This window comes from Pseudoalteromonas luteoviolacea, from assembly GCF_018100925.1.
GTDB lineage: Bacteria > Pseudomonadota > Gammaproteobacteria > Enterobacterales > Alteromonadaceae > Pseudoalteromonas > Pseudoalteromonas obscura.
In genome coordinates, this window is sequence record NZ_JAGJEH010000017.1 from 57,672 (window position 1) to 98,905 (window position 41,234).

Sequence of the window (41,234 nt, forward strand, 5' to 3'; positions counted from 1 at the left end):
GTCATTAAAAAGCTTAGTCCAAGGCCGCAATAAAAGCTTAAGACTGCCGCTTTATTCAATTGTGCCAAATCCACATCCAAATACGTCATATCTTGAATTCTTTGTGTACTCGCTTGCTGTTGTAATAGTTCGTTCAACTCCTGCTTATCCACTGTTTGCGCAGGCTTAAACTTGATCACCATATTGCACTCGTAAAAATCGTGGGGGTAATAAATAGTTGCGGGGGCGCCCAGAGCATGGCTGTAGATGTTTTCCACGATACCCACTAACTTAACTGCCTGAGCGTCTCGCCCGTACAGAGTCATGCCTATATCATCTAGTCCGATCCCTAACTTAGTTGCCGCCTGTCGATTAATGATGACCGATTGACGGGCGTCGCTATCGGCAGATACAAATGCGCTCCCCGCCAACAAATGCAAACCCAAAAGTGAAAAGTAATCTTCTCCTACCAGCTGAGATTGCATCGTGTGTTGCACCTCAGCGCCCGGTTGAGTACCTATCACAGCCAAATAGCTTGTATCCAATGGGCTGATACTACTTAAAGACACTGATGCAATTTTTGGGTGTGCTAAGAGTGCTTGTTTATTAGATAAGAAAAGCTGTTTGCGAGCTAAAACAGCCTGTTCATCATGCTGCCAAGAGGTTTGATGGCGAGTAACAAAGACCACTTCTTCAGCATTTATACCTGACGGTACGCTCAGTTTGTTGCCAAAATATATCGCAGTCCACAGGCCAATACATAAGACAACCAGCCCGACACTAAGCTGGGCGATCAAAACCGAGGTGCTGAACCACTGTGGAAGTTGTTTCGCTTGACCTTTACCTGAGTTTTGTAAATTTTGATAGAGGCTGGAAAATGATAGCTGTTTAAATCCAAACACAGCATACCCTCTGGCAAATAGCAGCGCAATTCCTGCAACCATTAAATAATGCACAACTTGCAGTTCTAACCAATCAAGGTGTGCCACTTCCTGTTTGCCAAAGTGGTGAATAGCTGTCACTCCCAACTCAGCTAAAACCAGTGCGAACATTGCCGCCAAGAGAAAGAGCACACTCACTTGCCAGCGGTGTGCAGCGCGTAAGGTATCCAATGGCGCTCCCAACACCGTTTTCAACACCCATTGCGCCTGCTGCTTCTTAATATCTAGCAAGTAAAAGGTCAGTAAGTTGACCAAAGTGATCAACAAAAAGGCCGCACCACTTAGCAACAACCATCGACTTGTCTGTTGCAAATCTCCTTTGAGGTATTGCTGTAATGGTATGTACTCAAAGTGTAATTGATTGCGGATCGGACTACCAAAATCTGTAATACCAGCGCTAAATTGCTCATTCAAATACGCTGAAATATCCGCTGGCACCCCAGTAGCAAGGGATTCGCTTCTAGTTCGACCAACCAAAAAAGTGTTGTAGCGCACCGTTATATGTTCTCGTAATACATTTGTGTTATCAATCACATGTGCAAATGACACAAATACATCTGTCTGGCGATTTGGCATATACAGTTGCGGCTCTGTACGATCACATGCCACAACCCCAACAACGCGAAAGACTCGCTGATCAAGCTCCATGCTATATGACGGACTTGACGCCAGTGCGCTCTGAGCTAATAGCGCTGGCATATAACGCTCGGCAAAACATTGACTAACTACCACTTCAGGCGCTGTTACACCATCTTGCTGCTGCTCGCTAAAATATCTTCCCTGTATCAGTGTTTGCCCAAATAAGGAAAAAAACTCGTGAGAGGTGTAAGTCATATTAAGTTGAGGTTGCTGCACATGATCCATATATAGCGCTTCCCCATAGTAAACTGGAACGGCCATAGAAAGAGAGGAGTCCTGGCTAGCTATATACTGTGCCGCAATGTTAGACAGCGCATTGCTCATCACTTGCTCATCTTTTTGATTCGTCATGCTGCCACGCAACCACACCAATGATTCATCTTGTGGGTAGGGTAACGGGGCATAAGCATGCCAAGTAATCAAGCTAACAATGGTGCCGCCTGCCAACGCACTTGCCAACAACACCACAAACAACACTGTAAATTTTGTCTTTTTAAACAGCTCTGAAATCGAGCTGAAGTTTTCTTTTCGCATCAACGTCGTTCCCGTTACAAAGGCCTATACATGTTTATCTCAGCCTTTGGCGCTGTATAACCACAACCTAGTAGTTCGCCATCAAACAGCTTCACTTGACGTGACGCCATATCAGCGTAACGTGGGTCGTGGGTGACCATGCAAATGGTGGTACCCTGTTGATGTAGCTCGCCAATTAACCCCATCACTGCATCACCACTCTTTGAGTCCAAATTTCCAGTTGCCTCATCAACCAATAAAATACTAGGTTGTGTCACAAGTGCACGCGCAATGGCCACTCTTTGTTGTTGACCACCAGACAATTGGCCGGGGAGATGCTGCGCGCGATGAGAAAGGCCCACCTTTTCTAAACATAACATGACTCTTTGTTGGGATTCCTGCGCGCTGAGCTTGGGCACACGGTAACGCAACGGTAGCGCCACATTATCAAATACCGACATCGCATCTACGAGGTTAAAAGATTGAAATATAAACCCAATATGTAAATTCCTTAACGCAGCAGCTTGGTCAAATGTTAAGTTGTCTACCGACTGGCCTGCCAACCAGTAGCGCCCTGTCGACGCAGGCTCTAGCAAGCCCATAATCGACAATAAGGTAGACTTCCCACACCCAGAAGGACCTGATATGGATACAAACTCACCTTGCTCTATTGAAATATTGATATTTCTCAAAGCATGGGTTTGGAAATCCTGTGTTTCAAACACCTTTCCAATTCCCTGCATTTCAATCATGTTTTGCATATTCACTCCTATTGAATAACCACTGCTTGCGCTTGTTGCGCGTAACTACTGAGATCAGATATGACAATAGAGTCTCCGACCTTTAACCCACCTTTTACTTCAATGTAGCGGCCACTTTTTTGACCGAATTGAACATCAACTAATTCGGTTTTTCCACCATCTAAAACGCGGTACAAAGTTGCCATTTTAGCAGCCTCTCCAACGGGGTTTTGCACGTAGAAGGCATCGTCTATGGTATCGACGACAATGGACGCTCTAATACTTTGCTTTGGCCTCAGCTCGATATCACTCAGTAATGGTAAGCTGACCTCTACTATCACATGATGTGCAGTAATGACGGGATCGATACGTGTTACTTTGCCGCGTATCACTTGCGCAGCTGAAAACACCTTAACCAACTGACCAACTTGTACATTTGCGGCCTGAGATTGATTCACTTTTAGTTCAGCCTTCAAAGCATGCTGGCTGCCAATTGTTGCGACGTGCGCACCTCGTTCAACTCGTGCACCCAACTCAAGCGGCATTACTTCTATTACTCCCTGCTCGGCTGCAACAATGTCAAGTTGCGCAACCTTTTCAGCCAATAACGCCTGCTCCTGTTTTGCGAGCTCAATCTTTTCTAGCGCAAGTGCAGTGGCACTCAAATGTAGTCCCTGCAATTGCTCAATACGTGCTTTTGCATGCGAGACTCGCGTTTGCAAGCTACCCAGCTGCGCCTGAGTTTCAAGAAAAGATAACTCTGAAATAATACCGCGATCCACCAAATTTTTTTGCGCCTGAAATCGAAAAGTTAAGGTCGCCAACTCACCTTCCAACTGACCCAGCACAGACTGCTCTAACAAGCGCTCGCGCTGCTGCCGCAAATTCAGTTGCAATTCGTCTGCTTTGGCTTCAATTAGTCGCTGCTGCGAACGTTTCAACTCCAGTGTGAGATCCGGATTTTCCAACTTTGCAATCAACGTACCCGCTTCGACTATACTGCCAGCTTTGTTAACTACCTCAGTGACGATACCGGCACTAGTCGTAGTAATGATGTGTTGCTGTTCACTTTGCAACTCGCCAAATGCATCCACTTCAATGTTCAATACACCTTGCTTTACTGTTGCAATCATTATGTCACTCTTTGGTAACTGTGTTGCCAGCCCTATATCCAACTGCACTAACAACCAGATCACCAATAAACAGACGATAACTCCTAATCCCCTATGGCGTTTAAAGAAAGGTTGTCTGACTGGCTTTGGTACTTGAATATCCATCTACTCTTCTCGTTACTATTACTTTTTCGTATCAAAAATGACACGGGCCTCCACCCAGTGAGCGAAAAACATGCCAATCAGATAAAAGCTTAATAATCATAAGCTTGAAAATTTATGATGAATGGAATTAACCAGTATCGGATAAATTTTGTGTCAATTCCGGAATCGGAATACAAGGCTATTGCGTTTAATAATGATAATTTGGGTATTTTTCATAATGACACAGTGTTGCCATGGATGGCGTCATTGCATTCAGCCATTAACAATTAAATATCACTAACCATTGATGTGTGGCTACTTCGGAATGTTCACTATTTAGATAAGCCAGTTAAAAATATAAACTATTTAAAATCATGGTCTTGATATATTATTTACGACAAAAACCCAAGCATCTAAAACTGTTTCAGGTGCAAAATAGTTAACAACAGCAAGAAACAAGCTTGGTACTAAACAGCATTTATCCAATGCAGTGTTAAATTGTTTTGAATAACCGAAAAGTCACTCAGGCGGCCAAAAATTAAACATTGTAAAATATTTAATTATCAATTTCTTTACAATTACGTTATATGCGATTACCTTGTTTCTTGTTGTTTAAATTTTACTCAACACAAAACTAACAAGGAACATAAATGAAAACTCGTTATATATTACCAGCACTAGGACTTGTCTCAGCAAGCTGTTTTGCGCAGACCACCGCGCTCACAGAAGCACAAATGATGCAATATACTAGCAAAACAAGTATGGCCACGATTGGTAAACGCGCTGAGCTGAACCTTGTGATTCAACCTCAAGCAATGGCAGCATTCTCAGCCGACAATGCCAACAATATCATCACACAAACAGTGACACACCCCAATGCCAGCTATATAAAACTGCATTTTAAAAACATTAACTTAGCCGGTGGTGGCAAACTTGTGGTACGTTCAGAAGATGGCAGCGAACGCTATGAGTACACTGAACACAACATGCGTGCGGCAACACTTAGCCAAAGTGATGATGGCGTAACAAGCTTCTCTGCCATGTCTATTTCTGCTGAAACAGCAGTAGTAGAATACACACCTGGCAGCCAAGTTAGTGCAAGCCAAAATGCCATCATAGACTATTATGATCACGGCACTGAAAATGAATTACAAATGGCACCAGCTACGGATGTTGGGATCAGCTCTACTTGTGGCGCGATGGAACGAAAAGACGTACAGTGCTGGGCAAACAGCAACCCCACTGAGTTTGAACGCAGCCGTCCAGTTGCACGCCTACTTATGAATGGTAGTGGACTATGTACTGGCTGGCGTGTTGGTCCTGATAACCGCATGTTTACTAATAACCACTGCGTAGAAACTGCGTCTGAATTATCCAACACAGAAGTATGGTTTAACTACCAACACACTTCGTGTAATGGCTCTACCTTAGAGACCGTAGTAAAAGTTACTGGTAAAGACTTCCTTTCAACAGATTATACCCTTGATTACACGCTATTCACGATTAACGATTTCGCTAAAGCCCAACCATTTGGCTACTTTGGGTTAGATGTCCGAGATGCAACTCAAGGTGAGCGTATCTATATCCCACAGCACGGCTCAGGCAATCCAAAAGAGTTGTCCATTGAGTCGGATCGCGACACGAATGGATTGTGCTCAGTCAACAACGCGAACGCCAATGGTAGAGGCACAGGTACAGATCTGGGCTACTACTGTGACACCATAGGTGGTTCATCTGGCTCTCCTGTACTAGCGGCATCCAGCAATAAGGTCATCGCACTACATCACTTGGGTGGCTGTCACAACAAAGGGGCAAAAGTCAGCTTAATTTGGCCAAAAGTAGCAAGCCATTTCAACAATCAAATCCCAGATGGCGATAACAACAGCGATCCACTGCCAGTCGCGCAATTCACAGCTTCATGCACAGCGTTAAGCTGTAGCTTTGATGGAAGCGCTTCGAGCTCACCTAACGGGTCTATCAGCCAATACGAGTGGAGCTATGGAGATGCTTCTAGCAATGGTTTTGGTGCCAACGTAACCCATAGCTATGCAGCTTATGGCTCATACAACGTATCACTGACAGTCACAGATGCCAGCGGCGCATCAGCAACGACAACAAAACAAGTTCTGTTGACCGATCCAAACGAAGATCCAGCCAAGCTCATCAACGGTGTGGCGAAAGAAGGACTGCAGGGCGATAGATTAGAGACTACATTTTACTATTTAGACTTACCAGCAGGTGCCTCGAATGTCCAAGTAAGTATTTCTGGCGGTTCAGGTGATGCGGATCTATATGTGAGAAAAGGCAGCAAGCCAACAACTTCGACTTATGACTGCCGTCCTTACAGATGGGGAAATAGTGAGTCGTGTAACATCACTGGTGGCGCAGGCAAGTACTGGGTCATGTTACGCGGTTATAGCGCATACTCTAACGTGACTCTGGTTGCGACCTATACTGAATAAGATCCAATTTTTATCAAACCAACCAATTGCACAAGGCGAGTGACCACTCGCCTTTTTCCTCAAAAGCACAAATTTACCAAGGGTGCCAAAGCCCAAACCAAGTGCGCCATTCATCTTCCTGAGTGTCACGAGAAAGACGGGAAAACCCCACATCCAGATGCATATTGGAGATCCCTGCCGGTGCGTATTTAGCCGCACTGCCAAGCACTTTTTGACTTAAGTTCATTTGCCATTTTATGCCCCAACTCTTTGCAAAGTTTTGACTGTCCATTTGGTGACGTGCATAAAATAAACGCGGTTGCCCTGCACGCCAGCTCGTTGCAAACTCATAACCTAAGTAATGGGCACCCGATTTAAACATAAAGGGTAACTCAGCGACATGCTGCTGATCCCCACCAACACCACTGTATATACTGTTGGTCGCAAACCCACCAACGCTAAGCGCCTGCTCGGTACGGTAACGGTTACTCACATTGATGTACATAGGCCATTGCCACAACGTCACTGCCCCCTTGAACATCACCTCATGGCCGGCGTTGTACCCCCATATTTTCGCGCCATCCATAGTAACATCCACAGAATATTGCTGCTGATCATGGTGATAAGACACCTGATTGCCCGCCCAATAGCTGTGCTCAAGACCTTGATACCGTTGTTCGACCATATGCCAACCAACATAGGGACGCCAGCGCCACTTTTGGCTGTGCTGTGCAAATGAAACCTCCAACGTATTGGACCAAGCTTTTTGCACTGCTTGAAAACCACCCAACTCATCTCGCTGTACAGAAGTATCTAATTCACTCACCTTTAGCTCGTTGCGAACGTCAAACTCCCCCCATCGATATGCCATATCCAGATACCCGCCTTGTAATACGTCATCGAAAAGTGATTGACTCATCCCCGCCTGCCAACTCCAATGCTTGAGTATATCTGCACCAGTGATGCCCACACTGAGCACTTCTGTGCTTGCTAAAGCGCCCTGCACCGACACTGCCAAAGACCAATCTTGCAAGGTTGGGTCGTAATCCGCCACAGTTTGTGCAAAGCCAATGGGTAGGGCCTGTGTCTTTTGCTTGTTGTCATTTTGAACTATCCCTTGGGTATCAAATACCGCAACTTGCTGCGCGTGTGTGTGCCAGTTAGAGATCGCCATGAGCTTCGAGCCATATGGCGTACTCTCTAAAAAGAGTAACTGGTTGTTAACCTCGCCTAATATCTCTTCAAATACATGCTCCGCATCACTTATTTGTTTTAATTCACCACTTTGCAGATGATAGTAATAGATACCCAAGGCTCCTTTGCGCCCCATCACAAAATAGATGCCTACTCCAGTTTTGTCCCAGCGTGGCGAAGCGACGTATTGGCTGTCATCAAGTAATGGGACTTCCTTGCCCACCAAGGTCGAGTCAGCCAAGTCAGCAATATATAAACGCCAACCACGACCTTGAGCTGCTTTTAAATAAGCCAATTGCTTACCACTTGGGCTGATCACAGGGTGATCGTAAACGGAGTTTAAGTCTCTCGAAAACAAAGGTATAACTTGCTGATCGGATAGACTAATCTGAACCAATTGAGAAAAGCCATGTTCGGTACGCTCTGCTATCACTAGAAACTCATTGATAATACTAAAACGCCGGATCCCAATGCTGTTAGATAAACGCGTGACCTTGTCGGTGGGAATATGCCATTTGAAGAGCGCATTTGCCCAACCATGCTCCACCCTTTGCCGCGCGACAAAATAAACGGTTTCCTCATCTAACCATTGCGGATGGTAAATCCCGTTGAAATCCATAGCTTCCAAAGTTGCTAACTTTTTATGTCGGAATGACGCCGGGTGTTTGTCTGGTATATCGTCGGGGTCTCGGGCCAAAATAGCCGCTTGGCGCTGCTCAAATTGCTCAACCGCTTTGTGGTTTTTTTCACTGGCATAAACAACCAGTGATACTTGACCAGACTGAGTAGTCTCCACAGCCAAAAACTGCTTTTTGTCTGATGACAGCTGTATATCTCGGGCAGCAAAAGCAAATTGCATAAATTCATATTGCTCAAGCTCTGTGCGCTGAGAGGCAGATTGAATAGCTTGATGGGTATACTCGGCAATAAAGCGTCGATATAGCTGTATTGCCGATTTGCCAAAAGCGCCGTGAAATGCCACCTCAAAGTTTCGACTCTCCACCGCGTTTACTCTTGTCCATACAGCATCTAAAGTAGCCTCGTCATATTCCTGCTCAAGCCAAGCCAAAAACCTTGCCCCTAATAAATACGCCATCGCACTGGCACGAAGGCTACCATCTCCATGACTTAAGGCGTGATAAGGCAACAAAGCACCTTGGCGAGCAAAAGTTTGCAATAACGCTTCGGAGTAATTGTCATAAAGTCTGCCCTGACCAGTCAGCTTAGATTCCTGTAATGTCGCGTAACCCTCTGCAACCCAGCGCGGCAGTACAGCATTTGCCAAATCAAAACTATCGCTCATATCTCGCAACCACTGTCGGGCGCGATACCTGCTTGGCTGAGACAAGTGTACTAAGTGAATATATTCATGCAGTACTAACAGCTTTAACCAGCTAGGGTTATGCGCTATTGCCGTATCTGATTGTGGAGGTGTGACATACAAGGCCATAAATGGACTATCAGAACTTGGCAAGGCAAACCCATTTGGCAAATTGAAGGGGTCGATCACTATGGCGTCAATAATGACCTCGAGCGCTCGACCTTGCTGACTTAAAACCTGACTGCGAACTCGTTCCAGTTCCTTTACTGACGCTTCAGCCCAAACTTTGTAAGGGCGCTGATAGTGAACTCGAAAATGAGGGCTTTGAATGGTCTTCCAATCACTTTTTTCCGCCTGAGATGGCGTCGCAAAGAGCCACACAAACGTCATTAAAATAAGCTGTATTCTGGCGCGCATTAAATATCCTTGGTACTACCATATTGATAGTAAACCTTATGCCAATTTTTGGCGTCAAGGAAGGGCTAATCATGACGCGCCATCGCCCCTAATGAAGTGAATAAGGTCAAAATTGCACCCACAACAACAAATGCAATCATTGAAAATGGTGCGCTCAGCCCCAGAGCAAATTTAGCACTTGCCATCGCCGCAGCGACAGCCCATACGCTCAACCGACTCAACCAACGCTTGGTATGACTAGGTAATTGAATATGCTTTAGGGCAAAACTCATCACAAGAAAAGCGATAAACGGATATAACACCAACACAATACACTCCTCGCTGAATACTTAAGTCAAATTCAGAAACTTCCCGGTTAGAATGTCACTGACTCTCGTTGAGTGTTAATTATATGGTAATGATAATTATTATCAACTAGGCAGGGAGATTTTCACTTCTGCTCCGTGTAAACCATTGCTTACTGTCAGGCTCCCTTCATGCTGCTCGATAACACGTCGGCTTAGTGTTAAGCCAATCCCTTGCCCTGTGCTCTTGGTGGTGTAAAACGGCGTCATGGCATTTTCTATGTTGGCAAACCCACCTCCCTGATCTGTAATGGTAATCACAACATGGGATGCCTGATAGCCAGCCTTAATGCTGACAGTTTTACCTTGTGGGCTTTGTTTTGCGTTTGCCTCGGCGGCATTACTCAGTAAATTAATTAACACTTGTTCTAATAACTGAGGATCGCACTGACAAACACGCACAGTGCAATCCAATAGTAGGGTTTGATCTTGATATATCTGTGCGATAAGTGCATTGACAGACATCAATAAATCTTTGAGCACCACCTGTTTTGGGTGAACTTCAAGTGGCTTGGAGAGTTCACTAAAGCGACCAACAAATTGCTGTAAGTGATGACAGCGTTGTTCAATAACCGATAGCGCATGCTGATCCCTTGGTAAGACCACTTTGCTCTGTAAGCTCTGTGCTAACGAGCTAACTGGCGTCAAGGTGTTATTAATTTCGTGGCTGATAACCCTAATCAAGTTCTGCCATGCTGTCAGCTCTTGGTGGCGCAGTACTTTTCTAATATCCGTGGCAATAAGCAAGCTATAACGCTTTCCCTGCTCATAAAATTCACTGCTGCTTAAGGTCCAACTTGTGTGTAATTTTCGATTTAAAAACTGCCAGCGTTCGTTATCTCGAGCTAGCTCTAGTACCTCAGCGTCACGCCCTTTATCTAACTGCCAAGGTCTGTGATATATCGCCTCAAAGGCGGGATTTGCATAACTAAGTTTATTGTCTTCGTCAAACACCAAAATAGGACAAGGCAGCTTATCTATCAACTGATAAATAACATAAATATGGCTATTGTAGCGCGCTTTTTGGCTGTGCAATTCATCGCTCAATGCCACTAATTCACGTTCAAATTTCGCCACTTCACCACTGCGATAATGCGGCTTAATTTGATAGGTAAAATCAGCCTGTTGCAGTGCTTCTAATTGAATACTTGCCCGCTTAAAGACGCCGCTAAGACGCCCCAAATATAAATTGGACAAAGCCTGAAGGCAGACAAATATAATTAATGCAACTAGGATGGTGGCCCACGACGCAAAGAGCCATTCTTTGACCACAAAGCTACTAAGCCCACTCACTAGCCCATTGAGCAACAGCAAATACAGAGCTAGCACTCGCTCAAAATTAGCTGACATCTTTTAGACCATATTTGTCCAAGCGGCGATATAGCGAAGACTTAGTTAAGCCTAATCGCTGTGCCGCTTGACTGATCACGCCACACTCTTCTTCTAACACTTGCATGATCAGACTTTTTTCCATATCAGCCAAAGTGCACGAGCTATCTTCTAACCGAGTCTGAACACGCGTTGCCACGGCAGGCTGCTTTGCCAATCGTAATTGACAGTCCTCCAAGCAGATCTGTGGTCCTTCACTCATCAGTAACGCGCGTTCCATTACATGGCTAAGCTCGCGAATATTGCCTGGCCAAGGGTAGGCTTTCAGTGCATTTTCGACCTCCATTGATAACCCTTTATCCGTGATCCCATAACGCTTTGCATGCTGTGCAAGCAAATGTTTAGCCAGTGGAACAATATCCGATTCTCGTTCACGCAAAGGAGGCAACTCAAACATCAAGGTATTAATGCGGTAGAACAAGTCTCTGCGAAAGGTGCCTTGTTCTATACAGGTGGGTAAATGAGCATTGGTTGCACAAATTAAACGGATGTCACTGCGGATCGTTTGGCTGCTTCCCAACGCCTCATACTCACCCGTTTCTAACACCCGCAGTAATTTTGCTTGTAAAGGCAAAGACAAAGTCGCCACTTCATCCATAAAGAGCGTACCACCTGACGCCTTGGTAAAACGGCCTGTGCGATTCTGCTTCGCGTCAGTAAACGCTCCTTTCACATGGCCAAACAGCTCACTTTCGAACAATGACTCGGCCAATGCGCCCATATTCACACTGACGAGTGGCCCTTGTGCTCGCTGGGAATGTTGATGAAGCCAGGAAACAAAGTGGCTTTTACCCACACCACTTTCGCCACAAAGTAGTATACTGGCATCAGATACCACCACCTTTTCAAGCTTTTTTTGCAATGCGCGCATACTCGCAGATTGCCAAACAAATTCGGTTGCTGGCTGCGACGTTTGGGTTTGTTGGCTAGCAATATAAGATAGCTGGTTTTGCTGTCGAGTTTGTAGCTTGAGCTGCTGCTGAATTGAGGTTAGAAGTGCTGTGTTTTGCCACGGCTTCTCTATAAAGTCACAGGCCCCGAGCTGCAATGCCCTAACCGCAAGGTTGATGTTTCCCCAACCAGTAATACACAGCACCGCAGGTGTATTATTTCGCTCTTTCAACCAAGCCAAAAAGTCCAACCCCTCCTGCCCTGAGGTTGTATCCTTAGAAAAGTTCATATCAAGCAAGATAATGGCAATTGCTTTAACACTGAGCAGCTGTTTAGCTTCGTCTGGGGAAGCGGCTTCCAATACTTTGAGGCCCTGATCTTCAAGAAAGTAAGCTGCGCTTAGTCGCACCTCAATATTATCATCGATGATCAAAATGGTTGGCACTGACATAAATGTACCCTAACGTTTACTTCACGTTAGGATACGTCAATCAATCTCATTGGAAAAGTTTAACGCCAGCGTATTGTTGTAGTTAACGTATGACTTTGACCTGGTTCGACAGTTGCAACGTCCTCCAGTACATTGGCTGCTTCTAAACACAGCATACTCAAGTACTCTTCGTCTTGAAAATTGCTCAGGCGTTTTGATTTATCAATCCAAGGATTCCACAGCACGCAAGATGTCGAGTTTTCACGGCCAACCTCAATGGTGCCATCTGGCGTATGGATATTCTGAACTGGCGCAGCTTGCGTATAAACCATATCAGTTTCACGTGCAAAACCAACCAGCTCTGATTGGTCAAAAGGACCTTGACCAAACTCGATATATTTTGCCCCTTGCAAACCATCAACTGTGGTGTCTTTAATATTAGAAGTTGGAAAATAGGTATGTAGCGCTTGTGTCAGTGAAAAAGGTGATTGACCTAGGTTCGTGTTAGTAAGCCTCACCTCTAATTGTTCACTCAAAATAAACTCGACTTCCAATTTAGATTCATGCGGCCAATATTGCTTATCAACTTGCATCATGGGTAGCGACAGCGAAATACGCACAGCTTCCGATGTTTCAGTCACTTTCTCCGCACGCCACACAATCTTTCGCGCAAACCCATGAGCGGGCCATTCTGGGTTTTCATGCACACCAAACCAAGGCCAACAAATTGGGATTCCGCCGCGTACCGACTTTCCTTCTTGATAATCTTCATCTGCCGACACCCACAGTAAGTCGCTTTTACCATTAGGGATAAACTCTGTAATTTGCGCACCTTGTAAAAAAATTTTCGCCTGACACAGGGGGCTGTTAACCTCAAAATATTCTAGCCCTGTATCAGTTCTTGCTAATTTTACTGAGTCGGAAAATTCCATGATCCACCTTTAAATTTTATTTAACTGTCCTTACATTACCGAGCCGTCTCCACAGAGTAAACATGATTTGCTCACTATGAATGATCTTCAACAATTTTGTACAAAATAACAGCACGTTAGCATAATTTATCAACTAAACTTTAAACTTGCCAACCAACTCCGTGAGCTGCTTTGAAAGGCCTGTCATTTTATCACCATTGTCACAGGTATCGCTGGCTATCACAGAGACGCTGTCAGCTGCGTTTTTAATTTCGACCACATTGCGGTTGATATCTTCCGCTACATGCTGTTGCTCTTCCGCAGCAGTCGCAATCTGGGTATTGAGATCACTGATATTTTGGATAGATTGCGTAATTTCAATGAATTGATTTTGTGCAGAGTGAGTCAGCTCAACTGTTTTTTCAGTTCTTTCTAGGCTATTTGTCATGTCTGTCGACACGCCTTCTGTCATTTTACGCAGTTTATCCAACTGAGATGCGATTTCCTCCGTTGATTCAGAAGTGCGCTGCGACAATGCCCTTACCTCATCTGCAACCACGGCGAAACCACGCCCATGCTCCCCTGCTCTTGCCGCCTCAATCGCCGCATTTAATGCCAACAAGTTTGTCTGCTCTGCTATCCCACGTATCACACTCAAAATCGACATAATATTTTCACTTTCACTATCGAGTTTTGTGATATCTGAGGTCGCGCGGTTTATTACACCGGATAACTCAGCGACACTGTCCACCGTTTCCGTAATCACGGTTTGACCGAGCTCGGAAGCGTGCTGAGTTTGTGTAGCCAACTCGGCAGCATTGGCGCAACTTGATGCGACTTCATTGGCCGTTGCCGCCATCTCATTGATGGCGGTTGCTGCCATTTCCAATGACTGCTGCTGGGCACTGGTTGATCCTGTCAATTCATCCGCCTGTCCCGCGGTTGCCAACGCAGTTTGATTCACTTGCTGCGCACAGTGATTGATTTGCTGTACCAGTTGCGCAATTAAGTTTAAAAACTGGTTAAAGCTCTCTGCTAATTTTCCGGTCTCATCTTGCGTGGTCACTTCCAAGCGCTTAGTCAGATCCCCCCCACCTTGGGAGATCGCAGTCAGACCGTCACTCACATTGACAATTGGCCCTGACAGTAAGTTGGCAATATAGGTTGCTAGGGCAATAAAAATTGCCACCAAGATCCCGCTGATCACCAAAATGGTTACCTTCATTTTATTGGCTGTGCTCATCACCTCTTGCTGTTCAACAAATGCGATAAACTTCCACCCAAGTGTTTTCGAGGTATAGATATTGGAAAAGAAATCAACTCCGTCGATGGTGATCTCAAATAATCCATCAGGGGCGCGGTTTAGTTCGGTGTAGAGACCATTTTCAACCTCATCAATATGCTTGAAAGTATATTCCGGATGTTTAGCATTGACCAAAATAGTGCCACTATCCTCTTCCAACATAAGATAGCCTGTTTCACCTAACCGAATACTCTTGATTATGTCTGTTAAGCCTTTGAGTGAAACATCCATTCCTTGTACACCAATTAACTCCCCGCCCGCTTGCACAGCCTTAACGGTTGAAATGATTGCCGTGTCATCTGGTTCCCAATAATAAGCTTTCGTCAGTGCGGTCTGACCACCGTTGGCTTTACCTGTGGTGTACCAAGGCCGCACTCGAGGGTCATATCTTGCACTCACTTGGCCTTTTGGCCACTGAATATACCCTCCTTGAGGATTGCCAAAATAAATATAGGAAATGCCCGGATGTGAAGAGCCAAATTGCCTGTAGAGCTCATATAAGCGACGCTCCACCGGAGTTCCTGTATCCGGAGACATCTGCTCAGCACTGCTATTTTCTATATAAATCGACACTTGCTCACGACCTTGCAGTACATCAGGGTGACTGGCCAAGTAGGTTACATTTTTGGCCACTTCCTCAAAAAACATGCTGATCCCATTATCAATCTGCTGAGCTTCTCGGCTGCTCATTTCTACAAATTTATCCACTGCAAGCTGTCTTGTTTGAGAAATAACGATGACGGCAATAATCAGCAGTGGCACCACAATCGCGGTGATGAATGCAAGGCGTAACTTTTGAGAGATAGTCATAATGAAACTTCCTGTGGGCATTCAAAAAATATAGTTGTTGATCTTCAACTATACAAAAAGATTAAAAAATTCCTGCCACGTTACATACCAAGGCAATGGACAGCATCAAATACTCAACTACGCTTTATGTCAGATACGCCTGCTTTTAAGGATATATCCCAATGCCGCTCACAAACTGTAAACGCCTTGCTGCTACCTGTCTTGTTCTGCTGACGCCAGCACTGGCCACAGCGTCCGACACAGAACTGGCCGAGCTCAAGCAACAGCTACTAAAGCTGCAAAAGAAAATAGAGAAATTGGAAGCACAACAAAAGCGCAAAACAAAAGAGACAAAGCCAGCGTCCACTATCAAGGTTGGCGGTGCAGTGAGGACCACGCTCAGCCACACCTCCTATGACGATGACAATAAGAATCGCGGAGGCGATTTCGAACTTGATGTATTTCGCCTGAATTTTTCTGGCAATATAGGCGGGTTCGGACTCAATGCGGAGTGGCGATATTTTGATTACATGACCGCAGTGAAGTATGCCTATTTATATTATGACTTTGCAAAAGATTGGCAGGCTCAAGTGGGCATGACTAAAGTGCCATTTGGGAATTGGCCATATAATTCACACAGCTGGTTTTTTGGTACAACGTATTATGTCGGCTTAGAAGACGATCATGACATGGGCATACTCTTCAAACGTAAGCTGGCCGACAATTGGCAACTGGATGTAGGCTTTTTCAAAAATGATGAACTCGGTGGCGTTGATGGCTATGTTGAGTCACGAAGCGATCGCTACTCCTATGATATCGTGGGTGCCAGAGACACCAGTGACGGGATCTACGATGATCCAACTCAGCCTCTGGGCGAGTACAATACGTTTTCAGGTAGGTATGGCTATCATTTTAAGCATAAAGGCGGCACAACAGAGCTAGGTGTCTCAGGCCTGATGGGCGATTTACACAACGGAATTGAAAAAGCGGGAGAATATCAAGCATGGGCGCTGCACCTGAATGCCAGCATTGGTAAATGGAATCTGCAAATGCAGCATGGAGAATACGAGTATGATATCGCAGGTATCGACCGCATTGCCGTGGGTGCTTATGCGTTTTACGACTCCATTGCAGCTGAGGCAACCATGTCTAACTTTAATGTCGCATATAACATGAAAGTAAAGCTAGGCCCGATAAATGCGCTGCAGTTTTACAATGATTTCGGCATCATCTACGATAAATCAGACAATAGTAGTGATACTTGGATGAATGTAACTGGAGTGTCCATGTCCGCTGGGGCATTTTTTTCTTATCTAGATTTTGTTAATGCCAAAAATCAACCCTTTGTCGGCGGTTCTATTGCCGGGGACAGTGACGATACGGAGCGTCGCTTTAACCTCAATTTTGGATACTACTTCTAGATAGTCATTTATGGCGTGGCCAAATAACTCTATTTGGCCAAAAAAATCATAAAAATTGATTTTTTTAAATGTGGAAAACACACCTAGTGCAATATTGACTACTTATTTACAAAAAAACACCAACACATTGATAAACAAACTAAAAGTTGTGAATTAACTTAATCTAAAACGTTCTAAATGGACCCTAAACATAACAAAATTTAAGCAATAACCTGACAATCCTCAATCCTTTTTACCACTGCGATACAATCCGATTACAAACCATAAAAGTTTGCAATTTCCACCAATTTGCACACATAAATATTGTGGGTTAGTCTTGCGCCTTTGTTAATTCTCACCCTCTGGATAGTCTAATCAATGTCAAGAAGTACTGGACAAGTAATCGCCTTAGGTGGCGCGCTATTGTTGACCGCGCCTCATGCAATTTCGGCCAATAGTGAACTGTCAGCGTTGAAACAACAGCTCGCTCAATTAGAGCAAAAAATACAACAACTGGAAAACAATCAAGCAGCTGAAAAGGAAGCTAAAGACAGTTCAGAGTCAGGTATCAAAGTTGGCGGCGCTATCCGCGTCAACTACTCAACAAACTCATATGATGAGGATACTAAAAACCGCGGTGGAGATTTAGACTTTGATGTATTTCGCTTTAACGTGTCTGGTGAGATTGCCGACATTGGCGTCAATGCGGAAATTCGCTTCTTTGACTATATGAGCGTCGTTAAATATGCCTACCTTGATTACGACATCACTCCTCAATGGCAAACACAACTCGGTTTAACACAAGTGCCATTTGGCAATGATCCCTACAACTCTCACAGTTTTTTTATGAGTCCAAATTATTATTTGGGCCTTGAAGATGACTATGACATGGGTCTCGTCATGCGAAGAAAAGTAACCGATAACTGGCAGCTTGACTTAGGCTTTTTCAAAAATGATGAGCTTGGAGGCATTGACGGTTATGTGGAAGACCGCAAAGACAGATACTCTATCGACATTGTCGGTATTCGTGCCGACGATGAAGGTATCTATGACGCTCCGGCCTCGAAACTAGCTGAGCAAAATACCTTTGTTGCGCGCTACGCATATCATCTAGAACACCCAACAGGCTCAACGGCAATTGGGGTCTCTGCTTTATCGGGAGGCTTACACGACGGTAATTATAGTGCAGGTGATTATCAAGCGTGGGCAGTACACCTTAACAGCAACCTTGGCAATTGGAATCTGCAATTGCAACATGGTCAATACGACTATCAGATTGATGCAACGCAACGTATTGCGATAGCAGCCAACGCGACCTATGACACCATGCCAACCGAAGCAACATCGAGCAGTGTAAATATCGCCTACAACTTATCAGTTAACTATGGCCCTATCACACACCTTCAGCTATATAACGACTTTGGCACCATCTACAATAAGTCAGATGCATCAAATAATTCATGGATGAATGTGACTGGCGTCGCGGTCACCGCAGGCCCTATATTTTCTTACGTTGACTTGGTTCACGCTAAAAACCAACCTTTTGTGGGCGGTACACTTTCAGGGCAAAGTGACGATGTTGAAAGACGCTTTAACATCAACATTGGTTACTACTTCTAAAGTACCTTCAAAGGCCATGAAAACAAACGCTATTTTTATGGCCTGCCAAAAAGGAATTCTCTTTTAATTAGGATAATTAACTACGTTTTTCGTCTATAATGGAGAGACGTCTGCTGTTAAAATACTGCATAACCACTTCGGTATTTAGTCAATCAGGCCGAATATTGTTTTAATATCGGCGTATACAACCAAGGAGAAACAGCTATTTATGAAGAAGCTTTTTAACCGCTGTTTCTGGTTGCATGCAGCAGGCATCATCTTTGTAGGGTTGGGGTTTATAGGTATGGCCTTGCCCGTGATGCCTACCACCATCTTTTTTATCCTAGCACTTGCTTGCTTTTCACGCTCATCACCAAAATTCGAAAACTGGTTGCTAACGCATCCCAAATTTGGTCCCTCCCTTGTCGCATGGCGAGAATATCAAGTAGTCCCTCCTAAGGGGAAATGGGGAGCTGGTATCGGTATGCTGATAGGCTATATTGCACTGTGTTTTAGTGCCGCTCCTTGGTATGTGTTGATAATAGTGGCCGTCATTGAAATACTGGCTTTGACCTACATTCTCACACGTCCCTCACAGCCACCTATTACCAGCAATTAAACACTCCGTGTTGATCCGCCTCAAAAGGTATCGGCAAACTTCAATTTAGAAGGTGTAGTTCAAGGTCAATTTGTAGTTTCGCCCTAATTCTCTAGGCCGTTCGCTTCCCCCACAGTGCTCTTACAAAACGCTCATCTGTCACATTGTCGATACCTGCACGGACAAGCAGATCAGAGAAATGACCTGTGACTTGGTATTTTGCAGTCAAGTTATACACTTGGTAGGGTTCTATGTCATAGCCAAATAACTAAAAGTGATAAAAACCAGTACCACTTACCTAGTAAGTGAGTGCGCTTACTGTTCCAATGTGATGCGCTTTGTCGTAACTTATTGTTCCGTATAAAACATTTGAATTAAGGAAAAGATATGAAAACGGGTGTAATTCTGGCCACAATGGCCTGCGTTTTAATGTTTAGCCAATTGGCAATCGGCAAAACTTATAACGGCGGTGCAGACAAAAGTAAATTGGTGTCCATTTCTCAGTTACTGAGTGAAGCACAAAGATATACAACTCAAACGTCTACAATCCAAGGCACTATTACGAGAGTCTGTAAAAAACGTGGCTGCTGGATGCAACTTGCAAGCGATAAAAAGTTTCAATCTTTAAGAGTAAAAGTGCGCGATGGAGACATGGTTTTCCCAATGACAGCACAAGGAAAAACAGCCTATGCTACGGGTACATTGAAAATAAAACCACTGACACTGGAACAAACCAACCAAAAGCGCACGGCACAAAACCTAAGCCCAGTTGATACCCCAGAGGTATTACACCTTTTCATTCCTACTGCCGTGACCATTGAGGACTAATCAGCACAATGTCATGGTTTCAACTCAATCGCAGCTTGCATAGAGATATTGGCTATTTCTGTATTGGCATGACGCTCGTATTTGCTATCTCAGGAATAGCACTTAATCATATTCATCAATTTAATTCTAACTACCAAGTTTCGCGCATAACTCACTCTGTGCAGCTAGAGAACTTAGATTTAGAGACACCGTATTTTGAAAACCAATTGCTGCAAAAATTGGCACTGGACGACACCATCAAAGCCCGTTTCTGGCCAGATCAGACAACATATAAGTTGTTTTTACAAACGTCTACTTTATACCTTTACCCGAGCCAAAATAAGGTGATCGTTGAGCAAGTCGAGCCACGTTTTTTACTTCGCCAACTCAATGCATTACACCTCAATGAGGCTCGTGCCGCTTGGATGTGGTTTTCGGATTTTTATGCAATCTTGCTCATTTATTTAGCTCTGTCGTCTTTATTTATGATCAAAGGTAAACGAGGAGTGCTAGGACCTCGGGGATGGTTGGTGATTGCAGGGTTTGCCGCGCCCGCTGCATTTATCTATGTTTACTCGCTTTAAGTTTGTAAATACACACTTACACAATTAGTACTGTAATTAGCTGTAATGGCATAAACTCACAGCCCAATCTAGAGTAACAATAATTGAATAGACTGCAGCAATATGTGCAGCAGTCTAGATAATAAACTCGGTCAAGGGGCAGGCATGCTGTCAACATCTTGCGGTATTAACGGACTTTTTCTTGCCAATTATATACTTGGCTATGATTCGGCTAAGCCGATTTGCCAAATCTCGCTGCTTGTTTACGTAGGAGATAAAACCATTTCTGGGCGCGCTAAAGTACACCTTACACAAAGTGGTTACACCGACCTCATGTTTCACCTCAATGGTGAATTTCACTATCAGCAGTCGTCAGGTTCACCCTGTATCGCTATCACCTTACTTGGCCAGCAACCTCAAATGTGTACACCACGCCACGGCGTATCATGCCATTATATCAAACTGGACATGCTACTGAACGACAACTGGCGAGCTGGCCAAGCTAGTTTTAGTTACAAAGATCTCAGCAGCCGCGCATGGTGCCATTTAAACCCACTCAAAGTTAAGCAGGTTTATAACAACAACATTTCTGATCTAGCCCAGCTGTCATTGCAAGTTAAAGGTTGAGACCTATCGCAACACGATTCCAATTATTAATTTGCAATGCTAAACCAATAATCGCCAACTGCTGTGATTCACTCACACAATGTTGCAAGTATTTATCAAGCTCACAGGAGGAGGCCGAAGTCACCCTATGTGCCAAAAATAATGCTGCTTGGTCAAAAGGCTCTAGAGACGATAAATCTTCATTTGCTAACGCCGCCTTGTATCGTTTATACAATTTCGAAGATGCACTTGTTTTGAGTGCCTCGTCATGCATTGCTTGGCAAAATTGACACCCATTGATGTTCGATACATAGAGTCGAATTAGGTGAACGGTAGCTTCAGGAAGAGACTGTTCAGCAGGCTCCCCAAGCTGGGCTAGCGCGGTGTGAATAAATGGATAGTTAGAATATAGCTGTGTACGTGAAATCATCGTTTGCTCCTTATTTTTCGACAAAGAGAGCTTACGATGAAACAACAATGCAAAAATTGGACATTTACGACAGTGAAAAAGAGATGACTTCGATGCGCTCAAGTATCATTTTAGCTGCGCAGATTGGAAGGGGGTGCACAATATAATCATCATCGCACCAACCAAAATAACAACATCAGCGATGTTAAAAATTCCCGTGCGAATAGATCCAACTCCCAGATTTATAAAGTCAATCACGGCACCGTGATTAAAAATACGGTCAAGCAAGTTACCAATACCACCAGCAAAAATTAAAGATAAAGAGGTTAATTGCAACTTGGACAGATCTCGACTTTTGACCATATAACTCAGTAATGCCAGTAACAATAGACCGACTACACCAATAAATAGCACCATTCTCTGCCCAGGAGATAAACCAGCGCCTACCGACAAAAAGACACCAAGATTTTCGGTGTAACCAATGCGCACCATATCGCCCAAGTAACTGGTCATTTGCCAAGCCACAAGGTTGTCGCTGGCCCACCACTTTGAACCTTGATCTAGTAGTAAACAAACGATGCATACCAATGCAATATGGCCCGCTTTGCTGTCATTCATTGTTCAAATTCCTACATTGCTTTTTTTCACTATAAAAAGTACTTGGTGAACATAAAATGACAAATCGATAAATTTTCCTGCTTAGTCGGTTACAAAGCGATTAAAATTGGTGTGCAAGTCAATAATCCGCTTGGCAATATTGTGATTCGCATCGGCGGTTTCACTTGCTCCCTGCGCGGTTTCCTTTGCCAGTTCATTGATATTGTTTATATTTTTATCAATATCAACCGCCACCATAGATTGCTGCTCAGTTGCAGTGGCAATTTGAGTATTTAAATCGTTGATTTGCTCTATCGCATCTGAAGCTGAGTCCAACATTTGCTGGGTCTGCTCACTTTTTTGATAGCAGTTATGGGCACTCGTTTTTCCTTTTTCCATACTGCTCACCACTTTATTGGCTTCTGTTTTGAGTCGTTCAAGTAAATCTTGAATGTCGGCTGTTGATGACTGAGTGCGTGTTGCCAAGGTCCGTACTTCATCCGCAACGACCGCGAATCCACGCCCCGTTTCACCCGCCCTTGCAGCTTCAATCGCTGCGTTAAGTGCCAATAAGTTGGTTTGCTCTGAAATACTTTGTATCGCTTCTAACACCGAGCTTATGTTGTTGGTCTCTTCGACTAACTCACCAATGTCATCGGAAGCTAAATTGAGCTCAGTCACGAGATTCTCAATAATTTGATTGGTCTGAGTGGCAATGCCCTTACCGGCATTCACTTTTTCACGCACTTTTGCTGTTGCTTCAGCGGCATGCGCCGTGCTTTTTGACATATCTTGGGTGGTCGTGGTCATTTCGTATACAGCTGCGGCAACCATCTCTGTTTGCTGCTTTTGCTCAGTGACACTTTGCTCAGTTTGACGCATCACATTCATTGCCAGCTCCGATGAGCTACCCAAGCTTTTCACCACTTCATTGGTACTTTGAATGGTTTCCCTTAGACCTGAGACAAATTTGTTAAACTCTTTGGCCATAACGCCAGTCTCATCTTTTGCAGAGTCATCCAACATCACGGTCAGATCGCCGTCACCGCTGGCAATTGACTTTAATCTTACAATCAATGCTGCTAGCGGCTGCGTGATAGAGCGACCTATTAGCTGTGCGGAGGCAATAGCCACAACAATGGCAAATACAGCCGCTACAGAAATTAATTTAATCGCCAAGATTTCGTCGTGCTCCGCTTGCAGCGTCGCTTTTTGAGTGAACTCCTGAACATCTGCCAACACGGCTATCAATTCATCTTTTAACTGATCTTCTTCTGCCTCGATTTGTTTCACCAAAGGCATAAGTTCAATCAAAGGCTGCTGTGTTAGCTGTTGCATTAACGCAGTTATATCTCTGCTCGCTTGCGCATAATGTGCGCTTATAACATCCAGCTCCTGCTGTACCTGCTGAAACTTCTTGGCCGCTTCTTGTGAGTGCGCCAAAGTAATTGCTTTGGTGGCAAAGGCCCGTGTATCTTTAATTTCTTGACCGACTTTTTCCACGGAATCAGACAATTTTAATGACAATTGCTGAACTTTTGTGTCATACCCTGGGTGATTGGCATCAGCCAAAGATTTATATAACAACATGCGCTCTAATAAAATGGCCTGCTCTAATTGATGTTCCGTTATCTGCGTAAGGAAGTTATTTAAGGGGATGTCTTCCTCCGCTATATCAATTAGCCCATAGCCAATTTTAGCCATTTGCACTAAAGCGATTACACTCACCAGCAACAACATCGCAAGCTGAATAGCACTCATTAAATATATTCTATGTGCAATTTTTAGTTGATTCATAATCAACACCTTTTAGTTTGTTAAGCAATATCAGCCTCATCAACACTGTTTAAAATAGTGGAGTAACTGAATAGAAAACTCGGGGTTATGCTGTAAATAACCGTAACTGTCTTGTTGAACCAAAAACTCTGACATGCCTTCGTGTTTATCAATGTCACAACTTTCAACACACCTGAAACCCATTTGCCACTGCGCAAACAAACGCTGCTCAACATACTGCTCATGTAACTTGTTTACTCTTTCATGGCGTGGATCTCGGCAAATACGAGCGTATAATGCGCTCACAGACGCGGCCTCCCCCTCCAACAATTGGACAAACGTACCTTTGCCGTCATACAGCAGCAACCCAGTAATACCATTGGCTGCATTGCGTTGACGAAACTGTGACATCATCTGCAACAGCTCCTGTTCAGTAAATCGCTTTTTCGCCTTGCTGATGTAGACAAGTTGAAACATGTTAGCTGTCTCTCCAAACCGAATAAGATTCGCAAGCGCAGCCATCTTTTTGCACTCACAGACTCAAAAATGACTAACGCACTTTAAAAAAGCCGATAGCGCTGCGCATACCTGCCGATAGCGCATCCAGCTTTTGTGTCGCATCTCGATTGGTCTCAGTCACTTCAATCGCATTGTCAGACATCGCCGCGATGGAATTCATCGCCTCCGAGACTTCCGAGATTGCGCCCACTTGCTCGGTGCTTGCTTGCACGACTTCTCGCACTCGTTGTAATGAATCGCTGGCTTGGGCGTCAATGCTTTGCAACAGCTCAGTAGCTTGCTGGATCAAGGCTTTACCATTTTCGACTTGAGGCTGGGTCTGCTCCATGGCTTCAACAGAAGCTGATGTTTCTTTTTGGATTTCACCTATCATTGCCTCTATTTGTGCCGTTGCTTCCCCGGTACGTTTGGCCAACTGTCTGACTTCATCAGCCACCACAGCAAAACCACGTCCTGATTCTCCGGCACGCGCAGCTTCAATGGCCGCATTGAGTGCCAATAAGTTGGTTTGTTCTGAAATGCCACTGATCACATTGGCGATACCGCCAATTTGTTCTGTATTGGCCTCTAGTTTTTTAATTTGCGCAACAGTGCCATTGACCGTTTCAGCAATCTTCACAATCTCCGCAGCACTCGCGGCTATCGCATCACGACCTTTGTCTGCAAATTCAACGGTCGACTCCGAGTTTTCTTCTGTTTTTGTCGTTAATTCGCTGACATGATCGATGCTGCTACGCAAATTATCTAGCCGCACAACCGTTTGTTGTGTCAATGACGCTTGCTGCTGCGCCGCAGCATAAATATTGTCAGACCCCGCAGAAACTACTTTGGCTTGCTCTGCTAAGTCGGTCGACCCTCCTACAATTTTTGATACGATTTCCGTCAATTGTAATTTCATATCAAACAATTTAGACAGCATACTGTTTGGGTAATCCGTCGACATGCTCTGAGTAAGATCACCTTGCGAAATCGCAGAGAGTGCCTTTTCAGCCTGACGCACCTCTCCCCCAAGCGCCTCTCGAATACTTTTAGCAATCATTAAGCCAATAAACACACTCACGGCGATCGCCAATAAAGTAGCCCCTATCATAAACTGACCAAAGCCCCCGGCGACTGCACGCGCTTCTGGAGTTGCAATTTGATTGGCCTCTTCTTGATAATCAATAAACTCATTGATACGTGCAAGCCAGGTTATAAAAGCGGGGCGCGCTTGCTGTAAAACCACCTCATCAACATTGTCACCCGCACGTTTGTCAGCAATAATTTGCGCAACCAAAGGGCGTGTCGTAACCTTTATATCTGCGATACTTTTTAATATGCGCCGTTCATTATCGTTAAATGGCACACCTTTAGATTTCATCTGTGCCATGTTGTTTTCCGCTTCAACATAAAAGCGCTCGAGTTCTGCGATTTCTCGTTCAAACTGGCTTAATTCAGCATCGGAGTTAGTAATAGCCACATCGCGAATGGCAATTGCCGTATCGTGCACACTGCCTCTAAAATTAATTGCATAACGTTGCTTCACCGAATTGACATCGGTCATTTGTGCCAAGGTATCATCAATAAAATTGACATCCTTAATACCTATCCCAGTCAGTATGATCATCAAACATAAAATCGCGCCATACCCAACTGAAAGTCGCTGTCGTATCGTCAGCCCCGCTAAAAAGTTCATTCATTCACCTTTTCGTCACATCCGCTTAGTAAATTTAGGGCTTAAATTGTGCCAGCGCCAATTTAAGTCCAGTAAAAAATACGGTTTTTTCTGTTTTTATGCTTATCTAGACCTACAAAAGAACATTCTAATCACAACAATAAAAATAAATTATTGCTTGCAGTCTAAAGTGACAAAAGCTTAATATAAATGATAATCATTATCATGCATAAAATAACAACACGTGAATTACCTGAATCCTTCTCTCTTAGCCACGCTACTGCTAAGCAGTCCGATAGCTCTAGCAAAATCAACAGCTCAAAACACACTTGAACACATCGAAGTGCAGGGCGTTCAAGCTCGCCTTCAATCACGTGGCGTGTTGAAAGACAGTATCGCGAAAACAGAATTGATTGATGCTGAGCAATTAAAAAATATGCAAGCTTCAAATTTAACGGAAGCAATAGATAAGGCGCTTGGGATCAGGGTTTCGAACGAATGTTCAATGTGTGGCGCAAAGCGCGTTATGATCAACGGAATGAAAGGCGAACACACCAATGTTCTTATCGATGGCGTCCCCATGCATACCATGCTATCTGGTTTTTACGGTATGGACAGTGTTGCTACGGCTGGGATTGGTACCATTGAAATCGCGCGAGGCGCAGGTGCATCGCTCACCGCACCTGAAGCGATAGGTGGTACAGTCAATTTAGTCTCGCAAAAGCCCAATAAAAATGCAGCTGAACTGGAAATGGCAACAGGTAATCAGGGATATAGAAAAGTTTCCATGGTCGCAATGGGCGTCAGTGAAGATGAACGTAGTACCATCAGTGCCATTGCTCAGCAGGACACTCGCGATCAATTTGATGGAGACAATAATGGCGTCAGCGAATCACCAATGCTCGACAATCAATCTATCGCCATTACCCTAAGCCATGATCTGTCTTTAGACACTTCTGTCAAAATCCGCTATGGGCGCAGTATCTCCGAAGTTTTTGGCGGCCCTGTGCTTGGCGATACCACCAGCTCAATTGCAGAAACATTGGCCAGCGTAAATCGCGGTGAAGCAGCAAGCCTATTCTCTGACAATACCGTGGATGGCCGATATACTGGCCACCCTTGGGAAACTGCTGAGTGGGTCGATACGCAAAGAGAAGAGTGGCTGTTTTCCATTTTACACAGCATCAATGATGAGCTGACACTGGATATCAGCTATGCCAACGTTGAACACATCCAAGATTCTTTCTATGAAAGCATCGATTATTGGGCCAAAGATGATATGCAGTTTGTCACGGCAAAATTATACTACGCCCTAAACGATCAGCACCTTATCACCATAGGTATGGATCATCGAGATGAGCAGATGCGTAGCCACAGTGCCGCGCTCGCAGATAATCCACTTTATATGTCTGATAGTTTCGATTACACCGTGTCTGGTTTGTACATCCAAGAGACATACACTCCCTCCATTGATTTTGAGCTGGCGCTAGCAGTTAGGTTTGATCGCATCACAGCAGATTTTATCGCCAACCGAGCCAACGATGACGAAATAGATGAAACGCTGGTTTCACCGCGTATCGATATGCGCTGGTTTCATCACGAAAACTGGACCTCGCGCTTGTCTGTAGGTCAAGGCTATCGCGCTCCTTTGTCGTTCTTTGAAAGTGATCATGGAATTTTAGATGCCGAAAAAGGATACCTAGTGGATGTACACGATGTTGAACGCTCAATTGGCTACAACTATTCACTCAACCACAGCGCAAATAAGATCAACGCGACTCTGTCTATAGCATATACCCAAGTAGATAACTTGGCATCACTCTCCCACAATGAAGCGGGCACACCTGTGCTTGGACAGCTGACGGAACAAGCGGATGTGTGGGCTTGGGATCTCGCTGTAAATTATCAATTACTGGAGCAACTGCAACTGGGCGCCAGTATTGAAAACTACCGTTACAATGGCGTCTTTAAGTCTTCTTTTGGCATTGCGCCGACAGAAAAACGCGCCAGCGTGAACCTTGAATTTGCACAGGCAAATTGGACTGTGAACGCAAACTACCTTTTTGTACCGAGTCGCGATTTGAGTGATTATGGGTATGAAGGGTTTAACGATACACAAGCACAACAAGCTAAAAAGACTGACGTATCAAGCTACGGCATATTGGACTTTAAAGTCAGCTATGCACTCTCAGATGACATTAAGCTTTATGTTGGTATGAACAATGCGCTTGACTACAGTCAAGCAGCCGACGAAGAGTCTCCGCTTTTGTTTGATAGTGAAGGAGGTTATGACGTCACTTTTATCTACGCACCGCTGCGAGGTCGGCTTGCGTATTTAGGGTTTGACTATGACTTTTAAACACGTTTGTGTGTTGATGATATTGCTATTGGCGCCGATGGGTGCCATGGCATCAAGCCCTTTCTATCAGCTTAAGCTCACACCGATAACACCGGACGCGCCTTCAACCCTCGCGGCATATCGCGGTCAAGTTTTAGCACTTTTACTTGTTCAACCTCAGTGCAGCTGGTGTAAAAAACAGCACAAGCTACTCGCTCGCATGATTAAGCAACAACCAAAACACTGTCAGAAGCTCATAGCTATGATGATGGCAACTGGCGGTGACAAACATGTACTGAAAAGAGAAATGAAGCGTTACCAGAGCCCATTTGCCATAACCACTTTTCCAAATAGACTTTCTCAGTCTCTGGCGGTAAAAAGTACACCCCAACTATTTATTTTAGATAGCGAAGGAACGCTCGTGACTTATCATATTGGCTTTATGCCTGAAACCGCTTTGCGAGAAACCATAAACGGCTTATTGGAAAAAACGCAATGCCAACAAAGCAAGGATATGCTGGGTTAGTTCGCGCTACCCAGCCAGTTTAGAAAGCCTTTTGCATCGGCAGAATTGGCAAAATCAATATAGCTCAAGCCATCTTGATGTTTAACCGCCATGCGGCATTTATTCATAGAAATTGAATGGACTGGTAACGTGATCGCTACCTGCTGTCCTTGGTATAAGTAAGACATAATAAAACGCTCATTTTTAACTTTAATACCTCATTGCAGAGTATTACTGCACGGATATTTATTTACATGATGCCTTATTAAGGTCTGCTGAATCGTTGCCCCACTTCGTGGCGGCATTTATAACCATGGCATTGCATGGTTGCACATTTGATAATTTCAAAACAGACGCAGTAAGGCGCTAACTTTAAAACTATGACTGACTGGATCAAGGTAAGACATATTACTGCTTATGTTTGTGAGTTTCATAAGCAAGTTGGTCAGCATACTTTAATATAGCTCACTGTACAAGAGAAAAATGATATTTATATGGCAGTTTTACGCAAATTTCCTTGTAAACAGCCAACATGCAATATATTGATGTGAAACCCGGTCTCCCTGTATATTAAACATGCAATAGTCACGCAGCCAAATTATGTTGTGACTATACTAGTAGTAGCAACTAGTCTAACTTTGGAGGGGCCTTGTGCACAGACTAGAAAAGGAACTGTACGCAAAGCTACAAAAGCATCCAGAAATTTTCAATTTTGTGGCGGGATCAGCTCTGGATGGCTTTTGGTATTGGGACCTTGAAAACCCGGAAGAAGAATGGATGAGCCCAAAGCTTTGGCAAACCTTGGGGTATGACCCGAAGACCAAAAAACATGAAGTATCTGAATGGCAAAATATCATCAATCAAGACGACCTAAAGTTAGCACTTGAAAACTTCGAAAAACACAAAGCCGACCCAAGCTACCCCTACGATCAAGTCGTTCGTTATACACATGCAACAGGAAAAACAATTTGGATCCGTTGCCGTGGCCTGATCATTCGAGATGACAACAACCACCCGATTAGAATGATCGGGGCACATATTGATATCACGGAGATTAAAGAAAGTGAACGCCGTGCAATTGAAGCACTTGAAGCCAGAGAACAGTTCTTTGCTCGTATGTCTCACGAGATCCGCACTCCGTTGTTTGGCATTTTAGGTATCGCAGGCACCCTCAAAAGTGCAGTTAACAATGAAAAAATAGCGCAAGATATTAGCACCATATTAAGCTGTGGTGAGCAATTACAATCCTTGCTCAATGACATTTTAACACTGGCAAAACTAGATGCTGAAAAGCTCTCAACAAGTATAGAAAAAGTCGCTTTAGATAACGTATTTAGTCATATCCGTGAGTTATACGATGCAGCGGCCAAAGAGAAAAGCCTAACACTGGAAATCGATACCAATAATGCCCAACATGTCTTTGTAAAAACGGACAAAGTGCGCCTGACACAGGTTTTGAGCAATTTGGTCAGCAACGCTATCAAGTACACCAAATCTGGGTCAGTGACGTTAAGTGCCACACTCAAAGCACATACTTGCACAATTTCCGTCATTGATACCGGAATCGGTATCAAAGATGTCGACACTATTTTTCAAGCATACAAGCAAGAAGTGAGCTCTTATGAAGGAATGGTCAGTGGCAGTGGATTAGGGCTTGAAGTCGTCGCGCAATTGTGTGAGCTACTAAACTATCAACTCAAATTTGAGTCTCAGCTGGGTGTGGGCACGCAAGTAAATATAACCATGCCAGCTGATAAATTGCCGCCACAGCACGGACCCGAACCCACACAGTCAGAGTTGAATATGCCCACGATTGAACGGGTACTTGTGGTCGATGACAATGCGCTAAACTTGGTCATTACCAACAAGATGCTTGCCGCGTTCTGCACCACAATTGAGCAAGCTTCCGATGGCTATGAAGCGCTTCAAGTAATTAATACATCTGAACAATTCGACTTAATTTTACTAGATATTAATATGCCAAAAATGAATGGTTACGAAGTGCTCGCCTTGCTAAATACCATGTCGCTCACCAATTCAACTCGGATCATCATGCTGTCCGCTGATGCGTACGAAGCCACTCAGCAAAAATGCCTTGAATTAGGCGCTGATGGGTATTTAACCAAACCGTTTACGCAACAAGACTTAATGGCAGCACTCACTGCAACCAACCCAAACACATAGCGTATTTAACTTATGATGCAAATCAAGCGACTAACACGCCCTTTGATCCTCGTTATTTTAGTCTATTTTGCAAGCGGCCATATGAGCTATGCGCAAACATTGACGATCACCATAGGTGAGTACCCGCCTTATTCAGGAGTTCAACTTGTCGAACAAGGTCTGGTTCCGCAAATCATTCGTAAAGCGTTTGCGCAGCAGGGGATCAAAGTGAAGTTTGTATTTATGCCTTGGGCGCGCAGCTTCAAAGAGTCAGAAAAGGTGCGCTATGACGCTTCTGCGTATTGGTACTGCACCACTGAAAGGCAACGCGACTACTTGTGCAGTACTGCTCTGTATGAAGAAACAGCGGTGTTTTTTTACAACAAAAATAATCCAATACCGCCATGGCAAAGCCTAGAAGAGTTAGACAAATACCGCATAGGTGCTACTCGAGGGTACAGCTATACTCAAGAGTTTTGGCAGCTTGCCAGTACTGGACTACTCAATATAAGCATCATGACACGCGATGAGCAAAATCTGTCAATGCTGATAAAAGGCAGAATTGACCTGTTTCCAATGGGCCTGCTCCCAGCCAATTATTTGCTGGAACAAGAGTATCCCAATGATAAACACGTGCTCAGTTATCATTCCACCCCGCTAATGACTGGAACGCTACATTTGCTGTTTCCTAGAACTAAGCCGACCTCTGAAAAGCTCCTGAAGATCTTTAACGATGGCATGCAAAAAATAATACACAGCGGCGAATATCAAACGATATTGAATAGCACAAAAACGAAGTAAGCGAATCGGTTAAGTATTTAAATCTACATAACTTAACCCCCAAGCAGCACTTCCGTTTTCGCTTGGATATGATCAAAAAACGCGGCAAGGGCCGCGTTTTATCGGTTTATATCGCCTTTATTTAACAAAAGATATGGCAAATGAAGTGTTTGGCACCATTGTAGGCATCTTTGGCAGTATCTTCAGCCTTATCTTTGGCGGTATCAAATGCCGTTCCAGCAAAGTCTCCTGCCTTCGCGCCATAGTTATTGACGGCGTCATCAACACTGATAATGCCGCTAAATACCGCTTGCTGCGCAGAGACACCATACTGCCCCATCGCTTGATCAAGTGGCAACATATTGGTCTGTACAAAACGAATAGCTGGCACGTAATATTGCGTAACAGCTTGGTCCACAGTAAGCATATTGGAGTTCACAGCTTCTAGGCCCCCAATGACACCATTGCCAACTAAATCAGCCGTATCTGCCACCGAGTTGGTATCAATGACCACGTTTACATCCACATCAAGGCCTATCAATACCGCTAGTTCGCCTGACACCCCTACGGTTAACTCACCGTCTTCATATCCTGCGGTTGCTCCTGCGTTGATCCCAACACCAAGGCCGGCTTCTACACCCCCTTCAGCGTTACCGCCAACCCCAGCTAAAGAGCCGCTTGCATAGCCAGAAGCAGTGGCCATTATCCCAGCTTCCGCGCCAGCAGAACCAGAAATTCCATAACACCCATCGCCGTAACAAAGTTGGCTATCGCCTTCAACATTTGCATAGGCCGTCAATGCCGCAGTCCCTTCAGTCGTCGCACTTGTTCCCGGTACAAAATCCACCTCGACTTCTAGTGTACTTGTGGCTGATACTGTTGCCTGTGTGCCCAATTTAACATGTTGAGAGATCTGGGTTTTATCAATCGTTAATTGCGCTTCAATTTCTGCATCAACCGTGACTTCTGCGCTGTATTCTTGCGACGCTGAACCCACTCCGTCAACTTCAACAGAACCACCAGCTGTCGCAACCGCGCCAGCACCAATATAGCTCCTTGCTTCTGCATTTACACCATCGGGCCCCACTGAAAATGACAGTTCTGCATCCGCTTCAGCATATGCTTTTGCATTTGCATAACCATTAATACGCGCACCACCAATCAACTCCTTACTAACAGAGGTTTCAGCAGTCACCCCCACTTTCAGCTCAACCGCTTTGTCCACCTCAACTGTTGGAAAATCAATTGAAAAAGCGCCGGATTGGATTTCATCACCCATTAATGCAAAGACTCCGTTACCCATAGCAACTGAGTTATTCACTACAGCTCCAGCAGGCACACCCGCTATCATCACAATATTGCCAGAGCTAGTGTTAACAGATGCAGGTAGCTGGTAAGTTTTATAATAGTCTGCGATGGCCACCACGTTGTCGGTAAAACGAATGTAGTCGACATCGGTCATCAATAAGCGTGTCACACGAGTAGGGTCGTAACGGTACGTCAGCACCAGTGAGTTACCCACTCTCTCAACTGTATAGTTATTTCTGCTGTCCGCTACTTGGAAAACAGTCCCGCCACTGACACTGCGCTCTAACTCTGCATCATCTATAAAAACCTTTTGCTGTGTCGATATTGGGTTGCCGTCATAGCGTGTATTTAGCTCAACATTGACATAAAAATCGTGATGGGCGTTCGTCACATCTAACTTTAGACCTGTTGCATCATCCGCACTCAAATCTATACTGCCGCCCTGAATTAAATACTGATTATTTTTATCCAGCAAAACCACATCGTGAGGTAGTCCAGAAATGGTCACCGTCGCATCTTTGCGTACTTTTGGATTGATGATTACATTCAGCGGAACGGCCTTACCAACACCAAAGCTGCTCTTGATATCACGGTATTTTCCTTGCACTAGGTACCAAGGCTGATCTGCGCTACCTCTCACATAGCGGTCATTTTTTTCAGTAACAACCCATACCCGACCATCGTTATCAACGGCTATCTCTTTCGCTTTAGCACTTAACTCATATTCGCCACCATAACTGGGAATAAAGTTCGGATCATTTACTGGTACGGCTTTACTCGTGTCGCCAAATACATCGGTTGTAGGATCAAAAGGTGCGTTGTCATCAAATGATTTTACTTTTTTGGGATCAATCGCATCCGAAGGCGTAAAGTACCATGGAGCCGAGATACCAAAACGATTTTTTACGTATCCAGCGGCATCAATTCCCCAAACCTGGCCATCTGCGCCAACGGCCAACTTTCTCATAAAGCCATCTTGCGTCAACCAGTCCCCGGACGATTTTTTGCCATGTAACTTAATTTCACCTTTAAGGCCATTTCTTACATAGACTTCTCCATTTTGATTGGTTGCCGCAGCCCATACATAGCCATTCGGCTGTACTGCCAACTGTGGGAAAAAGCCATCAACTTGTTGCCATGGTGAATCGAAACGGTCTCGAAAGTATACTCTGCCATCATCCGTGCCCGCCCAAATACCCCCATCTTTGTCACTGCCGATACTGACAAACCGCATCCCTTGATCAACGTCTGTATCTACTTTCCATTCGGTATTTTTGGCACGACTATAAACGACGCCGCGTTTGTTAATTCCCCAGTAGATATCACTATGATGCGTTACTTGTTCAATTGGCTCACCAAAGTCGATACTGCCACTTTTGGCAAACAGTAAGTCATCGTCTTTTGGCGGTACAATGTAAACAAAATCATACTGCTGAACAGGTTTCACTGCGTAGGGACTTATGCTGCCTGCGTGGACTTCCACCTGTAGTGAGAATTTACCGAAAAAACCTTGTGGAATGTTGAGTAACAATGCCCCATTTTTCAATGCATTTAAATCGACTACCTGCATATAGGTACCATTTTTATTTTTCTTAGGTAGCAAAGCATTACCTTTAATGCTCACCCCTTTTGGCAATCCAGATACAGTGACTGCGCGATAGTCTTGTGGCACGCTTAGCTGTGGTACGGTAAATGGATAATCTGCTGACGTAGAGCGAGCAGTGCCAGCTTGCGCACCGTGCAGGTGCAGGTAATCTCCACCCGTTGCATGATCTCGCACACTACCGCCCATTATATCGCTAATATTTAACGGATAATTAGCAATCAGCCCCTGAGTACCAGCCTCAAATACAGCGCGGTTATTTGCGATAATTTGTTTTTGACTACGTGCGACATTCCACATCCTAAAGTCATGTATCGCACCTTTAAATAACGCATCTCCATTCCAAGCACTGCGCCCTATATAACGATGTCGACGCATTTGCGAGCTCGGTATATTCATATTGTTATTGGTGGCGACCAGCGCCCCATTAATGTATAAATTGGCTGTTTTTGTATCACGCTCAAAGGTTGCAGCCAGATGCGTCCAATGACCAATTGATATTGCCCTGGGTGAATCAACAACTGTTTCATGGCCATCGCGATAAATACTAAAACGAGGCTTGCCCGTTTTAGCAATAGACGTCGCAAAAATTATATTGTCGCTACCAGTTTGATTAAAAAAGTCCAGCAATCGCGCAAAATGCGTTACTTTGTCAACCTTTACCCAAGCTTCAATTGTAAAACTGCCACCAAAGTCGACATTTTTGTCACTTACCAGCTCTGCATAGTCATCTTGTCCATCGAAAACAACGGATGATGCAACGTCGCGCTCTAATACACGATACTCGTCAGCTGCAATCGTTTGCGAAAATATGCCTAACAATATAACAACCGCATATTGAGTGAACTGCCCAATACAGTGTTTTAACATTATCAATTACCCTTTCTTTATTTATGCGCTTCAATCACAGGAATTGATTAGCACAGTCGAGATATGCAATACCTAATAACCAAAATATCTAGAATTAAATATTCTGAAGAGTGGGAGGTTATCACGTTAATCAACATAAAGTGGTGTGAAGAGCGCACAAAAACCAGACTAAAGGAGTGGTTTTTAGAGAAGTTATTTGATTTAGAGAGATTTTTCACCTTTTAAAAATGATGGTTAAAGCACCTGAAGGAACTCTTAAAATCTATTTTTTAAAAAATATTGAAATATATATGTATGGCATGCGGTCTTTAAGGCTAATCAATTTTCCTGGAGTTCGTATGCAACATAAAATGATTCTTAATATAGTGACTGGATTAACCGCATTCAGTCTGTTTGTTTTTGGACTGTCTATGATGCTCGGTGGGAATGACCGCTATGTGCACGCTTTACTGCAATTTTATACTTTGGATATTGCGATTTCCGATATGCTTTCAGCGCAACTGCTAGGCGGAATTATTGTTATCACCAGCGCCTTGGTCGTTCTTCAACAACCGGTACTAAAAAAAGCAGCGCTGATCAGCATTGTGACTATCGCAATTGCCTTTTTAGTCACTCTTTTTGGTGAAGCGAGATGGATCCAAGCTCATGGTGGATTTCCAGTAATCGGCTCAGGGCAAGGGATCATTAAATACTTTGCTTTGTTACCTATCGTAGCCTACTTATTCTGCCGTGAGAGATTCAGTGCAACTCAACACATCTGGCTTAACTTCTTTCCTGTTGCACTCGTTTTACTTTGGATAGGCGGTATGAAGTTTATGGAGTTAGAAGCCAAAGGCATTGAGCCGCTAGTCAGTAACTCGCCATTTATGTCGTGGATGTATCAACTTTTTTCGGTACAAATGGCCTCTAACTTAATCGGCATTTATGACATACTTTTTGTGGTATTACTCATGACGGCCATCATTCTACGCCACACCTTGCTATTAAAAGTTGCGGTACTTGGCTGTGGTGCAGTGTTCTTAATGACGCAAACCTTCTTGTTTACAACACCCGGCGCACTAAGCGCGACCACGATACTCACAGGTACTGGGCAGTTCGTCATAAAAGATATTTGGTTCCTTTGTAACCTATTGATATTGAGTTTTTTAGTGTTATCTCAGTCAAACAAACCTTCTATTCAACCGCACTCATTGACACAGGCGGTGGACTAGGCTTAACAAGGTTAATTACTTTAGCGCAATTGCGGCCAGTTTCTTTGGCCGTATACATTGCCCTATCAGCATGAGTTAGCAACACCTCTTCACTTTCACCATTACTAGGGCGCATAACACATGCACCAACGCTCACAGAGACATACTTATACACCGACGACCCTTGATGACGTAACTTGAGCGCCTGAACTACAGCTAAGCACTTGTTGCAAAACCCATCAACTCTTTCCGTATCAGGTAAAATAAACACAAACTCCTCGCCTCCTACACGGGCGAATACGTCACACGGTCGCTGTGCTAACTCGTTTAGTGCTTGCGCTACACTCCGTAAACATTCATCCCCCATCACATGACCATAGTGATCGTTGTATTCTTTGAAATAATCAATATCGATCACCAACAAACTAATTGGGCTGGCAATACGCGCAGCACGGCGCCACTCTTTCTGTAGCTGTAAGTCAAAATAGCGGCGATTGGACACCTGTGTCAGGCCATCAATTTGAGTCAACACCTGCAATTGTGCATTGGCTTTGTCTAGTTCATACGTTTTGACCCTCACAGCACGCTGAATGGCGAGTTGTCTTCGATATAACAAACGTACATATAGGAAAGTCAGTGCAGTCAAGAAAAAACCAATTACGATAACAATGTATGGCAACGCAGAGGTTCTGTTTTGGATAAATTGAGCCGAAGGCACTGCGCTGATAGCCCAGTCTCGGCCCCACACTTGTAACCATATAGTGTTTGGGACAAGTTGTGTTTGCATTTGACCATGGCGATGCAGCTCCTGTGGCTCTGTGGCAATTGTCACATCCTCCAGCACAAACTCTATATCACCTTCGCTTTTGCCCAGTTTCGAGTTCGAAACCAGTGTTTGTATTTTAAATACACCGACCACAAACCCCAAAATATGCTCGCGTTTTTCCAATACAGTGACTGGCTGGTTTAGATATACAGGCCGCATGGCCAAAAAAGCACTATGGCCTTTAGGATCTTGCACTAGCTTAATCCCCGATGTTGCCAAAGGCAGAGCTAAATCTCTTGACGCTTCAAGTATCGCTTGTCGACGGCTATCAGATAGCAAGTCAAAGCCAAGCGCAATTTCATTGCCATACAACGGCTCAACAAACTGCACTGGATAGTACTCGACCCTCTTCTGTGCGCGTTGCATCACTCCTGATTGCTCGCGCTCGGTTACTGAAAAATGAGAGTAATGACTTAAGCCTTGCTGTTCAAATGCGGCGCGATCTTGGTGCAGCACGCGTGGTGCCCACTCTAAAGCTTGGATACCCGGATGATTAATAAGTAGACCAGCAGATACTTGTCTGAATAACGATTTATTTACCTGTGTTTGGGTTTCAAATAAGATAGCCAGACTATGCAAGGTCGCTAATCTGCTCAATACACTTTGTTTGAATGAGTCAACACGCAATAAATATTCTTTGTTAAACTCTTGGGTAATTAACCTTTGTTGTTCAGCATAGAGCATAAAGCCCAATACCCCAGTAAATCCAAAGCCAAAAAAAACAACTAACCCTTGAAGTAGTTTAGCGGAGTGACGATGTGCTAAATCCATACTTACCCCCTCTCATCCTTGTCACATGAAAGTATAGATAAAAGTCACAAAACCGCTGCATTCTAATAAGAAAAGAATGTAATGACTTACTTGGCACAGCCAATAATTCATTCGGCAGAAAACCACAACTCTGCTATGATCGCTCTCTCATGGTGTCACTATCGCCTCAAACTAGTCAAAGCTAAGGTCGAGCAGTATCCCGACCAAAAAGAAGAGAACTTGCATGAATTTTTCCCAACTTGGGCTATCTCAAGTATTGCTAAATACACTCCAATCAAAAGGTTACCAATCACCAACCCCTATTCAGCAGCAAGCAATTCCAGCAATTCTTGCGGGGAAGGATGTGATGGCTGCGGCACAGACGGGTACTGGTAAAACCGCTGCATTCACCTTACCGCTTATCGAACAGCTACTTGAGGCGCAACAACCCCACGCAAACCAAGCACGCATATTGGTATTGGCACCCACTCGAGAGCTCGCGATTCAAATTGCAGAAAACGTAGAAACATACAGCACTGGAACACGAATTCGCAGCACCGTTGTCTACGGTGGTGTGAAAATAAACCCACAGATGATGCGCCTTAGAAAAGGGGTTGATATTTTAATTGCCACCCCTGGAAGACTTCTTGATCTGTACCAGCAAAATGCAATCAAATTTACTGAGCTAAGCGCTTTGGTACTAGATGAAGCCGATCGCATGCTAGATATGGGTTTTATTCACGATTTAAAAAAAATCATCAGCCTGTTACCCAAAAAGCGCCAAAATTTACTGTTCTCTGCGACTTTCTCAGAACCAATTCGAGCACTCGCGAAAGGGCTTTTTTCCGCCCCAGTTGAAATTTCTGTCGCTGCTGAAAATACTGCCGCGAAGAGTGTCAATCAAAGTGCCTATGCGTTAGATAAGTCTCAAAAGAATAAACTGCTTAGCCATTTCATATTGAATAAGCAATGGCGGCAAGTGTTGGTTTTTTGCCGAACAAAGCACGGTGCAAACCGATTGGTCACATATCTAGAGAAAAACCATATCAGCGCGGCCGCGATACATGGAAATAAATCACAAGGAGCAAGGGTTAAAGCGCTAAACGGTTTCAAAAGTGGTGACGTCAATGTCTTGGTCGCCACCGATATTGTCGCCCGAGGATTAGATATCAGTGAACTCCCGTATGTTGTCAATTACGACTTACCGAATACCTACGAGGACTATGTGCACCGTATTGGTCGAACGGGTCGTGCCGGCAGCGAAGGGGTTGCAGTTTCTTTTGTGACATCAGCTGATGCTGATGATTTATATGGTATTGAGCGCTTTATTGGGGCACTGATCCCGCGAGCTGAAGAGCCAGGCTTTGCACCACAAAATCCGGTGCCAGAAAAGGCGCTAGATACGCGCCCAATTAAACCCAAAAAACCTAAAAAGCCGAAAAAAAAGCAGCAACCACAAACTGACTTGGCGCAAGAAACTACAGCCGATAAAGAACCTAAAAAGGGAAAGAAACCACAAAGAAAACAGCATGCTACAAAGAGGCATGAAAATCGTAACGGCAAGCCTGCATCGAGGCCAAATAGGAAGCGACATTCAGCGCACGGCAAGCCCAAAAGCAGTGACCATAGCAAGCCTAGCTAATCACACTCACTGTTTACTGTGAGGTGCAAGTTACCTTGGTACTTCACAGTAAGTCCCCTTTCGCATGATGCAGAGCTCGTAACCGTCATTTCCTTATAGCAGCGCCACTTACCACGTTTTAACCACCAGCAAAACAGATGCCCTTGGTACTTTTGGCGCTACGACGTACGATCTCTTTCGCGCCATAATTTCAATTCACTCAGGGCAGATTGACTCTCTCAGGCCTGCCAAAAATATTTATGGATATCCACATCACATCTCGTTGTGCATTACTTTTGATAGCTATCACAGCTGTAGGCTGTTTTTTTGGGCTTTTATTGTGAATAAAGATGTTTTTCATATATGCAAAAAATTACACAGTATAGAGCTATTACTTTGTTTACAATCCGCATACTTATAAAAGATGGTAACAGAGGGGGTATTTATGAAATCGGCTAGTAAAAAGAATAAAAGCCAGTACTGCACTCCTTGCAGTTATTTGACAACCCCTTTAAAAAAGGAATAACACAAATTCGGCAGCCTTCCTTGAATTAGCAAACATCCCCAGATTCAACTCTCAGTAACACCCTGTTAGGAATAACTGTCTTCTCTCGTGCTTGTGAGAAGGGAAATAAACTTTTCTCGTTTTAAGCTGGCTTTTTCTTTTATTTCTACTCGCTTTCGAGGCTTTTGCCTTTTTAGCTAAACTACAACATATCAGGCCCTAAGGTATATTTACGACCTTTCAGCATCCTAGCTGACTCTTTTCAGCATCCTAGCTGACTCTTTTCAGCATCCTGGCTGATTCACTTCAGCATCCTGGCTGATTCACTTCAGCATCCTGGCTGACTCTTTTCAGCATCCTGGCTGACTCTTTTCGGCATCCTGGCTGACTCTTTTCAGCATCCTGGCTGACTCTTTTCAGCATCCTGGCTGACTCTTTTCAGCATCCTGGCTGACTCTTTTCAGCATCCTGGCTGACTCACTTCAGCGTCCTGGCTGACTCACTTCAGCGTCCTGACTGACTCACTTCAGCGTCCTGGCTGACTCACTTCAGCGTCCTGGCTGACTCACTTCAGCGTCCTGGCTGACTCACTTCAGCATCCTGGCTGACTCACTTCAGCATCCTGGCTGACTCACTTCAGCGTCCTGGCTGACTCACTTCAGCGTCCTGGCAGACTCACTTCAGCGTCCTGGCAGACTCACTTCAGCGTCCTGGCTGACTCACTTCAGCGTCCTGGCTGACTCACTTCA

Annotated in this window: 30 protein-coding genes (1 of these 30 only partly in view); 13 read left to right on the forward strand and 17 right to left on the reverse strand. The window is 44.4% G+C overall.

Annotated elements, in window-relative coordinates; genetic code table 11:
* The 3 genes in view from J8M00_RS25455 to J8M00_RS25465 are tightly spaced (at most 17 nt apart) and all read right to left on the reverse strand, a layout consistent with a single transcriptional unit that may run on beyond the window.
* On the reverse strand, positions 1–2,093 hold the 5' portion of the coding sequence (locus J8M00_RS25455; RefSeq protein WP_211013195.1) for an ABC transporter permease. It extends 310 nt beyond the left edge of the window; 2,093 of the gene's 2,403 nt are visible here — the first part of the coding sequence; the start codon lies at positions 2,091–2,093; its stop codon lies off the left edge, out of view.
* A 14-nt stretch (positions 2,094–2,107) separates the two neighbouring features.
* Positions 2,108–2,824 carry an ABC transporter ATP-binding protein gene (locus J8M00_RS25460; protein WP_211013222.1) on the reverse strand — a complete coding sequence of 239 codons (717 nt, stop codon included), beginning with the start codon at positions 2,822–2,824 and terminating at the stop codon, positions 2,108–2,110.
* Between the two features lie 17 nt (positions 2,825–2,841).
* Entirely contained in the window at positions 2,842–4,089 is a 1,248-nt protein-coding gene (locus J8M00_RS25465; RefSeq protein WP_211013196.1) for an efflux RND transporter periplasmic adaptor subunit, read from the reverse strand.
* A 629-nt stretch (positions 4,090–4,718) separates the two neighbouring features.
* Between J8M00_RS25465 and J8M00_RS25470 the strand changes: the two genes are divergently transcribed.
* Positions 4,719–6,530 carry a PKD domain-containing protein gene (locus J8M00_RS25470; RefSeq protein WP_211013197.1) on the forward strand — a complete coding sequence of 604 codons (1,812 nt, stop codon included), beginning with the start codon at positions 4,719–4,721 and terminating at the stop codon, positions 6,528–6,530.
* A gap of 73 nt (positions 6,531–6,603) precedes the next feature.
* Here J8M00_RS25470 and J8M00_RS25475 read toward each other — a convergent pair whose 3' ends face one another.
* From J8M00_RS25475 to J8M00_RS25500, 6 genes are all read right to left on the reverse strand, one after another.
* Positions 6,604–9,441, reverse strand: coding sequence for a TolB family protein (locus J8M00_RS25475; RefSeq protein WP_211013198.1), 2,838 nt, complete (start codon positions 9,439–9,441; stop codon positions 6,604–6,606).
* A gap of 65 nt (positions 9,442–9,506) precedes the next feature.
* A complete protein-coding gene (locus J8M00_RS25480; protein WP_211013199.1) occupies positions 9,507–9,749 on the reverse strand; it encodes a hypothetical protein in 243 nt (80 codons plus the stop codon).
* A 102-nt stretch (positions 9,750–9,851) separates the two neighbouring features.
* Entirely contained in the window at positions 9,852–11,135 is a 1,284-nt protein-coding gene (locus J8M00_RS25485; protein ID WP_211013200.1) for a sensor histidine kinase, read from the reverse strand.
* Complete coding sequence (locus J8M00_RS25490; RefSeq protein WP_211013201.1) at positions 11,125–12,516, reverse strand: sigma-54-dependent transcriptional regulator; 1,392 nt, start codon at positions 12,514–12,516, stop codon at positions 11,125–11,127. The genes J8M00_RS25485 and J8M00_RS25490 overlap by 11 nt, the downstream gene beginning before the upstream one ends.
* 59 nt (positions 12,517–12,575) lie before the next feature.
* Positions 12,576–13,427, reverse strand: a complete 852-nt coding sequence (locus J8M00_RS25495) for a D-hexose-6-phosphate mutarotase (protein WP_211013202.1) — start codon at positions 13,425–13,427, stop codon at positions 12,576–12,578.
* Positions 13,428–13,560: 133 nt separating this feature from the next.
* Positions 13,561–15,519 carry a methyl-accepting chemotaxis protein gene (locus J8M00_RS25500; protein ID WP_211013203.1) on the reverse strand — a complete coding sequence of 653 codons (1,959 nt, stop codon included), beginning with the start codon at positions 15,517–15,519 and terminating at the stop codon, positions 13,561–13,563.
* Between the two features lie 161 nt (positions 15,520–15,680).
* Between J8M00_RS25500 and J8M00_RS25505 the strand changes: the two genes are divergently transcribed.
* The 6 genes from J8M00_RS25505 (at position 15,681) to J8M00_RS25530 (ending at position 21,092) form a co-directional block, all read left to right on the forward strand.
* Positions 15,681–16,919 carry an OprO/OprP family phosphate-selective porin gene (locus J8M00_RS25505; protein ID WP_247687564.1) on the forward strand — a complete coding sequence of 413 codons (1,239 nt, stop codon included), beginning with the start codon at positions 15,681–15,683 and terminating at the stop codon, positions 16,917–16,919.
* 357 nt (positions 16,920–17,276) lie between these two features.
* Positions 17,277–18,518 (forward strand): carbohydrate porin, encoded by a 1,242-nt coding sequence (locus J8M00_RS25510; RefSeq protein ID WP_211013204.1) that lies wholly within the window; start codon positions 17,277–17,279, stop codon positions 18,516–18,518.
* A gap of 208 nt (positions 18,519–18,726) precedes the next feature.
* Complete coding sequence (locus J8M00_RS25515) at positions 18,727–19,116, forward strand: YbaN family protein (RefSeq protein ID WP_211013205.1); 390 nt, start codon at positions 18,727–18,729, stop codon at positions 19,114–19,116.
* A gap of 366 nt (positions 19,117–19,482) precedes the next feature.
* On the forward strand, positions 19,483–19,923 hold the full coding sequence (locus J8M00_RS25520) for a DUF4920 domain-containing protein (protein ID WP_247687565.1): 441 nt from the start codon (positions 19,483–19,485) through the stop codon (positions 19,921–19,923).
* Positions 19,924–19,931: 8 nt separating this feature from the next.
* Positions 19,932–20,486, forward strand: a complete 555-nt coding sequence (locus tag J8M00_RS25525) for a PepSY-associated TM helix domain-containing protein (protein WP_211013206.1) — start codon at positions 19,932–19,934, stop codon at positions 20,484–20,486.
* 144 nt (positions 20,487–20,630) lie between these two features.
* Positions 20,631–21,092: a DUF1842 domain-containing protein gene (locus J8M00_RS25530; protein ID WP_211013207.1), complete on the forward strand. Its 462-nt coding sequence runs from the start codon at positions 20,631–20,633 to the stop codon at positions 21,090–21,092.
* Here the strand turns inward: J8M00_RS25530 and J8M00_RS25535 are convergent.
* From J8M00_RS25535 to J8M00_RS25555, 5 genes are all read right to left on the reverse strand, one after another.
* The gene (locus J8M00_RS25535; protein ID WP_211013208.1) at positions 21,082–21,501 is read right to left on the reverse strand and encodes a carboxymuconolactone decarboxylase family protein; all 420 of its coding nucleotides are present in this window, start codon (positions 21,499–21,501) and stop codon (positions 21,082–21,084) included. The genes J8M00_RS25530 and J8M00_RS25535 overlap by 11 nt on opposite strands.
* 105 nt (positions 21,502–21,606) lie before the next feature.
* On the reverse strand, positions 21,607–22,098 hold the full coding sequence (lspA, locus tag J8M00_RS25540) for a signal peptidase II (protein WP_211013209.1): 492 nt from the start codon (positions 22,096–22,098) through the stop codon (positions 21,607–21,609).
* Positions 22,099–22,179: 81 nt separating this feature from the next.
* Positions 22,180–23,874, reverse strand: coding sequence for a methyl-accepting chemotaxis protein (locus tag J8M00_RS25545; RefSeq protein ID WP_211013210.1), 1,695 nt, complete (start codon positions 23,872–23,874; stop codon positions 22,180–22,182).
* A 39-nt stretch (positions 23,875–23,913) separates the two neighbouring features.
* On the reverse strand, positions 23,914–24,330 hold the full coding sequence (locus tag J8M00_RS25550; RefSeq protein WP_211013211.1) for a BLUF domain-containing protein: 417 nt from the start codon (positions 24,328–24,330) through the stop codon (positions 23,914–23,916).
* Between the two features lie 73 nt (positions 24,331–24,403).
* A complete protein-coding gene (locus J8M00_RS25555; RefSeq protein WP_211013212.1) occupies positions 24,404–26,047 on the reverse strand; it encodes a methyl-accepting chemotaxis protein in 1,644 nt (547 codons plus the stop codon).
* Positions 26,048–26,270: 223 nt separating this feature from the next.
* Between J8M00_RS25555 and J8M00_RS25560 the strand changes: the two genes are divergently transcribed.
* Positions 26,271–28,385: a TonB-dependent receptor plug domain-containing protein gene (locus tag J8M00_RS25560; protein WP_348772571.1), complete on the forward strand. Its 2,115-nt coding sequence runs from the start codon at positions 26,271–26,273 to the stop codon at positions 28,383–28,385.
* A complete protein-coding gene (locus J8M00_RS25565; RefSeq protein WP_211013213.1) occupies positions 28,375–28,890 on the forward strand; it encodes a TlpA family protein disulfide reductase in 516 nt (171 codons plus the stop codon). Before J8M00_RS25560 ends, J8M00_RS25565 begins: the two co-directional genes overlap by 11 nt.
* Here J8M00_RS25565 and J8M00_RS25570 read toward each other — a convergent pair.
* Positions 28,887–29,057, reverse strand: coding sequence for a hypothetical protein (locus J8M00_RS25570; RefSeq protein WP_023400276.1), 171 nt, complete (start codon positions 29,055–29,057; stop codon positions 28,887–28,889). The genes J8M00_RS25565 and J8M00_RS25570 overlap by 4 nt on opposite strands.
* Before the next feature lie 463 nt (positions 29,058–29,520).
* Here J8M00_RS25570 and J8M00_RS25575 point away from each other — a divergent pair, with 463 nt between their 5' ends.
* Both J8M00_RS25575 and J8M00_RS25580 read left to right on the forward strand, forming a co-directional pair.
* Positions 29,521–31,053: a hybrid sensor histidine kinase/response regulator gene (locus J8M00_RS25575; protein ID WP_211013214.1), complete on the forward strand. Its 1,533-nt coding sequence runs from the start codon at positions 29,521–29,523 to the stop codon at positions 31,051–31,053.
* A gap of 12 nt (positions 31,054–31,065) precedes the next feature.
* Positions 31,066–31,833 carry a substrate-binding periplasmic protein gene (locus J8M00_RS25580; RefSeq protein ID WP_211013215.1) on the forward strand — a complete coding sequence of 256 codons (768 nt, stop codon included), beginning with the start codon at positions 31,066–31,068 and terminating at the stop codon, positions 31,831–31,833.
* A gap of 121 nt (positions 31,834–31,954) precedes the next feature.
* Here J8M00_RS25580 and J8M00_RS25585 read toward each other — a convergent pair whose 3' ends face one another.
* Positions 31,955–35,593 (reverse strand): LamG domain-containing protein, encoded by a 3,639-nt coding sequence (locus tag J8M00_RS25585; protein ID WP_211013216.1) that lies wholly within the window; start codon positions 35,591–35,593, stop codon positions 31,955–31,957.
* Between the two features lie 338 nt (positions 35,594–35,931).
* On the opposite strand from J8M00_RS25585, the gene J8M00_RS25590 reads away from it, so the two are divergent.
* Positions 35,932–36,804: a DUF417 family protein gene (locus tag J8M00_RS25590; protein WP_211013217.1), complete on the forward strand. Its 873-nt coding sequence runs from the start codon at positions 35,932–35,934 to the stop codon at positions 36,802–36,804.
* Here the strand turns inward: J8M00_RS25590 and J8M00_RS25595 are convergent.
* The gene (locus J8M00_RS25595; RefSeq protein ID WP_211013218.1) at positions 36,767–38,380 is read right to left on the reverse strand and encodes a diguanylate cyclase domain-containing protein; all 1,614 of its coding nucleotides are present in this window, start codon (positions 38,378–38,380) and stop codon (positions 36,767–36,769) included. The two genes, J8M00_RS25590 and J8M00_RS25595, sit on opposite strands and share 38 nt — an antisense overlap.
* Before the next feature lie 223 nt (positions 38,381–38,603).
* Between J8M00_RS25595 and J8M00_RS25600 the strand changes: the two genes are divergently transcribed.
* Complete coding sequence (locus tag J8M00_RS25600; RefSeq protein WP_211013219.1) at positions 38,604–40,001, forward strand: DEAD/DEAH box helicase; 1,398 nt, start codon at positions 38,604–38,606, stop codon at positions 39,999–40,001.
* The last annotated feature ends 1,233 nt before the right edge of the window (positions 40,002–41,234 follow it).

Excerpts from the sequence above, each read along its gene's own strand:
- J8M00_RS25460 (WP_211013222.1), bottom strand. The coding sequence starts at position 2,824 with ATGATTGAAATGCAGGGAATTGGAAAGGTGTTTGAAACACAGGATTTC.
- J8M00_RS25465 (WP_211013196.1), bottom strand. The coding sequence starts at position 4,089 with ATGGATATTCAAGTACCAAAGCCAGTCAGACAACCTTTCTTTAAACGC.
- J8M00_RS25470 (WP_211013197.1), top strand. The coding sequence starts at position 4,719 with ATGAAAACTCGTTATATATTACCAGCACTAGGACTTGTCTCAGCAAGC.
- J8M00_RS25475 (WP_211013198.1), bottom strand. The coding sequence starts at position 9,441 with ATGCGCGCCAGAATACAGCTTATTTTAATGACGTTTGTGTGGCTCTTT.
- J8M00_RS25485 (WP_211013200.1), bottom strand. The coding sequence starts at position 11,135 with ATGTCAGCTAATTTTGAGCGAGTGCTAGCTCTGTATTTGCTGTTGCTC.
- J8M00_RS25490 (WP_211013201.1), bottom strand. The coding sequence starts at position 12,516 with ATGTCAGTGCCAACCATTTTGATCATCGATGATAATATTGAGGTGCGA.
- J8M00_RS25495 (WP_211013202.1), bottom strand. The coding sequence starts at position 13,427 with ATGGAATTTTCCGACTCAGTAAAATTAGCAAGAACTGATACAGGGCTA.
- J8M00_RS25500 (WP_211013203.1), bottom strand. The coding sequence starts at position 15,519 with ATGACTATCTCTCAAAAGTTACGCCTTGCATTCATCACCGCGATTGTG.
- J8M00_RS25505 (WP_247687564.1), top strand. The coding sequence starts at position 15,681 with ATGCCGCTCACAAACTGTAAACGCCTTGCTGCTACCTGTCTTGTTCTG.
- J8M00_RS25510 (WP_211013204.1), top strand. The coding sequence starts at position 17,277 with ATGTCAAGAAGTACTGGACAAGTAATCGCCTTAGGTGGCGCGCTATTG.
- J8M00_RS25515 (WP_211013205.1), top strand. The coding sequence starts at position 18,727 with ATGAAGAAGCTTTTTAACCGCTGTTTCTGGTTGCATGCAGCAGGCATC.
- J8M00_RS25520 (WP_247687565.1), top strand. The coding sequence starts at position 19,483 with ATGAAAACGGGTGTAATTCTGGCCACAATGGCCTGCGTTTTAATGTTT.
- J8M00_RS25525 (WP_211013206.1), top strand. The coding sequence starts at position 19,932 with ATGTCATGGTTTCAACTCAATCGCAGCTTGCATAGAGATATTGGCTAT.
- J8M00_RS25530 (WP_211013207.1), top strand. The coding sequence starts at position 20,631 with ATGCTGTCAACATCTTGCGGTATTAACGGACTTTTTCTTGCCAATTAT.
- J8M00_RS25535 (WP_211013208.1), bottom strand. The coding sequence starts at position 21,501 with ATGATTTCACGTACACAGCTATATTCTAACTATCCATTTATTCACACC.
- lspA (WP_211013209.1), bottom strand. The coding sequence starts at position 22,098 with ATGAATGACAGCAAAGCGGGCCATATTGCATTGGTATGCATCGTTTGT.
- J8M00_RS25545 (WP_211013210.1), bottom strand. The coding sequence starts at position 23,874 with ATGAATCAACTAAAAATTGCACATAGAATATATTTAATGAGTGCTATT.
- J8M00_RS25550 (WP_211013211.1), bottom strand. The coding sequence starts at position 24,330 with ATGTTTCAACTTGTCTACATCAGCAAGGCGAAAAAGCGATTTACTGAA.
- J8M00_RS25555 (WP_211013212.1), bottom strand. The coding sequence starts at position 26,047 with ATGAACTTTTTAGCGGGGCTGACGATACGACAGCGACTTTCAGTTGGG.
- J8M00_RS25565 (WP_211013213.1), top strand. The coding sequence starts at position 28,375 with ATGACTTTTAAACACGTTTGTGTGTTGATGATATTGCTATTGGCGCCG.
- J8M00_RS25570 (WP_023400276.1), bottom strand. The coding sequence starts at position 29,057 with ATGTCTTACTTATACCAAGGACAGCAGGTAGCGATCACGTTACCAGTC.
- J8M00_RS25580 (WP_211013215.1), top strand. The coding sequence starts at position 31,066 with ATGATGCAAATCAAGCGACTAACACGCCCTTTGATCCTCGTTATTTTA.
- J8M00_RS25585 (WP_211013216.1), bottom strand. The coding sequence starts at position 35,593 with ATGTTAAAACACTGTATTGGGCAGTTCACTCAATATGCGGTTGTTATA.
- J8M00_RS25590 (WP_211013217.1), top strand. The coding sequence starts at position 35,932 with ATGCAACATAAAATGATTCTTAATATAGTGACTGGATTAACCGCATTC.
- J8M00_RS25595 (WP_211013218.1), bottom strand. The coding sequence starts at position 38,380 with ATGGATTTAGCACATCGTCACTCCGCTAAACTACTTCAAGGGTTAGTT.
- J8M00_RS25600 (WP_211013219.1), top strand. The coding sequence starts at position 38,604 with ATGAATTTTTCCCAACTTGGGCTATCTCAAGTATTGCTAAATACACTC.